General features: G+C 66.1%; 55 protein-coding genes (1 of these 55 running past the window's edge). 35 read left to right on the forward strand and 20 right to left on the reverse strand.

Translation table 11 applies throughout. The features are described from left to right. Nucleotides 1–34: 34 nt before the first annotated feature. The 3 genes from lldD to ACM9HJ_RS23535 form a co-directional block, all read right to left on the reverse strand. Nucleotides 35–1165 (reverse strand): FMN-dependent L-lactate dehydrogenase LldD, encoded by a 1131-nt coding sequence (gene lldD / locus ACM9HJ_RS23525; RefSeq protein ID WP_416574215.1) that lies wholly within the window; start codon nt 1163–1165, stop codon nt 35–37. Nucleotides 1166–1255: 90 nt separating this feature from the next. Next, nucleotides 1256–2014: an SDR family oxidoreductase gene (locus ACM9HJ_RS23530; protein ID WP_416574216.1), complete on the reverse strand. Its 759-nt coding sequence runs from the start codon at nt 2012–2014 to the stop codon at nt 1256–1258. Then, the gene (locus ACM9HJ_RS23535; protein WP_416574217.1) at nt 2011–2370 is read right to left on the reverse strand and encodes a hypothetical protein; all 360 of its coding nucleotides are present in this window, start codon (nt 2368–2370) and stop codon (nt 2011–2013) included. The genes ACM9HJ_RS23530 and ACM9HJ_RS23535 overlap by 4 nt, the downstream gene beginning before the upstream one ends. 106 nt (nt 2371–2476) lie before the next feature. Here ACM9HJ_RS23535 and ACM9HJ_RS23540 point away from each other — a divergent pair, with 106 nt between their 5' ends. The 10 genes from ACM9HJ_RS23540 (at nt 2477) to ACM9HJ_RS23585 (ending at nt 12112) form a co-directional block, all read left to right on the forward strand. Continuing rightward, nucleotides 2477–3235 (forward strand): ABC transporter ATP-binding protein, encoded by a 759-nt coding sequence (locus ACM9HJ_RS23540; protein WP_416574218.1) that lies wholly within the window; start codon nt 2477–2479, stop codon nt 3233–3235. Next, nucleotides 3232–4011, forward strand: a complete 780-nt coding sequence (locus ACM9HJ_RS23545) for an ABC transporter permease (protein WP_416574219.1) — start codon at nt 3232–3234, stop codon at nt 4009–4011. The genes ACM9HJ_RS23540 and ACM9HJ_RS23545 overlap by 4 nt, the downstream gene beginning before the upstream one ends. A 251-nt stretch (nt 4012–4262) precedes the next feature. Next, nucleotides 4263–5060 (forward strand): hypothetical protein, encoded by a 798-nt coding sequence (locus tag ACM9HJ_RS23550; RefSeq protein WP_416574220.1) that lies wholly within the window; start codon nt 4263–4265, stop codon nt 5058–5060. 201 nt (nt 5061–5261) lie between these two features. Further along, nucleotides 5262–6056, forward strand: coding sequence for a hypothetical protein (locus ACM9HJ_RS23555; RefSeq protein ID WP_416574221.1), 795 nt, complete (start codon nt 5262–5264; stop codon nt 6054–6056). A gap of 144 nt (nt 6057–6200) precedes the next feature. Beyond that, nucleotides 6201–7340 carry an ABC transporter permease gene (locus ACM9HJ_RS23560; protein ID WP_416574222.1) on the forward strand — a complete coding sequence of 380 codons (1140 nt, stop codon included), beginning with the start codon at nt 6201–6203 and terminating at the stop codon, nt 7338–7340. A gap of 1 nt (nt 7341) precedes the next feature. Beyond that, entirely contained in the window at nt 7342–8109 is a 768-nt protein-coding gene (locus ACM9HJ_RS23565; protein WP_416574223.1) for an ABC transporter ATP-binding protein, read from the forward strand. 5 nt (nt 8110–8114) lie between these two features. Then, on the forward strand, nt 8115–9053 hold the full coding sequence (locus ACM9HJ_RS23570; protein WP_416574224.1) for an MlaD family protein: 939 nt from the start codon (nt 8115–8117) through the stop codon (nt 9051–9053). Then, a complete protein-coding gene (locus tag ACM9HJ_RS23575) occupies nt 9050–9745 on the forward strand; it encodes an ABC-type transport auxiliary lipoprotein family protein (protein WP_416574225.1) in 696 nt (231 codons plus the stop codon). The genes ACM9HJ_RS23570 and ACM9HJ_RS23575 overlap by 4 nt, the downstream gene beginning before the upstream one ends. 15 nt (nt 9746–9760) lie before the next feature. Next, a complete protein-coding gene (locus tag ACM9HJ_RS23580; protein ID WP_416574226.1) occupies nt 9761–10738 on the forward strand; it encodes a TAXI family TRAP transporter solute-binding subunit in 978 nt (325 codons plus the stop codon). A 267-nt stretch (nt 10739–11005) separates the two neighbouring features. Continuing rightward, nucleotides 11006–12112 (forward strand): DUF2336 domain-containing protein, encoded by a 1107-nt coding sequence (locus ACM9HJ_RS23585; protein ID WP_416574227.1) that lies wholly within the window; start codon nt 11006–11008, stop codon nt 12110–12112. Between the two features lie 140 nt (nt 12113–12252). Here the strand turns inward: ACM9HJ_RS23585 and ACM9HJ_RS23590 are convergent, their stop codons facing one another. Next, on the reverse strand, nt 12253–13620 hold the full coding sequence (locus ACM9HJ_RS23590; RefSeq protein WP_416574228.1) for a glutamine synthetase family protein: 1368 nt from the start codon (nt 13618–13620) through the stop codon (nt 12253–12255). A 188-nt stretch (nt 13621–13808) separates the two neighbouring features. On the opposite strand from ACM9HJ_RS23590, the gene ACM9HJ_RS23595 reads away from it, so the two are divergent. Genes ACM9HJ_RS23595 through ACM9HJ_RS23615 form a run of 5 tightly spaced genes read left to right on the forward strand, consistent with a single transcriptional unit; the run spans nt 13809 to nt 18164 of the window. Further along, a complete protein-coding gene (locus ACM9HJ_RS23595) occupies nt 13809–16151 on the forward strand; it encodes an ATP-binding protein (RefSeq protein ID WP_416574229.1) in 2343 nt (780 codons plus the stop codon). Further along, nucleotides 16148–16540, forward strand: a complete 393-nt coding sequence (locus tag ACM9HJ_RS23600) for a response regulator (protein ID WP_416574230.1) — start codon at nt 16148–16150, stop codon at nt 16538–16540. The genes ACM9HJ_RS23595 and ACM9HJ_RS23600 overlap by 4 nt, the downstream gene beginning before the upstream one ends. A 12-nt stretch (nt 16541–16552) precedes the next feature. Further along, the gene (locus ACM9HJ_RS23605; protein ID WP_416574231.1) at nt 16553–16960 is read left to right on the forward strand and encodes a response regulator; all 408 of its coding nucleotides are present in this window, start codon (nt 16553–16555) and stop codon (nt 16958–16960) included. Between the two features lie 45 nt (nt 16961–17005). Continuing rightward, nucleotides 17006–17803, forward strand: coding sequence for a DUF4394 domain-containing protein (locus ACM9HJ_RS23610; protein ID WP_416574232.1), 798 nt, complete (start codon nt 17006–17008; stop codon nt 17801–17803). Nucleotides 17804–17822: 19 nt separating this feature from the next. After that, on the forward strand, nt 17823–18164 hold the full coding sequence (locus ACM9HJ_RS23615) for a cupredoxin domain-containing protein (RefSeq protein ID WP_416574233.1): 342 nt from the start codon (nt 17823–17825) through the stop codon (nt 18162–18164). Nucleotides 18165–18167: 3 nt separating this feature from the next. Here the strand turns inward: ACM9HJ_RS23615 and ACM9HJ_RS23620 are convergent, their stop codons facing one another. Beyond that, the gene (locus ACM9HJ_RS23620) at nt 18168–19043 is read right to left on the reverse strand and encodes an EamA family transporter (RefSeq protein WP_416574234.1); all 876 of its coding nucleotides are present in this window, start codon (nt 19041–19043) and stop codon (nt 18168–18170) included. Between the two features lie 283 nt (nt 19044–19326). Here ACM9HJ_RS23620 and ACM9HJ_RS23625 point away from each other — a divergent pair, with 283 nt between their 5' ends. The 3 genes from ACM9HJ_RS23625 (at nt 19327) to ACM9HJ_RS23635 (ending at nt 22448) form a co-directional block, all read left to right on the forward strand. Continuing rightward, on the forward strand, nt 19327–20823 hold the full coding sequence (locus ACM9HJ_RS23625; protein ID WP_416574235.1) for an aldehyde dehydrogenase: 1497 nt from the start codon (nt 19327–19329) through the stop codon (nt 20821–20823). A gap of 171 nt (nt 20824–20994) precedes the next feature. Continuing rightward, the gene (locus tag ACM9HJ_RS23630; protein ID WP_416574236.1) at nt 20995–21639 is read left to right on the forward strand and encodes an ATP-dependent Clp protease proteolytic subunit; all 645 of its coding nucleotides are present in this window, start codon (nt 20995–20997) and stop codon (nt 21637–21639) included. 185 nt (nt 21640–21824) lie between these two features. Continuing rightward, complete coding sequence (locus ACM9HJ_RS23635; RefSeq protein ID WP_416574237.1) at nt 21825–22448, forward strand: MOSC domain-containing protein; 624 nt, start codon at nt 21825–21827, stop codon at nt 22446–22448. Between the two features lie 6 nt (nt 22449–22454). Here the strand turns inward: ACM9HJ_RS23635 and ACM9HJ_RS23640 are convergent, their stop codons facing one another. Together ACM9HJ_RS23640 and ACM9HJ_RS23645 are read right to left on the reverse strand one after the other, a co-directional pair. Further along, entirely contained in the window at nt 22455–24203 is a 1749-nt protein-coding gene (locus ACM9HJ_RS23640) for a cation:proton antiporter (RefSeq protein WP_416574238.1), read from the reverse strand. Between the two features lie 275 nt (nt 24204–24478). Further along, entirely contained in the window at nt 24479–24862 is a 384-nt protein-coding gene (locus ACM9HJ_RS23645; RefSeq protein WP_416574239.1) for a Crp/Fnr family transcriptional regulator, read from the reverse strand. Between the two features lie 124 nt (nt 24863–24986). On the opposite strand from ACM9HJ_RS23645, the gene ACM9HJ_RS23650 reads away from it, so the two are divergent. The 8 genes from ACM9HJ_RS23650 (at nt 24987) to ACM9HJ_RS23685 (ending at nt 32273) form a co-directional block, all read left to right on the forward strand. Beyond that, nucleotides 24987–25577, forward strand: a complete 591-nt coding sequence (locus ACM9HJ_RS23650; protein ID WP_416574240.1) for a TetR/AcrR family transcriptional regulator — start codon at nt 24987–24989, stop codon at nt 25575–25577. 69 nt (nt 25578–25646) lie between these two features. After that, on the forward strand, nt 25647–26528 hold the full coding sequence (locus ACM9HJ_RS23655) for an alpha/beta fold hydrolase (protein ID WP_416574241.1): 882 nt from the start codon (nt 25647–25649) through the stop codon (nt 26526–26528). 50 nt (nt 26529–26578) lie between these two features. Then, the gene (locus ACM9HJ_RS23660) at nt 26579–26977 is read left to right on the forward strand and encodes an MAPEG family protein (RefSeq protein ID WP_416574242.1); all 399 of its coding nucleotides are present in this window, start codon (nt 26579–26581) and stop codon (nt 26975–26977) included. 254 nt (nt 26978–27231) lie between these two features. Then, nucleotides 27232–27891, forward strand: coding sequence for a hydrolase (locus tag ACM9HJ_RS23665; protein WP_416574243.1), 660 nt, complete (start codon nt 27232–27234; stop codon nt 27889–27891). A 23-nt stretch (nt 27892–27914) separates the two neighbouring features. Further along, a complete protein-coding gene (locus tag ACM9HJ_RS23670; protein ID WP_416574244.1) occupies nt 27915–28163 on the forward strand; it encodes a DUF1427 family protein in 249 nt (82 codons plus the stop codon). 83 nt (nt 28164–28246) lie between these two features. Continuing rightward, entirely contained in the window at nt 28247–30112 is a 1866-nt protein-coding gene (locus tag ACM9HJ_RS23675) for an amidohydrolase (protein ID WP_416574245.1), read from the forward strand. A 169-nt stretch (nt 30113–30281) separates the two neighbouring features. Continuing rightward, entirely contained in the window at nt 30282–30701 is a 420-nt protein-coding gene (locus ACM9HJ_RS23680) for a DoxX family protein (protein WP_416574246.1), read from the forward strand. Further along, nucleotides 30702–32273, forward strand: coding sequence for an MFS transporter (locus tag ACM9HJ_RS23685; protein ID WP_416574247.1), 1572 nt, complete (start codon nt 30702–30704; stop codon nt 32271–32273). It abuts the gene before it with no gap. Nucleotides 32274–32275: 2 nt separating this feature from the next. Here ACM9HJ_RS23685 and ACM9HJ_RS23690 read toward each other — a convergent pair whose 3' ends face one another. The 3 genes from ACM9HJ_RS23690 to ACM9HJ_RS23700 all read right to left on the reverse strand — a co-directional run bounded on the left by ACM9HJ_RS23690 (nt 32276) and on the right by ACM9HJ_RS23700 (nt 36298). After that, on the reverse strand, nt 32276–33784 hold the full coding sequence (locus ACM9HJ_RS23690; RefSeq protein ID WP_416574248.1) for a peptide ABC transporter substrate-binding protein: 1509 nt from the start codon (nt 33782–33784) through the stop codon (nt 32276–32278). Next, nucleotides 33784–35103: a winged helix-turn-helix domain-containing protein gene (locus ACM9HJ_RS23695; RefSeq protein WP_416574249.1), complete on the reverse strand. Its 1320-nt coding sequence runs from the start codon at nt 35101–35103 to the stop codon at nt 33784–33786. The genes ACM9HJ_RS23690 and ACM9HJ_RS23695 overlap by 1 nt, the downstream gene beginning before the upstream one ends. A 367-nt stretch (nt 35104–35470) precedes the next feature. Continuing rightward, on the reverse strand, nt 35471–36298 hold the full coding sequence (locus ACM9HJ_RS23700) for an alpha/beta fold hydrolase (protein ID WP_416574250.1): 828 nt from the start codon (nt 36296–36298) through the stop codon (nt 35471–35473). A 178-nt stretch (nt 36299–36476) separates the two neighbouring features. Between ACM9HJ_RS23700 and ACM9HJ_RS23705 the strand changes: the two genes are divergently transcribed. The 5 genes from ACM9HJ_RS23705 to ACM9HJ_RS23725 all read left to right on the forward strand — a co-directional run bounded on the left by ACM9HJ_RS23705 (nt 36477) and on the right by ACM9HJ_RS23725 (nt 43231). After that, nucleotides 36477–38948 carry an ATP-binding protein gene (locus ACM9HJ_RS23705; RefSeq protein ID WP_416574251.1) on the forward strand — a complete coding sequence of 824 codons (2472 nt, stop codon included), beginning with the start codon at nt 36477–36479 and terminating at the stop codon, nt 38946–38948. 138 nt (nt 38949–39086) lie between these two features. Continuing rightward, nucleotides 39087–39776 carry a phosphoribosylformylglycinamidine synthase subunit PurQ gene (gene purQ, locus ACM9HJ_RS23710; protein ID WP_416574252.1) on the forward strand — a complete coding sequence of 230 codons (690 nt, stop codon included), beginning with the start codon at nt 39087–39089 and terminating at the stop codon, nt 39774–39776. Next, a complete protein-coding gene (gene purL, locus ACM9HJ_RS23715) occupies nt 39773–41995 on the forward strand; it encodes a phosphoribosylformylglycinamidine synthase subunit PurL (protein ID WP_416574253.1) in 2223 nt (740 codons plus the stop codon). Before purQ ends, purL begins: the two co-directional genes overlap by 4 nt. Nucleotides 41996–42066: 71 nt before the next feature. Continuing rightward, nucleotides 42067–42303, forward strand: a complete 237-nt coding sequence (locus ACM9HJ_RS23720; RefSeq protein ID WP_416574254.1) for a BolA/IbaG family iron-sulfur metabolism protein — start codon at nt 42067–42069, stop codon at nt 42301–42303. Between the two features lie 10 nt (nt 42304–42313). Beyond that, on the forward strand, nt 42314–43231 hold the full coding sequence (locus ACM9HJ_RS23725; protein WP_416574255.1) for a hypothetical protein: 918 nt from the start codon (nt 42314–42316) through the stop codon (nt 43229–43231). A 4-nt stretch (nt 43232–43235) separates the two neighbouring features. Here the strand turns inward: ACM9HJ_RS23725 and ACM9HJ_RS23730 are convergent, their stop codons facing one another. Further along, a complete protein-coding gene (locus tag ACM9HJ_RS23730) occupies nt 43236–43862 on the reverse strand; it encodes a hypothetical protein (protein ID WP_416574256.1) in 627 nt (208 codons plus the stop codon). A 218-nt stretch (nt 43863–44080) separates the two neighbouring features. Here ACM9HJ_RS23730 and grxD point away from each other — a divergent pair, with 218 nt between their 5' ends. Beyond that, nucleotides 44081–44419 carry a Grx4 family monothiol glutaredoxin gene (gene grxD, locus ACM9HJ_RS23735; RefSeq protein ID WP_416574257.1) on the forward strand — a complete coding sequence of 113 codons (339 nt, stop codon included), beginning with the start codon at nt 44081–44083 and terminating at the stop codon, nt 44417–44419. 149 nt (nt 44420–44568) lie between these two features. Then, nucleotides 44569–44907 carry a hypothetical protein gene (locus tag ACM9HJ_RS23740; RefSeq protein ID WP_416574258.1) on the forward strand — a complete coding sequence of 113 codons (339 nt, stop codon included), beginning with the start codon at nt 44569–44571 and terminating at the stop codon, nt 44905–44907. Nucleotides 44908–44971: 64 nt separating this feature from the next. Here ACM9HJ_RS23740 and ACM9HJ_RS23745 read toward each other — a convergent pair whose 3' ends face one another. The 9 genes from ACM9HJ_RS23745 to ACM9HJ_RS23785 form a co-directional block, all read right to left on the reverse strand. Next, nucleotides 44972–45403 carry a DoxX family protein gene (locus ACM9HJ_RS23745; protein WP_416574259.1) on the reverse strand — a complete coding sequence of 144 codons (432 nt, stop codon included), beginning with the start codon at nt 45401–45403 and terminating at the stop codon, nt 44972–44974. A 199-nt stretch (nt 45404–45602) separates the two neighbouring features. Further along, complete coding sequence (rpsD, locus tag ACM9HJ_RS23750; protein WP_416574260.1) at nt 45603–46217, reverse strand: 30S ribosomal protein S4; 615 nt, start codon at nt 46215–46217, stop codon at nt 45603–45605. Nucleotides 46218–46519: 302 nt separating this feature from the next. Beyond that, on the reverse strand, nt 46520–47689 hold the full coding sequence (locus ACM9HJ_RS23755; protein ID WP_416574261.1) for an aromatic amino acid transaminase: 1170 nt from the start codon (nt 47687–47689) through the stop codon (nt 46520–46522). Nucleotides 47690–47813: 124 nt separating this feature from the next. Continuing rightward, nucleotides 47814–48713, reverse strand: a complete 900-nt coding sequence (locus tag ACM9HJ_RS23760; RefSeq protein ID WP_416574262.1) for a DMT family transporter — start codon at nt 48711–48713, stop codon at nt 47814–47816. A 79-nt stretch (nt 48714–48792) separates the two neighbouring features. Then, nucleotides 48793–49533 (reverse strand): RDD family protein, encoded by a 741-nt coding sequence (locus ACM9HJ_RS23765; protein ID WP_416574263.1) that lies wholly within the window; start codon nt 49531–49533, stop codon nt 48793–48795. Nucleotides 49534–49560: 27 nt separating this feature from the next. After that, nucleotides 49561–50337: an RDD family protein gene (locus ACM9HJ_RS23770; protein ID WP_416574264.1), complete on the reverse strand. Its 777-nt coding sequence runs from the start codon at nt 50335–50337 to the stop codon at nt 49561–49563. Nucleotides 50338–50397: 60 nt separating this feature from the next. Continuing rightward, on the reverse strand, nt 50398–51519 hold the full coding sequence (locus ACM9HJ_RS23775; RefSeq protein WP_416574265.1) for an RDD family protein: 1122 nt from the start codon (nt 51517–51519) through the stop codon (nt 50398–50400). A 54-nt stretch (nt 51520–51573) separates the two neighbouring features. Continuing rightward, a complete protein-coding gene (locus ACM9HJ_RS23780) occupies nt 51574–53169 on the reverse strand; it encodes an ABC transporter substrate-binding protein (RefSeq protein WP_416574266.1) in 1596 nt (531 codons plus the stop codon). A gap of 191 nt (nt 53170–53360) precedes the next feature. Continuing rightward, a complete protein-coding gene (locus ACM9HJ_RS23785) occupies nt 53361–54029 on the reverse strand; it encodes a glutathione S-transferase family protein (RefSeq protein WP_416574267.1) in 669 nt (222 codons plus the stop codon). Nucleotides 54030–54163: 134 nt separating this feature from the next. Here ACM9HJ_RS23785 and ACM9HJ_RS23790 point away from each other — a divergent pair, with 134 nt between their 5' ends. Both ACM9HJ_RS23790 and ACM9HJ_RS23795 read left to right on the forward strand, forming a co-directional pair. Further along, nucleotides 54164–55549: a leucyl aminopeptidase family protein gene (locus ACM9HJ_RS23790; protein WP_416574268.1), complete on the forward strand. Its 1386-nt coding sequence runs from the start codon at nt 54164–54166 to the stop codon at nt 55547–55549. Between the two features lie 119 nt (nt 55550–55668). Continuing rightward, nucleotides 55669–55682: the 5' portion of a MarR family transcriptional regulator gene (locus tag ACM9HJ_RS23795; protein WP_416574269.1), read on the forward strand. Its footprint extends 433 nt past the window's final position; 14 of the gene's 447 nt are visible here — the first part of the coding sequence; it begins with the start codon at nt 55669–55671; the stop codon falls past the right edge of the window.

The following is a 55682-nucleotide window of genomic DNA, read 5'->3' on the forward strand; positions in this document are numbered from 1 at the left end:
CTCTAAGGCCGCCCGTCTAAACAGTGTTTCAGTTTCACACCAGAATCGACCGGTCGATCTCCTTGATCGAGCGCACGCCGGTCAGCGCCATGGCGACCTTCATCTCCTTGGCGAACAGCTCCAGCAGCTGGGTCACCCCACCCTCGCCGCGTGCGGCCAGGGCATAGAGCCAGGCGCGGCCCAGCAGCACGCCTTGGGCACCGAGGGCCAGCATGCGCACCACGTCCAGGCCGGAGCGGATGCCGCTGTCGGCCAGCACGGTCAGCTTGTCGCCCACCGCCTCGGCAATGGCGGGCAGGGCGCGGGCCGAGGACAGCACGCCATCAAGCTGGCGGCCGCCATGGTTGGAGACGACGATACCGTCGGCGCCGATATCGACGGCGGCTTTGGCATCCTCGGGGTCCAGGATGCCCTTGATGATCAGCGGGCCATCCCAGCCCTGGCGGATCCATTCCAGGTCCGACCAGGAGATGGACGGATCGAAATTCGCCCCCAGCCAGCCCATGTAATCGTTCAGCCCGCTCTTGGCACCCAGCACCGGGGCCAGGTTGCCCAGCTTGTGCGGGCGGCCGTTCAGGCCGACATCCCAGGCCCAGCCGGGCCTTCCCATGGCCTGCAGCACCCGGCGCAGCGGCGCGTTGGGGCCGGACATGCCGGAATGGGCATCACGGTAGCGCGCACCGGGCACCGGCATATCGACGGTGAAGACCAGGGCCTTGGCCCCCTGTTGCTTGGCCGTGGCCAGCAGGTCACGCATGAAGGCGCGGTCGCGGATGACATAGAGTTGGAACCAGAGCGGCCCGTCGGTGCCGGCCGCCACCTCCGTCAGGGAGCAGATGGAGACGGTGGACAGGCAGAAGGGCAGGCCGGCCTTGTTGGCCGCCCGCGCCGCCTGTACCTCGCCACGGCGATGGTACATGCCGGTGATGCCCACGGGCGCCAGGCCGATGGGCATGGCCATCTTCTGCCCGAACAGGGTCGTGGACAGGTCGATATCCGCCACATTCTTCAACACCCGCTGGCGCAGCGCGATGCCGGCCAGGTCCGACACGTTGCGGCGCAACGTCTCCTCCGCGTACGCACCGCCATCGGCATAGTCGAACAGGAAACGCGGGACCCGGCGCCTGGCGGCTTCCCGGAAATCATGGGTGGAGGAGATGATCATGGTAGGGTACGGCTCCGGCAGGCCGTGCGACCGGCCGCCCTTTATGATTTGGAACGGTATCTCATATATTAGTACCAGATGCGGGCGGCATCAATAGAAGCTGATATCGCGCCCCAGCCCCGCGAAGCGCAGCCCGGCATCGACATACAGCGTCTGGCCCGTCGTCACGTCGCTTTGCAGCAGGTAGAGGCAGGCGCGTGCGACATCCTCGGCACCCGGCCCGGTGAAAAGCGGGTTCTGCGCGTGCAGCCGTTCGAACTCTTCCTGCGACTGACCGGGGGCGGGCAGGATATAGCCCGGCGCCACGGCATTGACCCGCAGGCGCGGGGCGCCGGCCCTGGCCAGAGCCTCCCCCAGCCCCATCAGCGCGTATTTGGACAGGGTGTAGGACAGGTGGTCGCCGTGCGGGCTGGCCAGTTTCTGGTCCAGGATATTGACGATGGCGCCCGTCACCCCGTCCGGCAACTGGGCCAGCAGCGCCTGCGACAACAGCGCCGGGGCGATGGTGTTGGGCAGGTAATGGGCCAGCATGCGCTCGGCCGTCAGGCTGGCGATGTCATCCCATTCGAAGATGGAGGCGCTGTTGACCAGGGCGGTCAGGGGGCGGCCCAATGCGGCGGCGGCGGCCGGGATCAGGCCCGGCACCTGGGCGGGATCGGCCAGATCGGCGGGGACGGATACCACCTTCACGCCCGTGGCGCGCAGGGCGGCCAGGGTTTCGTCCAGCTCAGGGCCAGCCGTGCGGTAATGGATGGCGACATCCATACCGGCTTTGGCACAGACCCCTGCCATGGCGGCCCCCAGCCGGCGCGCACCACCGGTGACCAGGACGGCGTGCGGCTGGGTCATGACGGGCGCTCCAGGGCGATCTGGCTGGTGAAACCGGGGTCGGCGGGGCTGTGGATCGCGATCTTCTGCGACAGGATGCGGGTGTCGAAATCGAAGATAAAGCGGCCCAGCGCCTGGGCCATGGCATCGGCATCGGTGAACGGGCCCTCATCGCGGAAAGGGCCCAGGATGTGGCGCACGATCTTCGAATAATCGACGGTCATGGAGATATCGTCGGGATCGCCGGTGAAGGGGCCGGTGACCGACGTGCCCAGGCGCAGATTGACGCGGATGTCCAGATCATCGGTCCGCCCCGCGACGGGCAGCCTTGTCGCCACCTCGCGCACCAGGATCTGGAAATGGGGGGAGGGGATCATGGTTTTCCGCCCGGCTCGACAAAAGTTCCAGCCGGGCTAATATCAGCCCGAAGCCGAAAGAGGAACAGGGGATGCTTGTGGTGCGGCGGAAGATCGGGAACCGGGCGTGAGCGGCGACCTTCTGCGCCTGTCCGGCCTGTCCCTGACCTATCCCAACGGCACGACAGCGCTGGACGGTGTCGACCTGCGCGTGGCGGAGGGGGAGTTCCTGTCGCTGCTGGGGCCCAGCGGATGCGGCAAGAGCAGTATATTGCGGTTGGTGGCCGGGCTGATGACGCCCACGGGCGGGACGGTCGACTGGGTGCGGCCGCTGGCGCGGGGCGATATCGGCTTCGTGTTCCAGGAACCGACCCTGATGCCCTGGGCCCGGATCATCGACAATGTGCGCCTGCCGCTGGACCTTGCGGGCGTGGCCAGGGCGGAGGCGGATGAGCGGGCGGCGGATGGCTTGCGCCGCGTGGGGCTGGGCGATTTCCTGAGGGCGTTTCCGCGCGAATTGTCGGGCGGCATGAAGATGCGCGCGGCCCTGGCCCGCGCCCTGGTGACACGGCCGCGCCTGCTGCTGCTGGATGAGCCGTTCGCGGCGCTTGACGAGATCACGCGGCTGAAGCTGAACGACGATCTGTTGGCATTTTGGGGGCGGGAGCGGTTCACGGCGGTCTTCGTCACCCATTCGGTGTTCGAGAGCGTCTATCTGTCAGGCCGCATCGCCGTCATGGGGCCACGGCCGGGGCGGGTGGCGGCGCAGATGGATGTGGACCTGCCCTATCCGCGCGACCTGCCGGTGCGCACCGGTGCAGCCTATGGCGCCATTTGCCGCGAGGTATCGGAACGGCTGCATCTGGCCATGGGAGAAGCGGCATGAGCGGGGATTGGCCACATCGCCTGCTGCCGCCGCTGGTCGGGCTGCTGTTCCTGGGTTTCTGGGAAATGGCGGTGTCGGTGTGGGAAATCCCGCCCTTCGTGCTGCCGCCGCCCAGCGCCATTGCTAAGGCGCTGTGGAATGACGCGCCGCTGCTGCTCCAGTCTGGTTGGATCACCCTGATCATCACGGTGCAGGCCTTTCTGCTGGCTCTGATCACAGGCGTGGGGCTAGCGGTTCTGTTCCGGCAGTCGCGTGCGCTGGAGGCGGCACTTTACCCCTATGCGGTGATTTTGCAGGTCACGCCCATCGTGGCCATCGCCCCCTTGGTGATCATCTGGGTCGGGTATGAGCAGGTGAACCTGTCGCTGCTGATCCTGGCCTGGACCGTGGCCTTCTTCCCCATACTGTCCAACAGCACGGCCGGGCTGGCATCGGTGGACCCGAACCTGCGCGACCTGTTCCGGCTTTATGGGGCCACGCGCTGGCAGCTGCTGTGGCATTTGCAGCTGCCATCGGCCCTGCCCTATATCGTGGCCGGCGCCAAGATCTCCAGCGGGCTGGCACTGATCGGGGCGGTGGTGGCGGAATTCGTCGCCGGATCGGGTACCGCGTCCGGATTGGCCTGGCGCATCATCGAGGCCGGTAACCGATTGAATATGCCCAGGCTTTTTGCGGCCCTGACCCTGCTGTCGGTCCTGGGCATCGCGATTTTCGCGGCCCTGTCCTGGGTACAGCGTCTGCTGCTGCGCCGCTGGCATCCGGGCACGATGGGGTAGGGCCAAACCCGTCTTTTGCGGCACCCTTCCATCGGTAGCACCAGCCGGGTAACGCCAATGACCCCGGCGCCCAATGCCGCTTCCCGGCGTTGAACCGGCACGACCACCCAGGGAGCATCCCCGAAGAGGCGGTCGTAAAGCCGGTGATGGATACCCGCGCCCAGGCCGCCTTCGAGCACCCCCGGCACCATCCCGGCCCGCCCCACCCCGATGCCACGGGGTGGCCAAACGTGATGAATGGGAGATATGAGATGACCACCTACAGCCATTTCAACGTGATCAATGGCACCGTCGCGGCCGAAGCCATCAATGGCGGCGCCGGGTTCGATTGGATCACGGGCGGTGCCGGCAATGATGTCGTCAATGGCGGCGGCGGCCTGAATGCCGCGGTCTTCACCGGCAATTCCCGCGATTACGACATCGATGTCGACAATGGCATCGCCACCATCAGCGGTGCCGACGGCACCGACACCTTGCAGAACGTCCAGTTCGCCGTCTTCGCCGACAAGACCGTGGCCCTATTCGAGGCGACGCCGCTGTTCAGCGGGTTCGACGAGGATTTCTACCTGCAGAGCAATCCGGACGTGCTGGCCGCCGTCCAGGCCGGTGTCTATGAGAGCGGCGAGGAGCATTTCGAGAATTACGGCAAGTTCGAGAACCGCGTCTATCAGGCCACCGATGGCTTCGACGCGGCCTATTACGCGGAGGTCTATGGCGACGTGCAGGCCGCCGGCATCGCCGCGGTCACCCATTACGAGACCAATGGCCAGGCCGAGGGACGCAGCACGCATCTCTATTTCGACGCCAACTATTACCTGGAGGCCAATCCCGACGTGGCACTGGCCGGCGTCGATCCCTGGACCCACTATGCCACCTATGGCTGGAAGGAAGGCCGCAACCCGTCGCCCTTCTTCGATGTCGACGCCTATCTGACGGCCAATCCCGACGTGGCGGCCGGGGGCATCGACCCGCTCTACCATTACCTGAACTGGGGTGAGGAAGAGGGCCGCCAGGCCCATATCGACACCAGTTTCTATGCCATCGCCTGACCTTTGACAGGTTCTTGTATGATCCGCATAGGCCGGGCCTAGCTTGAACGGACCGGATAGGCTGGGGGAGATAGTCTTCTCCGGCCTTTCCCTGGTTCGGCCTAGGGCTCGAATGGTAATTCCAAAGACTTTGGAGACAATTTCTTCCCTTCCGGTGTTTCAACTCCAGGCAATCAAACTGGGCTGAGAGAGGAGACATCCATGGGCAACCATACGCAATTCACCCGTCACAATGGCACCAGCGGCAATGACACGCTGGAGGGTGGTGCCGGCTTCGATCTTCTGAACGGTGGGACCGGCAACGACACGCTGAACGGTGGCGGCGGGCTGAACGCCGCCGTCTATAGCGGCAATGCCGACGCCTACGGCATCTCCGGCATCGATTCGCCGACGGTGGTGATTTCCGGGTTCGAGGGCACGGACACCCTGACCAATGTCCAGTTCGCCATCTTCGCCGACAAGGTCGTGCCGCTGTACAAGCCGACGCCGCTGTTCGAATTCGACGAACAGTTCTATCTGAACAGCAACCCCGACGTGTTTGCCGCCGTGCAGAACGGCACCTATAGCAGCGGCCTGCAGCATTACAACCTGCATGGTCAGGCCGAAGGCCGGCTGGGCGGGCCCAGCGGCGTGTTCGATGCCGGCTATTACGTCGCCGTCTATGGCGACGTGGATGCGGCCAACATCCCGGCCATCGACCATTACAATACCTATGGCCGGGCCGAGGATCGCAGCATCAACCTGCTGTTCGATGTCGATTACTATCTGTCCAGCAATCCCGACGTGGCCGCGGCCGGTGTCGACCCCTGGACGCACTATACCTTCTATGGCTGGAAGGAAGGTCGCAACCCGTCGCCCTTCTTCGATAGCGACGCCTATCTGGCGGCCAATCCCGACGTCGTCGAACTGGATATGAGCCCCCTCTACCATTATCTGAACTGGGGTCAGAAGGAAGGCCGCGACATCTATCTGGACACGTTCTTCCTGGTCGCCTGATATCTGCCCCCCTCCCGATGGGCTGTCCCATCGGGAGGGGGTATGACACGCTTGCGGGCAGGGGGTTGTTGACCCGCCAGGACGGTTAATGTCAATTGGCATGGTGCACCGCCCCATCGATGCGGCGCACCAGGGCCAGGAACCGTGCAGACCGGAACAATCACCTCCGCGTGGGAAGAGAATCAGTTCGTCCTGGCCGCGGCCGGTCGCTGGGATATCGCGTCCGCCGAACGGCTGGGCCCGCAATTGCAGAACCGCAATCCGGGGCGCAAGGGCGCGCCCGTCTGTCTGGACCTGTCGGGCCTGACGGCGCTGGATACGGCCGGCGCCCTGCTGCTGGACCGGTTGATCCGCCGCCTGCGCGGGCAAGGGCATGTGGTGGCTGTGGTGGGCGCCCGTCCCGATCTCTGCACGCTGTTGAAGGATGTGCAGCGTGCGGCTGCGGGTGTCGCTGTGCATGCCCCCGCGCCGTCGGAGCCCCGCCCCGCTTTCCCGCTTGCCGATCGTATCGGTCGCGCAACGGTCGGCATCTGGCATGACATCCTGTCCATGCTGGCCTTCCTGGGCCTGGTCACGGTGACGGCCTTGCGCCTGCTGCGCACGCCTTCCCGCATCCGGCTGAAGCCGCTTTTCTTCCATCTGGAACAGGTGGGGTTGAATTCCCTGCCCATCGTCGGCCTGCTGTCCTTCCTGATCGGCATCGTTCTGGCCTATCAGGGCGCGGATCAGCTGCGTCGTTTCGGTGCCGAAATCTATGTCGTCAACCTGCTGGGCATCGGTGTCCTGCGGGAGATCGGCATATTGATGACCTCCATCATCGTCGCCGGCCGCTCCGGTTCCGCCTTCACCGCCCAGATCGGGACCATGAAGGTGAACCAGGAGGTGGACGCCATGCGCACGCTGGGCCTGGACCCGGTGGAGATGCTGGTGCTGCCGCGCCTGTTCGCGCTGGTCATCGCCCTGCCGCTGGTGGGCTTCTTCGCCAATGTCATGGCTTTGGTTGGCGGTGCCATCATGGCCTATGCCTATCTCGACATCAATTTCGGGCAGTTCGCCCGCCAGCTCCAGATCGCGGTCAGCACCACGACCCTGTTCGTGGGCCTGTCGAAGGCGCCGGTCTTCGCCGCCGTCATCGCCCTGGTCGGCTGTTTTGAGGGGCTGCGGGTCAGCGGCAGTGCCGAAAGCGTGGGCCTCTTGACCACGCGATCGGTGGTCATCTCCATCTTCCTGGTGATCCTGCTGGATGCCGGCTTCTCCATCCTCTTCTCCTATATCGGGATCTGACATGGCGGCGCCCGTCATCTCCGTCCGGGGTCTGAAGACGCGCTTCGGCGCGCAGATCGTGCATGACGGCGTCGACCTGGATGTGATGAAGGGGGAGGTGATCGGCCTTGTCGGCGGGTCGGGCACCGGCAAATCCGTGCTGCTGCGTGAGATCGTGGGGCTGATGGACCCGTCGGCCGGCCGCATCCAGGTGCTGGGCCGCGACACCGCCACACTGTCGGAGACGGAGCGGCTGGCGCTGCAGGCCCGCTGGGGCATGCTGTTCCAGGACGGGGCGCTGTTCAGCTCGCTGACCGTGCTGGAGAACATCAAGGTTCCGCTGAAGGAACATACCAGGCTGCCCCAGGAACTGGTGGATGAGATCGCGCGGGTGAAGGTGGCCATGGTCGGCCTAGCGCCCGATGCGGGGGACAAATACCCCTCGCAACTGTCGGGCGGCATGCGCAAGCGCGCCGGCCTGGCGCGTGCCCTGGCGCTGGATCCGGAAATCCTGTTCCTGGACGAACCGACGGCCGGTCTGGACCCGATCGGGGCGGCCGCGTTCGACGAACTGATCGGTTCCTTGCAGAAAAGCCTGGGCCTGACCGTTTTCATGGTGACCCATGATCTGGACAGCCTGTATGCCATCTGCGACCGCATCGCCGTGCTGGTGGACAAGAAGCTGGTGATCGGTACGATTGACGAACTGCTGCGCCAGGATCATCCCTGGATCCGCGATTATTTCCACGGGGTCCGCGGACGCGCGGCCAGTGCGGCGAAGGGGAACTGAGGGACATGGAAACACGGGCCAATTACACGGCTGTCGGTGCCTTCGTCCTGGCGCTGGCCACCGCCGCCTTCATCTTCGTCATCTGGCTGGCCAAGGTGCAGTTCGACAAGGCCATCCAGCCCTATTACATCATGGTCACCGGCACGGTGACCGGGCTGGTGGAAGGTGGCCCCGTGCGCTATCGCGGCGTCAATGTCGGCACCGTCACCGATATCCGCATCAATCCCGAGAATGTCGAGGAAGTGCGGCTGACCATCGAGGTACCGCAGGATACGCCGATCAAGACCGACGCCATCGCGTCCCTGGAGCCGGTGGGCGTGACCGGTGGTGTGTATGTCGAGATCGCCGGCGGCAGCCGGGAGGCACCGCTGCTGCGCGAGAAGGTCAGCGGCATCCCGGTGATCCCCTCGCGCCCCAGCTCCATCGCCGCCGTGCTGTCCAAGGCGCCGGAGGTGCTGGAGAACCTGATGCAGATCTCCCAGCGCCTGACCCTGCTGCTGAATGACGACAACCAGAAATCCATCGGCACCCTGCTGGCCAATCTGGCGCTGGCGTCGGGCAATGCCAATGAGACCATGCGCAATTCCAACCTGCTGATCGCCGACCTGCGCAAACAGGTGGATGTGCTGGGCCGGCAGGCGGAGGTGCTGATGATCACCACCAACGACACGGTGGGCAAGGTCGGCCGCGATGCCAGCGTGATCTCCGCCGAACTGGCCAAGACCACCAAGGAAATCAACAAGCTGTCGGCATCGCTGGCGGGCATGATCGAGGAGAATCGCGAGCCCATCCGCGATTTCACCGCCACCGGCCTCTATGACCTGTCCCAGCTTCTGATCCATCTCCAGGATTTGACCAGCAATCTCAGCCGCGTGTCGCGCCGGCTGGAGCGCGACCCGACCGACCTGCTGTTCGGCGGCAATAGCGGAGTGAAAGCGGAATGACCTCGCCCAAGCCCCTGAACCGCCGCGCCCTGCTGGCGCTGGCCGCCACGGCACCGCTGGCGGCTTCCTGCACGCCGGCCCAGCTGCTGACCGGCGGCAAGGCGCAGAAGGTCTATGTGCTGACCCCGGCACGGGAATTCACCGCCGGCCTGTCGCGCGCACCGTGGCAGCTGCTGGTGGAAACGCCGCTGGCCAATTCCGCCGTCGACACGCCGCGCATCATGCTGGGCGAGACGTCCAACCGCATGACCTATTTCTCCGGCGCCAGCTGGGCCGATACCGGCCCGGACATGATGCAGACCCTGCTGGTGGAAAGCTTCGAGAACAGCCGCCGCATCGTGGCGGTGGGCGTGGAGCGGTCGGGCCTACGCGCCGATTTCATTCTGAAGACCGACCTGCGCGACTTCCACGCCAATTACAAGGGCCACGATCCCAGCAATACCGCCCCGGAGGCCACCGTGCGCATCAATGCCAAGCTGGTGCGCCTGCCCCGGCGCAACATCGTGGCCGGCGACACGTTCGAGGCGACGGTGCGCGCCAGCAGCCCCCTGCTGGACGACATCATCCGCGCCTTCGACCAGGCGACGGGGGCCGTGCTGCGGCGTATCGTCGAATGGACCTTGCAGCAGGGAATGGCCAATACCGAGGCCTATCCGCTGGCCTGGATCGCCGAACCGGCCGCCTTCCGTTGATCGGGGACTGAGCGCTTGACCCGTTTTCCGCTGATTTCCGCCCTGGCGCTGTCGCTGGCAGCCTTTCCGTCCGCAGCCCAGGCGCCGGCCAAGGTGCCGGTGCCCAAGAACCTGGTCGTGGCCAGCGGCGTGGTCACGGGCCTGTACTATCCCGTGGCGGGGGCCATCTGCCGGCTGGTCAACCAGGACCGCCCGCGCCACGGGTTCCGTTGCCTGGTGGAGGCGACGGAGGGGCCGGTGCAGAACCTGACGGCGCTGCGCGCCGGAGAGGTCGATCTGGCCCTGGTGCAGTCCGACTGGCAGGGGGCGGCGTTCCGGGGCGAGGGGCGCTTTGCCGGTCCCGGCGCCTTCAAGGATCTGCGCGCCGTGGCCACGCTGCATGCGGAGACGGTGACCCTGCTGGTGCGGCCCGATGCGGAGATCGACAATCTGGCGGCGCTGAAGGGCAAGCGGGTCAATCTGGGCCCGCGCGGGTCGGCGTTGCGCAACCTGTCCGACACGGTGATGGATGCGGCGGGTGTGCGCCTGAACGATGATGCCGACATGGCGCCCGATGCGGCCTTGGCGGCCCTGTGCGCCGGGCAGTTGGATGCCGCCTTCTTCGCCGTCGGCCATCCCAACGCCAGCGTGCAGCAGGCGACCTCCACCTGCGGAGCCGTGCCGCTGGCCATCACCGGCGCCGGCATCGACAAGCTGCTGACCGGGCGCAAGGACCTGACCCGGGCCACGATTCCCGGCAATCTCTATCCCGGCATCCAGGACGAGGTGGCAACCATCGGTGTGGCCGCCACCCTGGTCACCCGCGCCGATGTGCCCGATGCGGCCATCGCCGAAGTGGCGCGGGTTCTGCTGGAACAGCGGCCGGATCTGGCGGGACAGCACCCGGTGTTCAATACGGTGCCCGTTGACGGCATGGCCGATCGGGCGCGGACGGCGCCCTTGCACCCGGCCGCGGCGAGTGCTTTCGCAGCGACAGGCCCGGCGAAGCCCTGATCCAACGATTCGTTGAAACGTGCCATGCATGCGTATGCCGCACCCGAACGGCGCAGCCCATGAAAGGCGTCGTCCTATCCTTCCGGATGGTGGTGTTGCGCCGCTCTGCGTGGCACGAGTGGATTGTTTCGGTTTGTTCTTGTTTTTGGCGTTCGCAATTGGCACCGCCTTGCACTAAATGTTAAAGAAACAGGAACGACGCTTAAAGCCGGGTTTCTTTCCGGCTCCATGTTCGTCCGGTCGTCCCAGGGAGGGTTTGTCCACCCCATGTCCGACAAGTTGACCCAGCAGGATGTTCAGCGTCTGCTGACCGATCCGTCGCCCAATACCCGTGCCGACATGGCCGGGAAGGTTGCGCAGCATTTCGCCGCGACCAGCCTGTCGGCGTCGGAGCGGGTCCTGGCGGAAGACATCGTGCGCATCATGGCGCGCGACGTGGCCACCCGTGTGCGCGCCGCCCTGGCCGACAGCCTGAAGACCAATTCCGGCATTCCCCGCGACATCGCCATGTCCATGGCGCGCGACGTGGAGGAAGTGTCCCTGCCCTTCATCGAGGTGTCGACGGTCCTGACCGACGACGACCTGGTGGAGATCATCCGTTCCGGCTCATCCGACAAGCAGACGGCCGTGGCCAAGCGCGCCAATGTGACGGAAAGCGTGGCCGATGCCCTGGTGGAGCGTGGCAGCGAGAAGGCCGTGGCCGCCCTGATGTCGAACGATACGGCGGTGGTGGGCGAAAAGGCCATGACCAAGGCGCTGGACCGGTTCCCCGACAGCGAGGCGGTGGCCGGCCCCATGGTCAACCGCGCCAAGCTGCCGGTGACGGTGGCCGAACGTCTCGTGGCGCTGGTGTCCGAACAGCTGCGCGAGCGGCTGGTGGCCAAGCATGAGCTGCCCAACGACATCGCCGCCGACATCGTCATCCAGAGCCGGGAAAAGGCCACCTATGGCCTGGTCGGCGGGGCGGGCGATGCCGATCTGGAGAAGCTGGTGGTGCAACTGCGCCGCAGCCACCGCCTGACGCCGTCGCTGCTGCTGCGGGCGCTGTGCATGGGCGACGTGCCCTTCTTCGAGATGGCGCTGGCCCAGCTGGGGCAGGTGCCGGTGACCAATGCGCGTTTACTGATCCATGATGCCGGCCGGCTGGGCCTGAAATCGCTGTTCGATCGCACGGGCCTGCCACCCAAGCTGTACCCGGCCCTGCGCATCGCGCTGGACGTGGCGAACGAGACGGATTTCGACGGGCTGGACCATGATCTGGAACGCCATCGCCGCCGCATGCTGGAACGCATCCTGACCCAGTTCGAGGAACTGGCCAGTGACGATGTGGATTATCTGCTGACCAAGCTGAGCGATCTGACGGCTGCGGCTTGAGTTTTTTGTTCCCTAAGGCGCCGGGCGCCGCCATCCGGCGGCTTGGCTTACGCGCCCACGTGGGCGCGGGCCGGCAGTCGCCGGCCTCCAGCAGCATGAGACACTGGCTCATGCTGCTGGTGTGATCGACCCGATCTGTTTTATCCCCGCAGATACCATTCCCATTCCAGCGGCGTGACCCGCTGGTTGAACTTGGCGCGTTCGGCCCGCTTGGTGATGGCGTAGGTATCGACGAACGCCGCGCCCAGCCACTGGCGCAGCACGTCCGAGGACTGGAACAGGTCCAGCGCCTTGCCCCATTCGTCGGGCAGGCGGGGGGCGTCCACCGCCTCATAGGCATTGCCCGCCAAGGCCGGGCCGGGATCGATCTTGCCGTCCAGCCCATGCAGCAGCCCGGCCAGCATGCCGGCCAGCACCAGATACGGGTTCGCGTCGGCCCCGGCGATGCGGTATTCCACCCGCCGGCTATCCGGTCCGCCGGCGGGGATGCGCAGCGGCGCGGTGCGGTTGTTCACGCCCCAGGCGATAACCGTGGGGGCATAGGAGCCGACCTGGAACCGGCGCCAACTGTTGGCACCCGGTGCGGCCAGGGCCATGCAGGCCGGCATGGTGGCCGCCATGCCGCCGATGGCATGGCGCAGCGCGTCGGAGCCTTCCGCCGCTTCGGCCGCGAAGATGTTGCGGCCATCCTTGTCCAGCACGCTCATATGGATATGCATGCCGCTGCTGGCCTGGCCGGTATAGGGCTTGGCCATGAAGCTGGCCTCGTACCCGTGCTTGTGCGCCACGCCGCGCACGGTACGCTTGAACAGCACGGCATCGTCGGCGGCGCGGAGCGCGTCCGGGCGGTGGGCCAGCGTAATCTCGTACTGGCCGGGCCCATACTCGGCGATGGCGGTGCCGGCGGGGATGCCCTGGGCCTGGGCGGCGGCGGTGATCTCGTCCATCACCTCCTCGAACTCCTCCAGCTCCGTCAGGCCATAGACCTGGGTACGGTTCTGGGGCAGGCCGCTATGCTTGGACACGGGCGGGGAGGGTGGGGCGTCGAAGGCGCGGTCACGGTCGAACAGGTAGAATTCCAGCTCGATCGCCACCATCGGCGTCAGGCCGCGCTGTGCCAGCTCCGTTACCAGATTTTCCACCAGGGCCCGGGGGGCATAGGGGAAGGGGGAGCCGTCGCCATCGTGCATGGACAGCATCACCTGGCCCAGCGGCTTGGCGGCCCAGGGCACGGGTGCCAGCGTGCCGGTGACGGGACGGCAGATGCGGTCGGGCACGCCCATCTCCACGGACATGCCCGTCTCCTCCACCGTGTCGCCGGTGATGTCGACGGCGAAGGTGCAGCCGGGGAAGGCCACGCCGTCCTTCCACACCTTGGTCAGCTCATTGATGGGCACGCGTTTGCCCCGGAACACCCCGCACAGATCGGGCAGCAGCACATCCACGGCCGTCACGGCCGGGTGCTGCTGCCGGAAAGTCTCGATCTCGCGAAGCAAATCCTGGGTCATTCGGAGGCTTGGTCCTATGGTCGTGACAAGGCACGCATGGCAACAGGGGGCGGGGACGCTGTCAAGCCGGCTGGCTCGCCGGACTGGTCTGAAACAATTGAATCCGCGCGGTCCGGCGGCACCGCTTGCCGGCCCCGGCCCTTGCGCGCATAGAATATCACGCAGGGAAACGGGGTGATGACAGGGCCATGTTCAGGACCATCCGCTTCAAGCTGGCGGCCTCATTCGCGGTGGCGGTGCTGGCCGCCGTCACCATCGGGCTGGTGGCGGTGCTGGTGGTGCGTTCCACGGGCGATCTTGTCATCCGCATGTACGACCAGCCCTTGCAGGCCATCAATTACGCCCGGCTGGCCCAGACCAATTTCGTCATGCTGGACCTGATGGTCGACCGCGCGCTTAAGGCGCCGGGCGGTCTGCCGGAGAATTTCCGCGAGGATCTGGAGATCAATGACGAGGATTTCCTGGCCAGTCTGGCCGTGGCCGAAGAACGCGGCCTGAACCCGGAAATCCGCACCTATACGGCCCGCATCCGGGAACAGAACGGCGCCTGGCTGACGGCCGTGCGGCAATTGACGGAGATGGGGCAGCAGGCGCCCGACCATGGGACGGCCATGACGGGGATGGAGACGCTGGCATCCGGCATCATCGCCAATCTGGAGATCGTGACCCAGATGGCGGCGGAGGATGGCTATCGCTTCCGCCTGTCGGCCGAAGCGACGATCCAGGAGGCGGCCGATCGCACGACCATGCTGATCGCCGCCCTGTTCACGCTGGTGGTGGGCATCACCATCGCCCTGATCCGCCATATCGTGACGCCGCTGGACCGCTTGACCCGCGCCACGATCCAACTGGCCGGGGGCGACATGGATGTGGCGGTCCCCCACACGGCGCGGCGCGATGAGATCGGCCGGGTGGCGGGCGCGTTGGGCGTGTTCAAGAGCGCCATGGAGGAGGTGCGCGAGGCGCAGGAGAAGGCCGAGGCCGCCACCCGCGCCAAGTCGGAATTCCTGGCCATGATGAGCCATGAGATCCGCACGCCGATGAATGGCGTGCTGGGCCTGACGCGGCTGCTGCTGCGGTCGGGCCTGGATGAGGAACAGGCGCGGCTGGCCACCACGGTGCTGCAATCGGGCCAGTCGCTGTTGCGCATCCTCAACGACATCCTGGATTTCTCCAAGCTGGAGGCCAGCCGGGCGGAGATCGAGGTCCTGGATTTCGAACTGGCTTCGCTGGTTGCCGGTTCCACCATGCTGATGCGCAACCGGGCGGAGGAGAAAGGCCTGTGGCTGGCGGAGGAGGTGGATGAAAGTCTGCCCGCCTATCTGAAGGGCGATCCCAACCGCCTGCGCCAGATCATGCTTAACCTGCTGGGCAACGCCATCAAGTTCACCGAGGCCGGTGGCGTCACCCTGCGCGCCCGTGCTGTGCAGGATCGACTGCGGGTGGAGGTGGCGGATACCGGCATCGGCATATCCGAGGCGGCGCGGGCCAAGCTGTTCGGCAGCTTCGTGCAGGCCGACAGTTCCATCACCAGGCGCTTCGGCGGCACCGGCCTGGGGCTGGCCATCTGCAAGAAGCTGGTGGAGGCCATGGGCGGGACCATCGGCGTGGACAGTATCGTCGGCCAGGGCAGCACCTTCTGGTTCGAACTGCCGCTGGTGGAGGGCGCGGCGGTGGCCGGCGATGCGGGTGTGGATGTCGATGCCCCGGCCGTGCGGCCCCTGCGCGTCCTGGTCGCCGACGACAATGCCGTCAACCGCAAGGTCCTGGCCGGTGCTTTGGCCGAACATGGCCACATGGTGCTGTTCGCCGAGGATGGGGAACAGGCGGTTGCCATGGCGCGCGACACCGACCCGCCGCTGGACCTGATCCTGATGGATGTGCATATGCCGCGCATGGACGGGATGAGTGCGGCCCGCGCCATCCGCGCCCTGGAGGGGCCGGTATCCGGAGTGGTGATCGTCGCCGCCACGGCCAGCGTCGGCGGCGACGGTATCCAGCGCTGCCGCGATGCCGGCATGGACGCGCATGTGGCCAAGCCCATAGACCCGGCCAACCTGTACCGGGTGATCCGGGGGCTGTTCCCCGATGGGGCGGGAATGCCCGCCGATGCCGACCTGGCCGAGGCCGGGGCGGTTGCCGGTTCACTGCTGACCGGTACGGAACCGTTCGTGCCGGAAATGCTGACCGATATGGCCGACAGCATGGGGCCGGACATGGCGCTGGACCTGATCGACACGTTCCTGTCGATCCTGCCGGAGGTGGAGCCGGACCTGTTCCCGGCCGAAGGGCTTCCCGATCCGGGGCAGGCGGGGGAGGTGGCGCATTCCCTGAAATCGGCCGCCGGGAGCCTGGGTCTGGCCCAGGTCTATCGCACGGCGGCGGCGGTGGAGGCGGCGGGACAGGTGGGCGACGGGGCGGCCCTGGCGGCACTGTTGCCCGACCTGCGCGGCGATCTGGATGCGGGCCTGGCCTGGCTGCGTGAACAGCGCACCCGATTCGAGATGGTTGCCGAGGAGGCCGGGGCATGAACCCGTTGCGTGATGGCGCCCGCCTGCGGGTGCTGCTGGCCGAGGATAACGCGTTCGAGGCGCGGCTGATCCAGGGCGTATTGCGCCAGCTGGGCGTTGGCATGGTCGCCCATCACCGTGATGGCGCCGGTGCCATGAGTGCCGTGACGGCGGACATGACACCCTTCGACCTGGTGATCTCCGACTGGAACATGCCGAACGGCACGGGGCTGGACCTGCTGCGCCATGTGCGGGACGTGTGGAAACACACACCCTTCCTGATGCTGACGGCCCATGCCACCGTTGACTTTGTCAAGGCGGCGAAGGCCAATGCCGTGGATGCCTATCTGGTCAAACCCTTCGCCCCCCGTGATCTGGCGGGCCGGATCACCCAGCTGCTCAGTGCTTGAAAAGACCCATCCATGCTGACCCAGAACCATATTCCCGGCTTCGAGAAGCTCACTGTCCTGCTGGTGGAGGATAATGCCTTCGCCCAGCGTCTGGCGCGGCAGGTGCTGGTGCAACTGGGGGTGCAGAACATCCATATCGTTGCCGACGGCAAGGCGGCGATCGAGGCGCTGGAGGAGACGGAGCTGCGATACGACCTGATCATCTCCGACTGGAACATGCCCAATGTCACGGGGCTTGAACTACTCCAGCATGTGCGCAAGACCTGGGAGAACATGCCGTTCCTGATGCTGACCGGCAACCAGACCGTGGATTTCGTGCAGGCGGCGCGGGCCAACAAGGTCGATGCCTACATCATCAAGCCCTTCTCGCCGCAGCAGCTGCGCCAGAAGATATGTGCCATATTCAACATCAAGGGCTGAAGCCCACCCGTCCCTTCCGGGCCGGGCCATGCAGGGGAGGGTTCGATGCACAGGCAGGAACGTATCATCATGGGCGCGCTGCTGGCCGTGCTGGCGGGCACCGCGACGTCTGCCGGCGCGCTGGAGCTTGCCGGGCTGAACCAGCGCAACGAATTGCTGCTGTTCTCCGATAAGGCACCGGGCACGGTGAAGACCGTCCCGGTCACGGGTGTGAAGGGCAAACTGTTGGGCCTGGATGTGCGGCCGGCCAATGGCAAACTCTATGCCCTGGCCACGGATAACAGCCTCTACACCATCGATATCGCCACGGGCGTGGCCACGCCGGCGGCCAAGCTGTCGGTGCCGCTGGCCGCCATCGACCATGTGGTGGTGGATTTCAATCCCCAGGCCGACCGGCTGCGCGTGATGGGGTCGGACGGGCAGAACCTGCGGGTCAATGTCGATACCGGCGTGGCGGCGGTGGACAAGCCGCTGGCCTATCACGCCAATGACAAGGTGAATGCCGGCAAGAAGCCCGCCATCTATGCCGGCGCCTATATCAATTCCTATGCCGGGGCCACGCAGACGCAGCTGTTCGACGTGGATAGCGGTGTGGGCGCCTATATCTCCCAGGACCCGCCAAATGACGGGGTGCTGCGCACCGTGGGGCCGCTGGGCGTGCCGGCGGGCACGATCGTGGAAGGGATCGACATCTTCACCGACAGTGCCGACGAATATCACGGCCGCGCCGTTGCCGGCGGCGTGCTCTATGACCTGGACGTGCAGCGCGGCACGCTGAAGAAGCGGGGCCGCATCGGTGCCGGTGACGCGGTCATCGACATCGCAATCCTGGACAAGCGCTGAACCGGCGGAGGGGAAGGCGATGGCCACTGATCTCCGTGAACGTGCAGGGGCCTTGGCACCCCTGGCCGCCCTGCTGTTCCTGGCCGGGTCGGCGGGTGCGGTCGATCCGCCCAGCATCACCCAACAGGGTATCGCCTTCACCCCGCGCGCCGTAACTATCAAGGTCGGCCAGCAGGTACTGTTCCGTAACGAGGACCCGTTCGGCCACAATGTCTATTCGCCGAACATGGAGAGCATCTTCGATATCGGCTTGCAGGAGCCGGGGACGGAGACCCCGGTGACTTTTAGCGTGGCTGGCGAAATCACCATCCAGTGCCGTATCCATCCCAAGATGCGGGCCAAGGTAACGGTCGTGCCGTGACCCTCACGCCACAGCCGGCTTCGGCCTGCGCGCCGGCAGGATGGTGATGACGATGCCGGCGAACAGCAGCGCCATGCCGGCGAGGCGTACCGGCCCGAACGTTTCTCCGAAGGCCAGATGCGCCGCGACCGTGCCGGTGACAGGCACCAGCAGGGAGAAAGGCGCCACCAGGCTGGCCTTGTATTCGCGCAGCAGCATGCCCCAGATGCCGAAGGCCACCAGGGTGGACAGGCAGACGATGTAGAGCAGCGACAGGCCGGCGGTCCAGGAGAAGCCGGTCACGGCGGCCCAAACCCGGTCCGGCCCCTCCACCGCCAGTGACAGGGCGAAAACCGGCAGCGGCGGTACGGTGGACAGCCAGACCATCAGCGGGAAGGTCGGCGTGGGTGGCAGGCGGCGGGTCAGCACATTGCCCGTGGCCCAGCTTGCCGCCGCCAGCAGTGTCAGGATGAAGCCGACCCAGGTGACATCAAGCCCCACCGTGCTGGCCGTCACCACCAGGCCCAAGGCCGCCACACCGGCCCCGGCCAGCTGCTGCCCCCGCGGCCGTTCACCCAGCATCAGGGCCGCGATCAGCATGGTCAGGAAGGCCTGGCATTGCAGGACGATGGAGGCCAGGCCCGGCGCCATGCCCTGGTCCATGCCCATGAACAGGAAGACGTAATGGCCCATGAACAAGAAGGTGGAGACCAGCGCCAGCTGTTTGAACCCGATCCCCTTGGGCCGCGGCACGAACAGCACCGGCAGGGCTGCCAGGGTGAAGCGCAATGCGGTCAGCAGGATGGGCGGAAAGCCGGTCAGGGCCAGCTTGATGATCACGAAATTGGCCCCCCAGATCACGGCGACCAGAAAGGCGAGGGCGATATGGAGGGGACGCATGGGATGTTCATCCGGCGGGGCGGCGATGGGAGCCTGATCGGAACATGGCAATATTGCTGACGCAATTGCCAACATGTGCTGATGACAATGCTGTTCCCTCAGGCGCCGGGCGCCGCCATCCGGCGGCTTGGCTTGCGCCGCACGCGCGGCGGGCCGGCAGTCGCCGGCCTGCAGGAGCATGAGTTCCCAACTTATGCTCCTGGGGGGTTGCCGCCATCGTTGCCGCCGGGCACTCTGGCACCCGACAGGCGGGCAGCGCCCGCATTACGGGAGAGCCCCTAGAATGGACGCCATCGCCGCCACGAACTGGCAGGACCGCGCCGCCCGGCTGCAATTCCGCACCCAGGCCTTCATCGACGGTGCCTATGTGCCCGCCGCCAGCGGCAAGACGTTTGAGAATATCAGCCCGCGCGACGGCAAGGTGCTGACCAGCATCGCTGAATGTGATGTGGAGGATGTGAACCGCGCCGTGGCATCCGCCCGCCGTACCTTCGAGAGCGGCGTCTGGCGCGACACCCATCCGCGCAAGCGCAAGGCGGTGCTGCTGAAGCTGGCCGCACTGATCGAACAGCATGCCGACGAGCTGGCGCTGCTGGAGACGCTGGACATGGGCAAGCCCATCCGCGACAGCCGCACCATCGACGTGCCGTTGTCCGCCCGCTGCGTGCAGTATTATGCCGAGGCCATCGACAAGCTGTACGATCAGGTCGGCCCCAGCGGGCCCGATGCCATGTCGCTGATCCTGCGGGAACCGCTGGGCGTCATCGGCGTGGTCGTGCCCTGGAACTTCCCGCTGATGATGGCGGTGTGGAAGGTGGCGCCCGCACTGGCCACCGGCAATTCGGTGGTGCTGAAGCCGGCGGAGCAGTCGCCGCTGACCGCCATCCGGCTGGCGGAGCTGGCGGTGGAGGCGGGCGTGCCGCCGGGCGTGCTGAATGTCGTGCCCGGGTTCGGGGAGACGGCGGGCCAGGCCATCGGCCGCCACATGGATGTGGACATGCTGGCCTTCACCGGATCGACCGAGGTCGGCAAGTATTTCATGCGCTATTCGGGCGAGAGCAACCTGAAGCGTGTGTCGCTGGAATGCGGCGGCAAGACCCCGCACATCATTATGCCCGACGCCGCCGACCTGGAGAAGGCGGCCGCCAACGCCGCCGGCGGCATCTTCTTCAATCAGGGGGAGGTCTGTAACGCCGGCTCCCGCCTGCTGGTGCATGAGAGCATCAAGGACGAGTTCCTGGAGCGGGTAATGCACCATGCCAAAGGCTGGATGCCGGGCGATCCGCTGGACCCCGCCACCACCATGGGCGCCATGGTCGATGCCAGACAGCATGAGCGGGTGCTGGGTTATATCGAGAAGGGCAAGGCGGAAGGTGCCAGCCTGCGCCTGGGAGGCGGAGCCGCACGGACGGAGACGGGCGGGTATTATATCGAGCCCACCCTGTTTGACGGCGTGGACAGCTCCATGACCATCGCGCGGGAGGAGATTTTCGGGCCCGTCCTGTCGACCATCACCTTCAAGACCACGGAAGAGGCGTTCAAGATCGCCAATGACACGATCTATGGCCTGGCCTCGGCCATCTGGACCCGTGACATCTCCGTCGCCATGAAGGCGGCCCGCACGATCAAGGCTGGCAGCGTCTGGATCAACTGTTTCGACGCCGGCGATATCACCACGCCGTTCGGCGGTTTCAAGCAGTCCGGCTTCGGCCGCGACAAGAGCCTGCACGCGCTGGAGAAGTACACGGACTTGAAAAGCGTCTGGATCGACCTTTCTTAATATGTGCGCCCTCAATTGCCGGGCGCCGCCATCCGGCGGCTTGGCTGCGCCGCATGGGCGGCGCGGCGGCAGTCGCCGCCGTACCGACGGTCATGAACTATGACCGTCGGTATAAGTGTGAAGCGACCAATGATGGGTTGAACCGCCGCCGATTTCCCGCTAGGTCAGAGAATGCAGAATATCCTAACCAGGAGTGCCGCCTTGCTCGTCAACCCGATCCGTCTTGAGGACGAAAAGCCGGAGTCCGATGCCCAGGAGGAAAAGGCCAAGGCCCCGCCCTCCATCGCACAGAATCTGTTCAAGGCCCGCACCATCCTGCTGTTCGGCGAGATCAACCAGAAGGTGGCGCAGGCCGTGACGGCCCAGCTGCTGGGTCTGGCCGCCGAGAATGACGAGCCGATCAAGCTGGTCATCAACTCGCCGGGCGGCCATGTCGAATCCGGCGACACGATCCACGACATGATCCGCTTCGTGAAGCCGCGCGTGCTGATCCTGGGCACGGGCTGGGTGGCGTCGGCCGGCGCTCATATCTTCCTGGGCGCTGCCAAGGAAGACCGCTACTGCCTGCCCAACACCCGCTTTATGATCCACCAGCCCGCGGGCGGCGTCGGCGGTCCCGCCACCGACATTGCCATCGAGGCCAAGGAGATCATCAAGATGCGCAAGCGCATCAATGAAGAGATCGCCAAGGAAACCGGCCAGCCGGTGGAACGCGTGGCCGTGGATACCGACCGGAATTTCTGGATGTCGGCGGAAGAGGCCAAGGAATATGGCATCGTCAGCCATATCATCGAGACCGCCGAAGCGTTCAAGTAATACATGTTCCCTCAGGCGCCGGCCGCCGCCATCCGGCGGCTTGGCTTGCGTGACCATGGGGTCGCGGGCCGGTAGTCGCCGGCCTCCAACGATCATTTCATGATCGTCGGTACAAGCGCTTAGATTGGTGTTGCAGGTGAAGGGCCGGTCTATCGCGACCGGCCCTTTCCATATCGGGGGTCCGGATGCGCATCCTGCAGGTGAATGTCGGTCGTGTCGCGATCCGCACCAATGCCAAGGGGCAGGAGGAGGGGACGGGGATCGGTAAGCAGTCCGTGACCGGTCCTGTTGTTCTGGGCCTGTCGGGCCTGGAGGGTGATGAAAGCGCCTATCGAAGCCGGGATATGGGCGACACCGCCCTGCATGGTTTCGCGTCCGAGTCCTATGCGGGGCTGGAGGCGGTTCTGGGCCGTGCGCTGCCCCGGCCCAGCTTCGGGGAGAATCTGCTGTTCGAAGGGTACAGGGATGCCGAAGTGCGGATCGGCGATCTGCTTTCCATCGGCACGGCCTTGGTCATGGTCAACCAGCCGGTGCCCCGCTGTACCTGGCCCGGTGTGCTGACCGGGGTGAATGCGCTGGGTGCGCAAGCCATGAAGGCGGGTACGCCCGGTTGGTACCTGAATGTGGTGCAGTCGGGCGTGATCGCGGCCGGTGACGGGTTGGAACTGGTGGAGCGCGGGGACGCTGGCTGGACCGTGGCGGGGCTGAACGCCCTGCTGCTGGCCAAGAAACCCGATCCCGCGATGCTGGCCGATGCGCTGGCCCATCCGCTGCTGGCGGATCGGTTCAAGGTGGAGTTGCGGGCATAGGCCCGATCATTCCGGCGCTGCCGCTTCCTCCTTCTTGACCGCGTTCATCTTGCGGCGCTGGTTGGCCATTTCCAGGATGGCGCCCTTCAGTTCCTCATGCTGGCGGGTGAACTGGTTGAAGTCGCGGCGTTCCAGGATCAGGAACTGGCAGTAATCCAGGGCCGTGATGTCGGCACTGCGCCGCCGGCCGCTGAGCAGCGCCATCTCCCCGAAGAAGGCGCCGGTTTCCAGCTTGATCGTATGGCCGGGCAGCTGCACTTCCACCGCACCGGCGGCGATGAAATACATGCCGTCGGCCGGGTCGCCTTGGCGGATGACGCGGGCCCCTGGCACGGCGGTTGACGGCTTGAACATCAGCAGCAGCCGTTCCAGCTCCCCATGCTCCAGATGCGACAGGACGGGGAACATCTCCACCAGTTTCTGGACCTGCAGGCTGTGCGCCTTCTGGCGTTCGGCGGCCTGATCGCGGACCTTGTTAATCTCCTGGGTCAGGCGTTTGAATTTCGGCTGGCCATAGGTGGTCCAGCCGTCGCGCCGCGCCTTCACCTTCGCCGTCAGCTTCTCCACACCGGCGAAGACCAGCGGGTTCAGGGTGATGGACAAGAGCGCACCGGCCAGGACCAGGTCGCGCCCCTGGTCGGGCAGCAGTTTCATCGAAACGCCCAGCCCCACCAGGATGAAGGAGAATTCGCCGATCTGCGCCAGGCTGGCCGACACCAGCAGGCCGGCGCCCAGCGGATAGCCCAGCAGCAGCACGATGCCCAATGCCACCAGCGACTTGCCGACGATGATGGTCAGCAGCACGGCGGCCACGGCAAGCGGTTCCCGCACCAGGATCGACGGGTCGAACAGCATGCCGACGGAGACGAAGAAGATCACCGAGAAGGCATCCTGCAACGGCATGCTGTCGGCCGCCGCCTTGTGGCTGAACCGCGATTCGGCCAGCACCACGCCCGCGAAGAAGGCCCCCAGGGCGAAGGACACGCCGAACAGTTGGGCGGAGCCATAGGCGATGCCCATGGCGATAGCCAATACCGCCAGGGTGAACAGTTCGCGTGAGCCGGTGCGCGCCACCTGGGCCAGCAGCCAGGGCACGATGCGCGGGCCCAGCACCAGGGCCAGCGTGGCGAACACCGCCACCTTGCCCAGGGTGATGGCCAGGGTCAGCAGCACCGGCCCATCGCTGGCGACGGCGCCATGCGCATCGCCGCCCGACGGTGCCTCGCCACCCAGCAGCCCGGCCAGGGCCGGCAGCAGGACGAGCGCCACGACCATGGCCAGATCTTCCACGATCAGCCAGCCCACGGCGATGCGGCCATTGGGCGTGTGCAGCAGGTTGCGCTCCTCCAGCGCCTTCAGCAGCACCACGGTACTGGCCACCGACAGCGACAGGCCCAGGACCAAGCCGGCCCCCAGGCCCCAGTCCCAATACCAGGCCAGTCCCACTCCCATCAGGGTGGCGATGGCGATCTGGGCCACGGCACCGGGGATGGCCACGCCCTTCACCGCCATCAGGTCGGCGGCGGAGAAATGCAGGCCGACGCCGAACATTAGCAGGATGACGCCGATTTCCGCCAACTCCATGGCCAACTGTCCGTCGGCCACGAATCCCGGCGTGAACGGCCCGACCAGCACGCCGGCCACCAGATAGCCCACCAGAGGGGGCAGGCGCAGGCGGTCGGCGACAAGACCGAAGGCGAAGGCCAGCACGAAGGCGATGGACAGGGTGGCAAGCAGGTTGGTGTCGTGCGGCACGCGGGGAGGTTCCGATCGGGGCGAAGATTGGCCGGCAGTATGGTGATCGGTGTGACCGGACGCACTGGAAAAATCGGGCAATGCCGCCGGTATGGTTGGATCAGGTTCCGCGAAAGTCTGGGCTGTGAGGGTTTTCGCAATATCTACCGTCACCCCGGCCTCCGCCGGAGTGACGGTGGAGAGAGCGGCCACGAAGGTGCCCCCGAGAGTTTTGTTGAGGTCTTGCTTGTGCAGATATGACGGTGGAAGAGCTGGTAACTGAGACGTCCGATCCCTCAATCACACACGCCCAACCGCTTCTCCAGCTCGTCCAGACGTCGCGCCATGGTGCGGATATTGTCGATCAGCAGTTGCACCAGCTGGCGCAGCAGCGGGTCGGCGCCGTACAGCCCCTCGCGCAGGACGCTGGCCGGCATGCGCATCAGCACCGATTCCGCCTCCGCACTGGCATGCGCCATGCGCGGCTTGCGGTCGAAGATGGCCATTTCGCCGAAAATGCCGGAGGTCTCGACGCGGCCGATGATGGTGGGATGATCCGGATCGCCGCGCCAGATGCGCACCCGGCCGCTTTCCACCACATAAAGACTGTCGCCGGGATCACCCTCCTTGAAGATCTGCTCGCCCGGTGCGAAAGTTCGGCGTTCGAAAGCGGCGGACATGGCGGCGTGACCCTCACCTCTGGCGGCACCCGCGATCCACGCAGGCCAGCCAAGCTTTACGCCGATTGCTTTCCTTTTGCCACGGGCTTGACAATAGTACGACCGTTCGTATTATTTGGACCCTATGAGCAAGGGTGAACGCACACGCGCCGCAATCCTGGACCAGGCGCTGGCCATGACCAGCACGGACGGATTGACCGGCCTGACCATCGGAACGCTGGCCGACCGGCTGGGCATGTCGAAATCCGGGCTGTTCGCCCATTTCGGCAGCAAGGAGCTGTTGCAGGCGGCGGTGCTGGAACGGGCGGCGGAACTTTTCGCCGACACGGTGGTGCGGCCGGCGCTCGCCGGACCGCGCGGTCTGCCCCGCGTGCTGGCCCTGTTCGAGAACTGGATCACCTGGACGATGGACCCGGTGCTGCCCGGTGGCTGTCCCATCCAGGCGGCCTCCATCGAATTCGACGATCGTCCCGGTCCCATCCAGGACCTGATCGTCAAGCAGCAGGAGGATATGCGCCGCGTCGTCATGGGCGCTGCCCGCCGCGCTGTCGAGGAAGGACATCTGCGGGCCGACCTGGATGTGGAGCAGTTCGCGTTCGAGGGTATCTCGCTCTGTTACGGTTTCACCCAGTCCTACCGGCTGTTGAAGAATCCAAAGTCGGTCGTCTGGGCCCGCACTGCCGTTCATGGTCTGGTCGACCGGGCGAAGGTGTGAGGCGAGTTTCGGCATCATCTACGGCGCCCGCCCGGATGGACGGACGCCCCCATCGGGGGGAGAGTTCAAATGTCTGTTTTTTTGTCTGAAAAAAGCACGATCGTTCGTAATAATCGGGGCGCGGGCGGCTGGCTGGACGGGCTGTCGGGCCTGTTCCATCCCTGGTCGCACCAGCGCCACCAGCTGGCGGAGGGGCGGCGGATGTATCTGGCGCCCGAACGCGCCGTGTCGCCGCCGGCCCTGCCGGAACCGGCGGGTGGGGTGGTGCTGGCCGTGCCCGGCTTCAACCCGCATCTGGCCGCCCGCATCTGGGGCGCGGAACGGGGGGAGGCGGCACCGCTGGTCCTGCTGGTCCATGATTGGGAAGGGCAGATCCATGACATGCTGGGCTTCGTGCAGCCGCTGCTGGACCAAGGGGCCCGCGTCGTCGCCTTCGATGCCCCGGCCCATGGCCGCAGCTCCGGTGATGAGACCAACCTGCTGGAGATGGCGCGTGCCATCCGCGCCGTGGCCGTTGCGGCCGGCGGCAAGCTGGCCGGTGTGATCGCCCATGGTGTGGGGGCCGCTGCCCTGACACTGGCCATTCAGGATGGATTGCAGGCCGGTCGCGCCGTGCTGCTGGCGCCACTGGTCGACCTGACCCTGCCGCTGCGCCAGATCGCCCATGTGCTGCGCCTGGATATGGAGGCCGAGCATGCCCTGACCCGGAGCGTGGACAAGGCGCTGGGCCAGCCGCTGGCGGCGCTGCACCTGCATGGCGATGTCTATACACCGTCCCTTCTGATCCATTCCGCCGACGACCGGATCATGCCGGTGTCCGATGCGCTGCTGCTGGCCGCCACCTGGCCGGGCATGGCGACGCATCTGGTGCAGGGGCTGGGCCATCGCCGGCTGCTGTCGGATGCCGATGTCGTTGAACATTCCGTGGGGTTCGCGTTGCGGGGGAGGTAATCCCTCCGCTATCATTTCACAAGCAAACAACAAGGGTTCGGGGAGGGGAGATGCCGATTTCCGTCGCGCCGCTTTATGCGGGGCTGCTGGGTGTGCTGCTGCTGGTGCTGAGCTACCGCGTGTCCATGTATCGCCGTCATCATGGCGTGTCGCTGGGCGATGGCGGGCACAAGGGGCTGCACACCGCCATCCGGGTGCAGGGCAATTTCGTGGAGTATGTGCCCACGGCCCTGATCCTGCTGATCCTGCTGGAACTGTCGGGCCGGCAGTCCTGGATCGTGCATGGGCTGGGGGCGGCTTTGTTCCTGGGCCGCGTCCTGCATGCCCAGGGCCTGACCGCCAATCCGGCGGGCAAGAGCTTCGGCCGGCTGGCGGGCATCCTGTTGACCTGGTTGATGCTGCTGGTCTCCGCTGTTCTGCTGGTCCTGGGCGCCGTCGCGGGTATTTAGTTCCCGTATGTCCGAACCGCCGTGCAAGGCCCCGACCGGGCTTTGCGCGGCTTTTGGCGTTGGCGAACGTTCGGTCGGTTAAAAGTTCTAAAAGTCGGGATTAACCGCAAGCCATGACGGGGAACCGGGTCTAGGATCGGCGGCGAACGAAGAAGAAATCAGCCGTTCGGTATCCATACACCCGCTTCACTTCCCCATCAGGCCGGCGCGGTCCTGACAATGATCCGGCGCGCCCAGGTACAAGGAACAACCCCATGTCCATCGTCGCGACCCCGACCCCCGGCCCGCTGCTGCTGACCCCGACCGATCACACGCTGATCATGATCGACTTCCAGTCACAGATGGCGTTCGCCACCAAGAATATCGACGCCGTGCAGCTGCGCAACAATGCAGCATTGGTGGCCCATGCCGCCAAGGGTTTCGGCGTTTCCACCATCCTGACCACGGTGGCGGAGAAGAGCTTCTCCGGCCCGATGTTCACCGAGATCACCGATGCCTTCCCCGGTGAGAAGCTGCTGGACCGCACCTCCATGAACACCTGGGAGGATGCCGGCGTCATCGAGGTGGTGAACAAGATCGGCAAGGACCGCCTGGTATTCTGCGGCCTGTGGACCTCGGTCTGCATCGTCGGCCCCACCCTGTCGGCGCTGGCGCAAGGTTACGAGGTCTATATCATCACCGACGCCTGCGGCGACGTGTCGGAAGAAGCGCATGAACGTGCCGTGGAGCGCATGGTGCAGGCCGGCGTGCGCCCGATGACCGCCCTCCAGTACATGCTGGAATTGCAGCGCGACTGGGCACGCGGCGAGACCTATGAACTGACCACCGGCATCGCCAAGAAGTTCGGTGGCGCCTATGGCCTGGGCATCATCTACGCCAAGACCATGTTCGGCGCCTCTGAAGGCAGTCACTGATTAAGTGCCGGGGAGCCCGTTCCATGAAGCCCTACCTCCTGTCGCTCGCCGTCGGCCTGCTGGTCGGTGTCATCTACAGCCTTCTGAACGTCCGCTCCCCGGCACCGCCGACCATTGCGCTGGTCGGGCTGCTGGGCATCCTGCTGGGGGAACAGATCGTGCCGCTGGCCAAGCGCCTTTATGCGGGGGAGCCGGTGACGGCCTATCTGCGCGAGGATTGCGCCAAGCATGTCATGGGCCGCCTGCCCGGCGATGAAAGCCACAAGGCATGAGCAGCCCATCGCGCCGCAGAACCTTGCAGGGGGCGGCGTCCCTGCTGATGACCCCGTTCCTTGCCGACCCTGGGAGAGCCGCGATGCCCGGCACCGATCTGATCCTGACCAACGCCAAGATCACCACGCTGGACCGCGCCAATCCGCAGGCCCAGGCGGTGGCCATCCGCGACGGTCGCATCCTGGCCGTGGGCAGCGAGGCGGAGGTGCGGGCGGCTGCCGGTGCCGATGCACAGATCATCAATGCCAAGGGCCGGCGCGTCGTGCCCGGTCTGATCGACAGCCACATGCACATCATCCGGGGCGGCCTGAACTATAATATGGAGCTGCGCTGGGACGGGGTGCCGTCGCTGGCCGACGCCATGGCCATGTTGAAAAAACAGGCCCAGATCACCCCGCCGCCGCAATGGGTGCGGGTAGTGGGCGGCTTCACCGAACATCAGTTCGCCGAAAAGCGCCTGCCGACCCTGGACGAACTGAACGCGGCGGCCCCGGACACGCCGGTCTTCATCCTGCATCTCTATGACCGCGCCCTGCTGAACCGGGCGGCCTTGCAGGCGGTCGGTTACACGCGCGACACGCCCAACCCGCCGGGGGGTGAGATCCAGCGCGACGCCAATGGTGAGCCGACAGGTTTGCTGCTGGCCAGGCCCAATGCCACCATCCTCTATTCGACGCTGGCCAAGGGGCCGAAGCTGGCGCCGGAATATCAGGTGAATTCCACCCGGCATTTCATGAGGGAGATGAACCGGCTGGGCGTGACCGGCGTCATCGATGCCGGCGGCGGGTTCCAGAATTATCCCGAGGATTACCAGATCATCGAGAAGCTGCATGCCGATGGGGAACTGACGCTGCGCATCTCCTACAACCTGTTCACCCAGAAGCCCAAGCAGGAGCTGGCGGACTTCGCCGGCTGGTCCAAACAGGTGAAGCCCGGCCAGGGCGACGATACCTATCGCCATAATGGGGCCGGCGAGATGCTGGTCTATTCCGCCGCCGATTTCGAGGATTTCCGGGTGGAGCGGCCGGAGATGCCGCCCAACATGGAAAGCGACCTGGAACCGGTGGTCCGCCTGCTGGTGGAGAACCGCTGGCCCTGGCGCCTGCACGCGACATACAACGAGACCATCACCCGCGCGCTGGACGTGTTCGAGAAGGTGAACCGGGATGTGCCGTTCAATGGCTTGCACTGGTTCTTCGACCATGCGGAAACCATCGACCAGCGCAATATCGACCGGATCGCGGCCCTGGGCGGCGGCATCGCGGTCCAGCATCGCATGACCTATCAGGGCGAATATTTCGTCGAGCGTTACGGTGCCAAGGCGGCGGAGATGACGCCGCCGATTTCGAAGATGCTGGCGTCGGGCATTCCCGTGGGTGCCGGCACCGATGCCACGCGTGTGGCCAGCTATAACCCCTGGGTGTCGCTGTCCTGGCTGGTCAGCGGCAAGACGGTGGGCGGCACCAGCCTGTACCCGCCCGCCAACCGGCTGGACCGGGAAGCGGCGCTGCGCCTGTGGACGGAGGCCAATACCTGGTTCTCCAACGAACAAGGCAAGAAGGGGCAGGTGAAGGCGGGGCAGCTGGCCGACCTGATCGTGCTGTCGGATGATTATTTCAGCGTGGCGGAAAGCGACATTCCGCACATCACCTCTGTCCTGACGCTCTTGGGTGGCAAGGTGGTGCATGGGGCGGGCGATTATGCGCCGCTAGCGCCCGACCTGCCCAAGCCCATGCCCGACTGGTCGCCCGTGCGCACCTTCGGCGGCTATTACCAGCCGGCACGCGACAAAGACGGCAAGCTGCTGAAGATGGGGTCGCTGTGCGGCTGTGCGGCATCCTGTGCCGTGCATGGGCATGACCATGCCGCAGCCTATGCCAGCCCCGCGCCCGCGTCCGACGAGGCCGGGTTCTGGGGGGCGTTCGGGTGTGGGTGCTGGGCGGTGTAGTGCCTCTTGTACGTCATCCCGGCGCAAGCCGGGACCCAGGGGCCAAACGCCCGACCTTTCCGCTGCGTTGATCGACGCCGCCGATAGGGATGTTCCTGTGGCCCCTGGGTCCCGGCTTGCGCCGGGATGACGAAGAAGGGGCCGAGAGAAGTAACGAAAGTCCCCGCCCATGCGCGACACCCCCGCCCCCATTGCTTCCTTGCTGGAAGCCCCGGCCATCAACCTCGCGGGCCGCATCCTGCTGACCTTGCCATTTTGGACCAGCGGCATCGCCAAGCTGCTGGACCTGGATGCGGCGCTGGGGGAGGCGGCGCATTTCGGGCTGGAACCGGCTTGGGCGACCGTCATCGCCACCCTGATCGTGCAGCTGGGCGGGTCGGCGGCGATCATTGCCGGGCGGTTTGCCTGGTTGGGAGCGGGGGGGCTGGGCGTGTTCACGGCCATCGCCACCCTGATCGCGCATCCGTTCTGGACTATCGCCGATCCCATGGCGCGGTTCCATGAGCGCAATACCTTTCTGGAACATGCAGGCCTGATCGGCGGGCTGGTGTTGGCCGCCATCCTGGCCCATCGGCGGGAGCGGCGCTGAATGGCCGAGGCAGCAAACAACAGTCCCCTGCGCTTGCCCCTGTTCCGGGCGTTGTGGATTGCCACCATCGTGTCGAATGTCGGCACCTGGATGCATGATGCGGGGGCCGGCTGGCTGATGACCAGCCTGTCGGAAAAGCCGATCATGGTGGCGCTGGTCCAGGCGGCCACTACCCTGCCCATGTTCCTTTTCGCCCTGCCGGGCGGGGCACTGGCCGATATCGTCGATCGGCGCAAGCTGCTGATCCTGGCCCAGCTCTGGGCGCTGGCCTGTGCCGGGCTGCTGGCGGCGGTGACGTTCCAGGGGCTGACCGGACCGGGGCTGCTGCTGGCCCTGACCTTCGCCCTGGCCACCGGGGCGGCCCTGTCGGCGCCGGCCTTCCAGGCCATCGTGCCGGAACTGGTGCCCAAGCAGAGCCTGCCCGACGCGGTGGCGCTGAACAGCCTGGGCATCAATATCTCCCGCGCCATCGGGCCGGCGCTGGGCGGCTTCATCATCGCGGCGGCCGGACCGGCGGCGGTGTTCGCGCTGAACGCGCTGTCGGTGCTGGGTGTGTGGATCGTGCTGTTCGCCTGGAAGCGGCAGACGGCACCGGCCAGCCTGCCGGCGGAACATTTCACCGGGGCGCTGAGGGCCGGTGCCCGCTATGTCCGCCATTCGCCCGCCCTCAGAACCGTGCTGATCCGGTCGGTGGGGTTCTTCATCTTCGCGTCCGCCCTGTGGGCCTTCATCCCGATCATCGCCCGGCGCGAACTGGGGCTGGGGGCGGCTGAATATGGGGCGCTGCTGGGCAGCATGGGGGCGGGTGCCATCCTGGGTGCCGTCCTGCTGCCCCATACCCGCAAGCATCTGTCGGCCAACGGGCTGACCGTGGCGGCCAGCCTGCTGTTCGCGCTGGTCTGCGTGGGCATGGCCTTTGCCCATAGCTTCGCACAGGCCGCGGCGGCCATGGCGTTCGCCGGCATGGGCTGGATCAGCATGCTGTCCAGCTTCAACGTGGCGGCCCAGATGGCGGCCCCGTCCTGGGTGAAGGCCCGCGCATTGGCCATCAACCTGCTGGTCTTCCAAGGCGCGATGGCGGCGGGCAGTGCCGGCTGGGGCTGGCTGGCGGGGCATCTGGGTATTCCGCAGACCTTGCTGCTGGCGGCTGGCGGCATGGTGCTGGCCTTGGGGCTGGCGCTGCGCTGGCGGATCAAGGGGGAGATGGCGGGGAATATCGCGCCCTCGTCCCATTGGCCCGCCCCCATCGTGGCCCTGGACAGCCCCACCGACCGGGGACCGGTGATGATCACCGTGGAATACCGGGTCGATCCGGGCCGGGTGACGGAATTCACCCACGCCATCCAGGGCCTGCGCCGTACCCGCCACCGCGATGGGGCCATCGCCTGGGGCCTGTATGAGGACGCGGCCCAGCCGGGGCTGATGGTGGAAAGCTTCGTGCTGGAAAGCTGGCTGGAACATCTGCGCCAGCATGAACGCACCACCCATGCCGACCGTGAGGACCAGGAGGTGGTGCGCGCCTTCCATCTGGGGCCGGAGCCGCCGCTGGTCCGCCACCTGATCGCGCCGTGAGGTTACGGTGCCAGGGATAGCAGGCGCACGGGGTGGATGTCGTAGACATTGTCCTGCCAGCCGCGCACGGATGGGGCGACCATGTGGAGCGAACTGCCATAGACCAGCGGCTGGACCCGGCGGCTGTGCAGGATATCCGCCTCCACCTGTCGCAATGCCGCCTGCTGGTCGGCCGGATCGGTCCCCTTCACGGTGAAATCGGGCGGCAGGAAGGGGGCCAGGGCGTAGAAGGGTGAATAGGATATCCAGCTGTTGTAGACGAAGCCCTTATAGTCGCCCTGGGCCATTCTGGTGCTGACGATACGGGCTTCCACACCGACAAGGTCGGTTTCCACGCCCAGCACCTGTTTCCATTGCGCGGCGATGGCGACCACGCGGCGGCGTATGGCTTCCACGCCCGCGAACAGGATTTCCACCCGTGGCGGTGGCTGGTCGGGGCCGTAGCCGGCGCGGGCGAGGGCGTCGCGGGCCGCTTGCCGCCGTGCCTCCCCGGTGGGGCCGGCATAGGGGGGCGGGGGGCTGGACCAGAGGTCGGGGGGAACCAAGCCATAGGCGGGGACGGCGCGGCCTTGCGAGGTGGCGGTCAACTGCTCGCGATCCAGCGCCAGTTCCAATGCCTCCAGGAAGGCCGGATTGTCCCGCCAGGCGAGGGCGTCGGGGTTGGCGATCATTGCCGACAAGGCGGTCCAGGGATGGACGCGCAGCGCATCGGGCCGGTTCGCCCGCGCCCAGTCGACCATGGGGGCGGGGACGGCGCTGGTCACGTCCAGGTCGCCGGCGCGGAACAGGTTCATTTCCAGTTCCGCCTGTTCGGCCACCCGCATCTCCACCCGCGCCAGGGCGACGGTCGCTCGCCCATGATAGGTGTCGGCGCGGGTCAGGACATAGCGTTCCTGCAAGTGATGTTCAGCCAGCCGGAAGGGGCCGTTGCACATCAGGTTGCCGGGCGTGGCGAAATCGGCGCCCTTGGCATCCAGGGTCGGGCCGTGGACAGGCAGGGTGATGCGGTGGGCCAGGATCATGTCCAGGTCGGGCACGGGCCGGGCCAGCCGCACCACCAGGGTGGTGGGACCCGCCGCCTGCACCCCCAGCCGGTCGGGCGGCAGCAGGGACCGGCGAATGGCGGCGGCATTTTCCACCCCGTCCAGCAGGTCGGCGATGCCCGATCTTGTGGCGGGATCGACGGCCCGGCGCCAGCCGCGCACGAAATCGGCCGCCGTCACCGCATCGCCGTTCCACCAGCGCGCATCGTTGCGCAGATGGAACACCCAGGTCAGGCCATCGGCCGACCGGTCCCAGCGTTCGGCCGCGCCCGGCACGGTGCGGCCGGCCCCATCGCGGGTCATCAGCCCCTCGCACAGATCCAGCAGCAGGCGGGCGGCACCGATGGAAACGCCCCTATGCGGGTCCAGCGTTTCCGGTTCCGGCCCGATGCCGATGCGCAGCGTGTCGGCGGCCAGGGTAGGCGGTGGCGCCGTGAGCAGCAGGGTGACAAGGGCGATTGCGCGCATCAGGTGCCCGTGGGCAGGGTCAGGGCGCAGGCACGGACCAGGGGGTTCAGGCTGAACCCGTCGCCATCGCGGTCCAGCACCGATTTGTTCCACAGGGAAGGCAAGCCGCCGCGCGGCCGGTCCGCGCCGGCCTTTTCGAGGGCGCAGGCCGCCTGATCCACAGTGAACGCGTCGGGCATCGCCGCCAGCGCTTTCAGCGCCCGGCGTTCGGTTTCCGACAACAGCCCCAGGGCCCAGCCCATGGCGGCATCCAGTGACCGGTGGCGGGTGGGGCCGGGGCGGCGCATGCCGGGCAATGCCCGCATGGGATCGCGGCTGGCCTCCGCCGTGGCGCGCAGGCCCAGCAGGCTGGCGGCCCGCGCCCCGATCTCCACCCCCAGCGGCACGCCGCCCAGATGGCGGCAGATGCTGGCGATGGTGGGGTCGGTATCGGTGGCGATCTCCAGCCCGGCGGCATTCGCCGCCTCCATGAACAGGCTGGTGGCGGGGCTGGCGGTGCCGTCGCCGGCCAGGGCCAGGGGCGACAGGCGCACACACCAGGGCCGCAGCCGCCGATGCGCGAGGTGGGAGGTGACCAGCAGGCCCAGGCCTGCATTCTCCTCCACCAGCCGGCGCACCATGTCCTGGGCCGCATCGCCCAGCAGTTCGGCCCCGTCCAGCAGCAACAGGCAGTGCCGCCCCTGCAAGGCGGGGGCAAGGGCGGCCGGGCCTTCCAGCCCCAGGATGGCGGCGATGCGGGCGGCCAGCGTGTCGGCATCGGGCAGGAGAGTGCCGGTCAGGGGGACCAGCCATTGCCCGTCGGGGAAGTCGCCCGCCAGCGCCTGGGCGGCGGCGCAGGCCAGGCGTGACTTGCCGGTACCCGACAGGCCGGTGACCACCAGCAGCCGGTCGCGGCGCATCAGCTTCACGACATTGGCCAGTTCCAACTCCCGCCCCGACAGGGCGGTCAGGGTGTGCGGGATATTGCCGATGGTGGGAGCGGCCGGCACGGCGAGGCGATAGCCGCGACCATGGACGGTGAGGATCACCGACCCGTCCGCATCGCCGATGGCGGTGCGCAGGCCGGAAATCTGCACCGCGACATTGGCGGGATCGACGATCTGGCCGGGCCACACCCGGTCCAGCAGCTGGGCGGCCGTCACCTCGTGCCCCGCCTGTTCCGCCAGCGCTGTCAACAGGGCGGTTGCCCGCCGGCCCAGGGGCACGGGCACGCCCCCCCGGCTGGTCAGCCTTCCGCTGCCCCGGTTGAACCGGTAGGCGCCGACCGCCAGTTCCAGCGGTGCTGCATCCTGTCCCAGATGGAAGGCATCCGACGGCATGAAGGGTCTCAACCTGTGACGGGCTGGGCGTGCCGCACTGCGGCAGGCGTGGATATTAAGCGCGATTTCCGTCGGAATGACAGGGCAACTTTGGTACGGGGGTAGTGTGTGGGTTGACTTAATTACTTGAAGCACAATGCTTTCCCCGCGAAACGCGTGGGCACCATCGTTTCGACTTCCTCTACCGTCACCCCGGCGAAGGCCGGGGCCCAAATCGTAGAGCGAAGCGCTTGTCACTTGGGCCCCGGCCTTCGCCGGGGTGACGGTAGAGGGGGCTTCTACGGCAGTGCAAATCCCTTAAGTTAGCGCCTATGGGTGTTTGCCGGGATGACGGGAAGGGTCGGGATGTTGGGGGAGGGCGCTGTTCTTACCCCTTCGCAAACGCCAGCAGGTCGGCGTTCAGCCGGTCCTTGTGGGTGTCGGTCAGGCCGTGGGGGGCGCCTTCATAGATTTTCAGGTCGGCATGGGGCACCAGGCGGGCCACGGCGCGGCCGGCGGCTTCGATGGGGACGATCTGGTCGGCGTCGCCATGCACCACCAGGGTGGGCAGACCGGCGAAATGCTTCAGGTCGTCGGTGAAGTCGGTTTCGGAGAAGGCCTTGATACAGTCATAGGTGGCCTTGTGCCCGGCCATCATGCCCTGCATCCAGAAGGCGTCGATCATGCCCTGCGACGGCTTGGCGCCCGGCTTGTTGAAGCCGAAGAACGGGCCGGACGCGATATCCTTGTAGAGCTGGGAACGGTCGGCCAGGCTGCCGGCGCGGATACCGTCGAACACGTCCATGGGCAGGCCGCCGGGGTTGGCATCGGTCTTCAGCATCAGGGGCGGGACGGCGCCGACCAGGGCGATCTTCGCCACCCGTGCCTTGCCGTGGCGGGCGATGTAGCGGGTGACCTCCCCACCGCCGGTGGAGAAACCGACCAGCACGACATCGGTCAGGTCCAGCGCTTCCAGCAACTGGGCCAGATCGTCGGCATAGGTATCCATGTCATGCCCATGCCAGGGCTGGCTGGAGCGCCCATGGCCGCGCCGGTCATGGGCGATGGCGCGCAGGCCGTTGGACGCCAGATGCAGCATCTGGTTCTCCCAGCTGTCGGCATTCAGCGGCCAGCCATGGCTGAAAACCACGGGCCGCCCCGTACCCCAGTCCTTGTAATAGATCTGCGTGCCGTCATCGGTGATGATCGTGCCCATGATTGTTCTCCGGTCATGTGCGGGATGCTGACGCGCCCATTCCTTGCCCGGAACGGGTCGACGGAGAAACTATGGGGACGGAAAAGCGGGCTTGGCGTGTTAAAAGACCTAAAATCCGTTCCGGCAATTCCGAATGGACGCTAAACATTTCAGATCGTTGACGAAACCCGCGTGACGCATGCCCGACAGCATCGTGGCTTCCCACAGGCTGGATCTTGTTCACCGGCGCTTGCTGCGCGATGGCGCGCCGGTGCCGCTGGGCGACCGCGCCTTCGACCTGCTGGTGGCCCTGGCGGCGGCGGACGGGGCGGCGGTGCCGGCCGATGCGCTGACGGCGCGGGTCTGGCCCGGCGTGACGGTCAGCCCCGGCAATCTGCGCGTCCAGGTCCGCGCCCTGCGCCGCGCCCTGGGCGACGGGGCGGTGGTGAATGTGCCGGGCGTGGGTTACCGGCTGGCCCTGACCATGGCGGGGGACGGGCTGGCGGGCCATGCGGCTGACCCCCTGGTCGGGCGGGAAGGGGAACTGGAGCGGCTGGGCGAACTGCTGTCACGCGCCCGGCTGGTCAGTGTCATCGGGCCGGGCGGGGTGGGCAAGACCAGCCTGGCCCTGGCCGCGGCAGGCCTGGTGAAGGGCTTGCGCACGGTGCATGTGGAACTGGCCCCCATTCGCCAGCCGGGCCTGCTGCCCGTGGTGACGGCGGCGGCGCTGTCGCTGCGGCTGATGCAGGCCGATGTGCTGGGCACGGTTCGCGCCGGTCTGGCGGAACGGCCGACCCTGCTGCTGCTGGACAATACCGAACACCTGCTGGACGAGGTGGCGGAATTCGCCGACGACCTGCTGGGCCATTGCCCCGACCTGCGCATCCTGCTGACCAGCCGGGAACCGCTGGGCCTGGGCGGGGAGATGCTGCTGCATCTCTGCCCGCTGGAATGCCCGCCGGAGGGGGAGGGACGGGCGGATGCGATCCGCGCCTATCCGGCGATGCGGCTGGTGCTGCGCAACCATGCTCAGGCGGGATGGAAGCCGCCGGGTGATGAGCAGATGCCGGCATTGGCAAGGCTGTGCCGGCATCTGGACGGGCTGCCGCTGGCCCTGCTGCTGCTGGCCGCCTGGCTGCGCGATTGCCCGGTGACGGAGGTGGAGCGGGTGCTGGCCGGCCGGTTCCGTGACCTGCCGCTGCCGGCCAACGCCGGGTACCGCCATGGCAACCTGGACCATATGCTGGACTGGAGCGTGGAACTGCTGACACCGGCGGAACGGCTGCTGCTGGGGCGGCTGGCGGTGTTCGCCGGGGCATGGCCGGTGGAGGCGGCGGTGGCGGTCTGCGGGGCGGCACCGCTGGACGCCACGGCCGTGCCGGGCATGGTGGCGGGGCTGGTCTCCCGGTCCCTGGTGGCGGGCCCGATCCAGACGCGCCAGCAGGGTTTGCGCCTGCTGGAGACGATCCGGGAACATGTGCTGGCCCGCGATCCGGGGATGCTGGACCGGGAAGGGCTGCGCGGGCTGCTCTGCGGCTGGCTGACGCGGGGATTGCGCCGGCACATGATGGAAAACGGGCGGCAAAGCTTCACCACCAGGGGGCTGGAGATCGATATCGCCGATATCCGCGCCATGCTGGACTGGGCGATGGGTGGCGGGGATGTGGTCGCGGGCCAGGTGCTGGCCATCGATTCCTACCGGCTGTGGAACAGTGCCGGTCCCTTCACGGAGATCATGGAATATCTGACGCGGGCCTGGGACCTGTGCGGGCCGGACACCCCGCCGCTGGTGGGGGCCATGCTGGGCCTGCTGCTGCATGGGGAGGGAGTGCCGATGCGCCTGCCCCAGCATGCCGACCGGCCACGTTATGCGGCCGAGGATCTGGAAGCGGCCGTGGCGACCCTGCGCGGGCCGGATGTGCCGCCGACCTGGGCCATCGACGGGCTGATGTCGGCTGGTTATATCCGCCGCTATACCGGCGACCAGCAGGCCTGTCTGGCGCTGTGGGAGGAGGCGGTGTCCATCGCCGAGGCGCAGGGGATCGTCACCGACGCGGCGCGGCACTGGTCCCTGATCGGCTGGCAGCGGGCGGAGATGGGCGACATGGCCGGCGCGCGAGCGGATTTCGCCCGGTCGCTGGAACTGGCGGAGCGGCATGACCTGCCCCGCGGCCTGACCCTGATGCGGCTGGCCGATGCGGAATTCAATGCCGGGCAGTTGGACCGCGCCATCGCCCTGACGGGGGAGGCGCTGGCCTCGCCCCGGTCGGCGACCTTGACGCTGCGCCAGACGCTGCATGCCAACCTCGCCTCCTACCTGCTGGTGGCGGGGCGGTTGGAGGAGGCTGTGGCGCAGGCGCTGCCGGCCCTGCGACTGGTGATCGAACTGCATTACAGCTACGCCCATCCCTGGACGCTGGAACGGGGCGCGTTGCTGGCCTTGCGGCTGGGCCGGCCGGCGCTGGCGGTGGGACTGGCCCGGCTGGCGGAGCGGCTGATCGCGGAGGCACGGATGAAGCGTGGCGGGGTGGAGAAGGCCGTGCACGCGTTGCTGGCCGAGGGGCTGGCCGAGGTGAACGACGGCGGGCCGGTGCCGGAGGTGGCGGACGCGCTGGCGCAACTGCTGGACTTCTACGGGGTACAGGCGGCGGGGGCGTCCACCCGCCGATAACGCCGCCCTGCCATGGCCGTTCCGGGTGGCCCCCGTTCTTGCATTGGGCGGGCGTCGGCATTAGGTTCCGGCCGCATCGGGGGGCCGTCCCGGTGACGGTCCTCCGCCTCCCTTTCACCAACGGAACGGGTTCGCGGGATGAAGTCCGCCGTCATCGTCTTCCCCGGTTCCAATTGCGACCGCGATATTGCGGTTGCCTTGGAACAGGCTTCCGGCAAGAAGCCCCACATGGCCTTCCACAAGGACAGTGATCTGCCGGACGTCGACGTCATCGCCGTCCCCGGCGGGTTCTCCTATGGCGACTATCTGCGCTGCGGCGCCATGGCCGCCCATTCGCCGATCATGAAGGTCGTCAAGGAACGCGCCGCCAAGGGCGTGCGCGTCGTCGGCATCTGCAACGGCTTCCAGATCATCACGGAAGCGGGCCTGCTGCCCGGCGCCCTGATCCGCAACAAGTCGCTGAAATATGTCTGCCGCAGCGTCGGTCTGAAGGTGGAAAGCACCGACAGCGACTATACGCGCAAGTACAGCCAGGGCCAGGTGATCGGCATTCCGGTCGGCCATGGCGAGGGCAATTATGTCGCCGATGACGAGACGCTGAAGCGTCTGGAGGGCGAGGGGCTGGTGGCGTTCCGCTATGCCACGCTGCCCGGCCAGTCCGCCGATCAGGCCAACCCCAACGGGGCGACCAACGACATTGCCGGCATCTTCAACGCCCAGCGCAACGTGCTGGGCATGATGCCGCATCCGGAACGCGCCTTCGACCCGCTGCATGGCAACACCGATGGCCGTGCCTTCTTCGATAGCCTGGTGGAGGCCCTGTCGTGAGCGCCTGGAAGGAACCCGTGGTCAACGAGGCGCTCGCCGCCGAACATGGCATCAAGGCCGACGAGTACAAGCGCCTGCTGGAGATCGTCGGCCGCATGCCGACCTTCACCGAGCTGGGCATCTATTCCGTGATGTGGTCGGAGCATTGCTCCTACAAATCCTCGCGCGTCTGGCTGAAGAAGTTCCCGACGACGGCCCCCTGGGTGATCTGCGGTCCGGGTGAGAATGCCGGCGTCATCGATATCGGTGACAACCAGGCCGCCATCTTCAAGATGGAGAGCCATAACCACCCCTCATATATCGAGCCCTTCCAGGGTGCGGCGACGGGCGTGGGCGGCATCCTGCGCGACGTGTTCACCATGGGTGCGCGGCCCATCGCCAACCTGAACGCGCTGCGCTTCGGTGAGCCGTCCCATCCCAAGACCCGCCAGCTGGTGGCCGGCGTGGTGTCGGGCATCGGCCATTACGGCAATTGCGTGGGCGTGCCGACGGTCGGCGGCGAGACCAATTTCCACAAGGCGTACAATGGCAACTGCCTGGTCAACGCCATGACCGTGGGCATCGCCGACCAGGACAAGATTTTCTATTCCAAGGCGGCCGGTATCGGTAACCCCGTGGTCTATGTCGGGTCGAAGACCGGCCGCGACGGCATCCATGGCGCCACCATGTCCTCGGCCGAATTCACCGAGGACAGCGAGGCCAAGCGCCCCACGGTGCAGGTCGGCGACCCGTTCACGGAAAAGCTGCTGATCGAGGCCTGCCTGGAGCTGATGGGTACCGACGCCATCCAGTCCATCCAGGACATGGGTGCCGCCGGCCTGACCTCGTCGTCGGTCGAGATGGCCGGCAAGGGCGGTCTGGGCATCGAGCTGCATCTGGAGAAGGTGCCGCAGCGTGAGACGGGCATGACCCCGTACGAGATCATGCTGTCGGAGAGCCAGGAACGCATGCTGATGATCCTGAAGCCCGGTTCCGAAGACGTGGCCCGCGCCATCTTCGAGAAGTGGGAACTGGATTTCGCCGTGATCGGCCACCTGACCGATACGGGCCATTTCGTCCTGAAGATGAATGGCGAGACCTATTGCGATCTGGCCCTGGCGCCGCTGTTCGACGCGGCCCCGCTGTATAACCGTCCCTGGGAAGAGACGCCGGCGCAGCCGGAATTGGACCTGGACGAGGATGAGCTGTGGCCGGAAGATCTGTCGCTGGGTGACATCCTGACCAAGCTGGTCGCCTGCCCCGATCTGGCGTCCAAGCGCTGGATCTGGCAGCAATATGACAGCCAGGTGGGGGCGGATACCCGCTTCCTGTCGGGGCAGGCCGATGCCGCCGTGGTCCGCGTGCATGGCACCAACAAGGCGCTGGCCATGTCGTCCGACGTGACCCCCCGCTATTGCTTCGCCGACCCGGTGCAGGGTGGGCGTCAGGCCGTGGCCGAGAGCTATCGCAACGTGTCGGCCGTCGGCGCCCTGCCGCTGGCCATCACCGACAACATGAATTTCGGCAATCCGGAAAAGCCCCGCATCATGGGGCAGTTCGCGGGCTGCGTCGAAGGCATGGCCGAAGCTTGCCGCGTCCTGGACTACCCGGTCGTGTCCGGCAATGTCTCGCTCTATAACGAGACCAATGGCGTGGGCATCCTGCCGACCCCGACCGTGGGCGGCGTCGGCTTGCTGGCCGATGGCCACAAGGCCGTGGGCCTGGGCTTCAAGACCGATGGCGACGTCATCCTGCTGGTGGGCGAGACCGAAGGCCATCTGGGCCAGAGCCTCTATCTGCGCGAGATCCTGGGCCTGGAAGAGGGCCCGGCGCCCGCCGTCGATCTGGAAACCGAGAAGCGTCACGGCACCTTCGTGCGTGGCCTGATCCAGGACGGTCTGGTCACCGCCTCGCACGACGTGTCGGATGGCGGGTTGCAGGTGGCGCTGGCCGAGATGGCCATGGCCGGCAACAAGGGTGCCGACCTGTCCGGCCTGGATGGCTGGCACGTGTCGGAACTGTTCGGTGAGGACCAGGGCCGGTATGTCCTGACGGTCAAGGCGGGCGATGCCGAGGCCGTGGAGACCAAGGCCGCCGAGGCCGGCGTGACGCTGTCGCGCATCGGCACCGTGGGCGGCGACGCCCTGACGGGCGCCGGTGCGACCTTGATCACGGTCGCGGCACTGATCGAAGCGAACGAGGCTTGGCTGCCGGCCTATATGAATGGCAAGGTGAACTGATCTTCACCCTGTGAAGCCCGCCATCCCGATCTAGCCGGGATGGCGGGCGTTTTTATGCGAGGACCCGACCCATGGCGATGCACGCATCCGAAATCGAGGCCCTGCTGCGCGAGGCGTTCCCCGACGCGGTGGTCCGCATCGACGACCTGCGCGGTGATGGCGACCATTACGCGGCCTATGTGGAAAGCCCATCCTTCAAGGGCAAGACCCGTGTCGCACAACATCAATTGGTGTATGCTGCGCTCAAAGGTCGTATGGGCAACGAATTGCACGCGCTGATGTTGACGACGGCGGTGCCGAAGGACTGACGGGGGAGCCATGCCGGACGTACAAGGACGATGGCGTTCTCTGTTTGCCGGTCTTGCTCTCCTGTGTGTGATTGCTTCCCCGGTGCTGGCCGATGGTGCGCCGGGTGACCTTCTGTCGGGGCATCTGAACATTCCGACCGCCGAGGCGGCGGCGGATTCGACCAAGGCCGTTGCCTATCTGACGACAGCGCTGGAGATTGGCGAGGATCCCGGCAGGCTTGTGATTGATTTCGCAGATGGCACTGCCGGGGCCACGCTGTCGCTGGGCGACCCGCGCAGCCGAGGCCACCGCTTCCTTGTCGATCCGAATATCATGGATATGGCGGGGCTGCCGGCGGGGACGTATCAGGCCTGTTGGATGGAAATGCGGAAGGGCGAACAGCGTGCTCCGCTGAAATCGCTTGGTTGCTGGCAAAAGGAACCCACGCGGAAGCCAAACTTGGCCTTTACTGTTAACGCGGGGGATATCCTGTATCTGGGGCATCTGCGCGGACGGGCGGATGGTCTGGTGAAGACCGTCCTCATCGCGGAAACATTGCTGAAACGCGGGGTGGCCAGTGATCCGGCCTTCAACCAGACCGTTGATGACAAGCTCGCGGTCCATGGGTTGACCAAGAGCGACATCCATGGATATGGCGTCCGGACCCTGTCAGACGGGTCCAATCTTGTTCAGGTCTGGCTGGATGAGCAGAAAATCCCGGCCGGCACTCTGCTCGACCTTCTGGTGGTGCCGAGGGCAACCAGCCTTATGGGCGTGAATTCACAGACCCTTATGCGTTTCGTGTTCAGCGTCGAGGATCGGCTTGATGAGTTTTCGACCAGTTTGCCCCCGGAGTTGCGAAGCAGGGTCCGAACGGCCTTACTGTTGCAGCCCGGTGAAGTGATCATCGACGCTGTACCCGTTGGTCCGGCGAAGTCCGTCCCCTGACAGGTTATTTCTTTTGCTCCGGCACGCCACCGCACAACAGCGACTTCGGCGCAGGCCGGATGGCGGCAATGGCGAATGGCACCGTGAGGCCCGGAAAATCCTTCATTGCCGCCATAGCCTGCTGCGACTCGTCCGTTCGATTGATCATCGTTGCCTGATACCGGTCATTGATTCCCAGTACAAAGTCGCCGACATAGTTCACCTGTCCCGCCTTGATTTCCACTACGTTGGGTTTGGAAATGCAGGTCAGGACGGGCTGCATCATCAACATGGCGTCATGCGAGAAGACGCTGGAAACGACATAGAAGCCCGGCGTCACGACCCGGGCATAATACTGCGTCACGACGGTGCTAACGTCTTGATTGCCAATGGCGTTATGACCAATCTCAAACGTATCGTCGGGAACGCCGGCGCCAAAGATGTTGCGGTTTATTTCCATTGTCGCCGGATCGAGCTTCACAAACCGCAGGGAATAGCTGGCCTTGACCGGTAACATCGTCCGCAAACCCAGCAGAACCGCGGCCTTATCCGTCTGCTGTGCGGTCAGACGTTCGTCGCGGCCCATGTCGCTCCCCGCGACGCAGCCCGCCAACAGCACCAAAATTGCCATCAATGAAAGAATATTCTTCATTCGATACCGTCCTATATTGCACAATATGCCATCATAATTAGCCGTAGGTAGTATATCGTAATATTCCGTCGCGTCCAATCAGGGATTGCGCCATGCAGTTCGGAGCGGGGCGCAATGCGTGGAAGAGGCTCTATCCCCTAAACAGGGATCACTATATAACGTGCCATGGGTCGCAACAGCCACGGGGCTGAGCGGAGTTATGTCAAGGATCTGACCAGATGGACCAGACGGTTGCCGAGCGCATCAAGCGCGACATCAGCGACAATGACGTCGTTCTCTACATGAAGGGGACGCCCGTGTTCCCGCAGTGCGGCTTTTCCGCCGCCGTTGTTCAGGTGCTGAGCCACCTGGGCGTGAAGTTCAAGGGCATCGACATCCTGGTCGACCCGGCCCTGCGCCAGGGCATCAAGGAATTCACCAACTGGCCGACCATCCCGCAGCTCTATGTGAAGGGCGAATTCGTGGGCGGCTGCGACATCATCCGCGAGATGTACGAGGCGGGCGAGCTGCAGGACCTGCTGCGCGACAAGGGCGTGGCCTTCGCCGACGCCGCCTGATCGGTCTGTGCGGTTGACAAGAGTTGGAAAGGGCCTTCCCGTTGGGGAGGCCCTTTTTGTTCGTGTACTTTTGGCGGGTAATTTCAACTTTGCAAATAGTTGTATAAATAATAATCGTTGCAATCTATTTTCTATGCATTGCCATCCGCTTGGCCGATATTTCGCTACGGGGCGTGTATTGGCTGGAGTGGGATATGCGGAATATTGGATTGATGGTGGGTCTCGCCTTGCTGGCTGTTTCAGGCGCCGGCGCGCAGGAAGCGGAAAAGCCCGCCATGTCGGAGCCGATCGTGCAGACCGCACCGGCGAAGGATGATGGCAGTCGTCTGGTGTGTAAGACGGAGAAGGAAACCGGGTCGCGCGTGAAGCGTAACAAGATCTGCAAGACCAAGCAGGAATGGAATGAGATGCGCCAGAACACCAACAAGCAGTTGGATGAATACGGCAAGCAGGCGCCGCCCAATCCGCTGCCGTCGACATCCGGTTGATACCGACATGAAAAAAGGGCCGCCCCGGATGGAGCGGCCCTTTCGCTTTTGGCACGGGGACGGTTCAGGCCTTCCGGGCCACGATATTGTCCACGGCGACGGCACCGGCGCCATGGGCGGCCAGGACCAGGAAGCCGCCGGCCATGGCCAGGTTCTTCCAGAACATGATGGACTGGATATACGCCATCTGCGCATCGGCCAGCGCCCAGTAATTATGGAACAGGATGGCTGAGACCACCGAGAAGCCGGCCAGCGCCAAGGCGGCGGCGCGGGTCTGGAAACCGGCGACGATGAAGGCGCCACCCACCAGTTCCGTCAGGATGGCGGCAACCAGCAGCAGTTCGGACGGGAGCGGCAGGCCGGCGGAGCCGACATAGGCCAGACTGCCTTCCCAGCCCGTGACCTTCGACAGGCCGGAAGAGATGAAGATGGCGGCCAGCAGCACGCGGCCGACAACCGGCAGGTATTTGGAGTTGGCGGCGATCAGGTTGTTCATGATGAGGTTCCTTTGGCTTTTCGGTAGGGGCGCCGGCATCGGGCGCCGTCGTCTTGAAACCGAAAGTACGCCTGCCGAACCTTCGCGACAATGCGCATTCATCACGATTAATTGTCGCGCAAAACGGGACAATCCAAACCACAAAAAAGGCCGCGTCCCGAGGGACGCGGCCTGATCTGTCACCCGAGGGTGCCGGACCTTAGCGCGAATAGAATTCGACGACCAGGTTCGGTTCCATCTGGGTCGGGTACGGAACGTCGGTCAGGTTCGGGGCGCGCAGGTAGGTGCCCTTGAAGTTGCCGGTGTCGACGGTCACGTAATCCGGGAAGTCGCGCTCACCGGACTGGATGGCTTCCATGATGATGGCGAAGTTCTTGGCCTTGGCGCGAACCTCGACGACGTCGTTATCCTTCACCTGGTAGGAGGGGATGTTGACGCGCTTGCCGTTCACGGTGATGTGGCCGTGATTGACGATCTGGCGGGCCGAGAACGGGGTCGGGGCGAACTTCATGCGGTAGACGACGGCGTCCAGGCGGCGCTCCAGCAGCTGGATCAGGTTCTCGCCCGAGTCACCCTTGCGGCGCACGGCTTCCTGGTACAGCTTGCGGAACTGCTTCTCGCCGATATTGCCGTAATAGCCCTTCAGCTTCTGCTTGGCCATCAGCTGCAGACCGAAGTCCGACGGCTTCTTGCGGCGCTGGCCATGCTGGCCGGGGCCATATTCGCGCTTGTTGATCGGGGACTTCGAACGCCCCCACAGGTTGACGCCGAGGCGGCGGTCAATCTTGTACTTGGCTTCCTGACGCTTGCTCATAACGCACTCCATTCTCGCCGCCCGTATCAGACGGTCCTGTTGTCCCGGTAGTTCCCTGCCCTTTGCCCATTGGGGTTCCAAAAGGCAAAACAGGGACGGGGCGCCAAAGTGACCGGCGCCCGCCTTCCCAGGAATGGTGGCGGGTATAGGGGAAGGTTGCGGGGATGTCAAATCCCCATCGGCTTGGGCCGGTGCAACCCTGGTGGGCGTCGTAGGTCAGGTTGAGGCGCCAGCCGAGCCCTGACGGGGAAAGCTTCAAGCCTGCCTGTCAGGGCTCGCTCTGCTCGACCTGACCTACGATTTCACAGGCAGGCGGCCAGCGCCTTGGCGAACTGCCCGGCGGTTTCCACCGACAGGCCGGCGACATTGATGCGGCCGGAGCCGGCCATGTAGACGGCATGGTCCTCGCGCAGGCGCTTCACCACGTCCGGCGACAGCGGCAGCAGGGAGAACATGCCGCGCTGCTGGTCCACGCGGCCCAGCACACCGCCATGGCCGGCCAGCGCGGCGCGGATGCCCAGCAGCCGGTCGCGCATCGTGTCCAGTTCCAGCTTCCAGTCGGCGGCGAGCGTGGCATCGTCCAGCAGCGTGGCGATGACCGCCCCGCCGTGGTCGGGCGGCATGGACCAGTTGGCCCGCGCCAGGGCCAGGATGTTGGAGGAGATACGGTCGGTGTCGCCGGCCGCCGCCGTCTGCACGATCAGGGCGCCGACGCGGTCGCGGTACACACCGAAATTCTTGTCGCAGGAATAGGCCAGCACAGCCTCCGGGCAGGCATCCATGACTAGGCGCACACCGGCGGCGTCCTGTTCCATGCCCAGGCCAAGGCCCTGATAGGCCAGGTCCAGGAAGGGAACGATGCCGCGGGCCGACAGCAATTCGGCAATGGCCTTCCACTGGTCCAGGTCGAAATCAGCCCCGGTGGGGTTATGGCAGCAGCCATGCAGAAGGGCGATGTCGCCGGCCTGTGCCTTGTTCAGCGCATCCATGACGGCGTCGAAGGTGATGGCCTGGGTATTGGTGTCGAAATGCTTGTAGGTCTGCACCTTCAGGCCGGCGGCGGCCAGCACGGGCGGGTGGTTGGGCCAGGTCGGCGTGCCCACCCAGACAGTGGCGCCGGGCTTGGTGGCCCCCAGCAACTCCGCGCCCAGGCGCAGGGCGCCAGTACCGCCCGGCGTCTGCACGCCCGTCAGCCGGCCGGACAGATCGACATCGCCCAGGGCCAGACGCGCCATGTGGCGGGCGAAGGCGACATTGCCCTCCGGTCCCAGATAGGACTTGCTGTCCTGGGTTTCCCACAGCTTCTTCTCCGCCGCCTTGACGGACCGCATGACGGGGGTGTTGCCGGCATCGTCGCGGAACACGCCCACGCCCAGGTCAAGCTTGCCCGGACGGGGATCGTTGCGGAACATGCCGATCAGGGCCAGAAGGGCGTCGGCGGGCTGTTGGGCCAGCGGCTGGAAGAAGGACATGGAAGCCTCTGTTGAGGGGCGGAAGAAAGGGAGCCACAGGATAGGCGTTCGACAGCGCAATTACTTTGCGAACTGAGCCCCGTCCAGCGCCGATCTGCCCTGCGCGGCCGGTTCCGGTGGCGAATTATTGCGCCGGGCGACGAGTGGCCAGCCAGATGCCCGGCAGAACCAGGGCGATGCCCAGCAGGTGATAGGGCTCCAGCCGCTCCCCCAGCAGCAGGGCCGCCAGGGCGGCGTTATAGAGCGGGGTCAGATACAGGACCATGCCCGCCCGCCCGGCGCCGAACACGGTGACGAGGCGGCCATAGACCAGATAGGAGGCAAGGCCGGGAATGATGGCCAGGAAGACCAGGGTGGCGACGGTGCGCACCGACAGGTCGGCCACCTGACCCGCCGCCATCTCCAGCGCATAGAAGGGCAGCATGGACACCACGCCGCCGGCGCAGATGCCGGAGAAGCGGGCGAACGGTGTCAGGCCCGAGGCGCGGTGGCGCAGCAGCAGCGAATAGAAGGCCCAGCCATTGGCCGCCAGCACGATCCACAGATCGCCCGCTGTGAAATGCAGGTGCAGCAGCGCCCTGGGATCGCCCTTGGCGATGACGGCGACGACACCCGACAGGCTGATGGCCACGCCCAGCGCCTGCACCGCGCTGACCTTCTCCCGCCAGAACAGGCGGCCGTAGAGCACGATCAGCACGGGGGCGGCGGCATAGATCAGGCTGATATTGGTGGCCGTCGTCGTCTGCCCGGCCAGATAGACGGGCGCCCCGCAGATGCCCATGCCCAGGCTGCCCAGCAGCAGGAAGCCCCGCCAGTCGCGCCGAAATTCCGGCCAGCCGGCCACCAGTTCGTTCCAGATGAAGGGTGCCAGGAACAGCAAGGCCAGCGCCCAGCGCCAGAACGCCATGGCCACGGCCGGTATCTCCCCCGCCACGAACCGGGCCGCCAGCACATTCGACCCGAACAGCAGGGGCGAGGCGGCCAGCAGCAGGAACCAGGAAAAAGGGGAGGGGCGGTGGGACATGGGCGCTGGATAGGCCGGGCGGTATGGGCTTGCCAAGTGCCTGTTCGGGGCGGCAGGGAAATTTAATCTGGGCCCAGGATTACTGGCTCAGAACCTGCCCTCCCAGGTCCACCGCGAGAATGGCCAAGATGCAGAGGACGGCCAGACCCGGTTGCGGCCGGGGCTGGCAGATATCGGCACCGATTTCCCTGTCCCACAGGGTCGGCTTGGCCCGGTCCAGGCGCAGCTTGCCGTTATAGAAGGTGATCATGTTCACCAGAGGCACGCCCAGGCCCCACCCTTTCAGCCAGAGCAGATATTGCCGGCGCAACAGAGTGCGCAGGTCGGGGATCGTGCCATCGGGCCGGGCCAGCCGCAGATCCAGCAGCGCCTTGCCCGGCGTCGTGCCGATCCAGGCGAACAGCAGGGCCTGCAGCGTCAGGCCCACCGGCAGGGAAGCGAACATCACCAGGAACCGGGTGCCATCCGCCTTCACGCGGATATCCAGCAGGGCCAACAGCACAATCAGCACCGCCTTGACCAGATAGAGGTCGAGCAATTGTGCCCAGAGGCGCGGCCAAGGGCCGGCCTTGCGCGGCTCGTCCAGGGCTGGCAGGGGTGGGGCCGGGCCTGCATCCTCCGGCCGCTGGGCGGGGCCGGCGACGCGCAGCTGTTCGGTGAAGTCGGGGATAGTGCCGGCCCGTGCCCAGGCCGTCATTCCCGGTGCCCACAGCCAGTCGCGTGCATCCAGTTCCCCCGTCAACAGCAGGTTCCGCAGGCGCTGGACCGGGATGGGGCCCCAGCCATCGCCTTCATGCGCGTACCACCAACTGTCCGACATGTTTTGATCCTGTGACATGGGAGAGCGTCAGAGACGGAAGCTGATCTGGATGCGTCCCGTGATCAGCAACTGAAGGCCCAGATTGATCGCCAGACCGGCCAGCAGGACTAGGCTGAACCGGGCCGTGTCATGGCGATCCTGATAGACGTCCAGACCGCACGCCCCGTCCCATTTCGTGCGCCAGGCGCGGTCCACCCGCTTCTTGGCGAAATACATGAAGAACAGCCCGATGATAGGGATGCCCAGTGCGAATCCTTGCACCCAGAGCTGTATCTGCCGTTGCGCCAGCGTGGCGATGTCTGGGCGGCGGCCATCCAGCTGGCGCAGCCGCAGGCCCAGCAGCGCCTTGCCCGGCGTGGTTCCGGTTGCTGCGACCGATATCCCCAACAGCAGCAGGGTGATCGGCAGTACACAAATATTCAGCGACAGCGCTATCTGTAGATTCTTGCCCCAATAGCCCATGAGCATGAGGGAGAGGAGCAAGGTAATGTTGACAAGCGACAAATCGAGTATGGTTGCCAAGTAACGCGACCAGGGGCCGGCCCGTCTTGCCCCCTCCGTGTCGGGAAACCGGTCCGGTGGCGGTACCGGTTCCGGCTTCTGTCCGTTGAGGCTGTTGCCCGCCTCCCGCAGAGCCGGGGCGAAGTCCGGCAGGGTGCCGATCGGCGCCCAGGCCGCCATGCCCGGCCTCCACATCCAGTCGCGCCCGTCCAGTTCCCGCGCCATCAGCAATTTGCCCACGCGCTCCGCCGTCAGCGGGCCGTAACATTCCCCGTCATACGCGTACCACCATCTATCTGGCATCTCTTGCCTCGTTTTAAATCGATAAGGGATATACCGAAACGATCCACAATCGTTCAAGTGTCAGCGAAGGGTCGATTCCAGGCCGTTCAGCAGACTTTGAACGCGAACCTTCTCCGGCTCATCCCCGTTCGGCCACCAGCCCTGGATGGTCCAGACCTCGCCGGAGGCGAGGCCGCGCAAATGCCGTGCTTCCATCTCCGGCTCCATGCCTTCCTCCGGTTCGGATGTGAAGGGGCCGGTCCGGATGCAGACGGGCTGGTCGCCGACGGGCGCGGGGAAGGGTTCATCACGGTTGGGGATGATGCTCCGCAGCTGTTCCGCGACATGGTCCGGGAAGGGCCTGTCGATGAACTCGCGGCGGATCATCCCGCGTCCGTCGCGGTCCTGTTTCCAGAACCAATGGGCGGTGCCGCCATCGTCCAGCTGTTCCACTTCGATAACCCAGCCTGTCGCCAGCCGGCCGACCTTTCCCGTAACGGGATTGCGCCATCGATCGCTGAGGGCCATCGGCTGAGTGTATAATCTTCCCTCCTCGTCCGGCATCAGGGCATGGAACGGGTTGGGCAGGTTCAGGGCCACGCTCAACAGGGCCGAATAGGCCAGGAACGCTAACGGATGGCGCATCCGCCGGTCGTCATGCTGCCACATACGCAGGTCCAGTGCCGCGTCCCACCGGGTGGGCTGTCCGCGCATGACGCGCCGGCAGCTGAAGGTAGCGGTGATGGGTGCGGCAAGATGGATGCCCAGGCCAAGCCCTTCCACCCAAAGCCGGGCTTGGCGCTTCAACAGGGTCGGGAAATCCGGCCGGGTGCCGTCCAGGCGCGTCAGGCGCAGGCCCAGCAGCGCCTTGCCCGGTGTGGTGCCGGTCAGGGCTACCATCGGTGCCTGTAGCAGCAATGCCAGCAGAATGAGAATCCAGACCGCGACGAACTGCGCCATATTCCCTTCAAGGCCCGTGGCGTTGAACCCCATGATCAGGAGCAGGAGAATATAGGGCGGCGTCAGGATCGTGACGCCAATCATCAGATCGACCCCCTGGGCCAGCAGGCGCGGCAGCGGCCGGGCAGGGTGGGGGGCATTGGGATCGGGCAGAGGCAGATCGGGTTTCAATTGGTCGCCGGTCCGGTCCAAGGTCGACCCCAGGATGGCGCCATCGCGCACATGCCACCATTTTCCCGACATTGCCGTGCCATCTCCCCTTATCGCGGATGATGGTGTCGGCTCCAGGTCAACCCGTCAACGGGTTGCGGGTTCGGCGGTTATCTCGCGTGCCAGCAGCATGCGGTCCAGGCGCGGTTCCAGGCGGATGCCGGCGCGCACCAGCCAGCGGCCTTCGGCATGCATTACGGGGATCCAGGCCACATCGTCATGCAGGGCGCGGGCGGCGTCCTGCAATAGGCGATTGCGGCGGCCGGCATCGGCTTCGCCCAATGCCGTTACCAATTGCCGGTCGATATCGGCGTTGCAATAGCCACCGTAATTATGGGCGCCGCGGCCGGTCCCCTCCACGCCCCGGCCCAGCAGGGCCAGCAGCGAGGCCGGCATATTGGCGGGATTGTAGATCCAGCCGCCATAGAACAGCTCGAATTCGCCGGTGCGCAGCCGTTCGATATAGCGGTCCATGGGTTCGACCTGCACCTTGGCCCGCACACCGACCATGGCCAGGAAATGGGCGATGGCGTCGCCCACCTTGGACTGCATCGGCGTGACCATCAGGGTTGTGTCGAACCCGCCGGCGAACCCCGCCTCGGCCAGCAGGCGGCGGGCTTCGGCCAGGTCATGTTCGTCATCGGGGATGTCGGGGACATGGGCATCGGTGTCTTTCATGGCCATCTGGCCCGTGGCGTTACCGAAACCGGGCACGATGCGGTCGGCCAGCAGCCGGCCGGGAATGGCCAGCAGCAGGGCGCGGCGCACCCGCCGGTCGCGGAACCGGTTGGGGCCGTCGGGCCCATCGGCGGCGCGCTGGTTGGACTGCAGATAGGTCACCCCGCTGGACGGCCCCTCCACCAGCACCAGGTCCGGCCGGCGGGCGAAGAAAGGCAAGGATTCCAACGATGGATTGTCCAGGATATCGATCCTGCCCTCCACCATGGCGGTCACCCGCTCCTTCTCCGTCAGATGGATCAGGCGGACATGGTCCCAGCCGGCGGGGCTGCCCCAATAATCCCGGTTGCGTTCCACCACCATCTCGTCGGCGGCGAACCGGGCCAGACGGAAGGGGCCGGTGCCGAAGCCGGGGTCGGCATAATGGTCGCTGTCGCCCCAGCGATCGCCGGCGCAGCCGCCGGGCGTGAAGGTGATATTCAGGTCGGCGGGTGCCGCGACGATGGGCACGCTGGCCATGTCGCTGGGGAAGATGGCCACCCGCATCTCATGCCGGATGCGGATGGTGAAGGGGTCCGGCGCCTCCACCGCGATGATCCCGGCCAGCCGCGCGGCCAAGGCCCGCGGTTCCAGCCCGACCTTTCCCACGCGGCAGAAGCTGTACAGCACGTCGCGGGCGGTGAAGGGCTGGCCGTTCTGGAACCGCACGCCGCGGCGCAGATGGAACAGCCAAGCCCCGTCGGCCGTCTGTTCCCAGCGTTCCGCCAGACGCGGCACGGGGCGGAAGGCGGCGTCGACGCCGGCCAGCCCCTCATAAATCTGGTCATGCAGCAGGTAATCGGCGCGGTTGGCGCCCAGATGCGGATCGGCGGAACGCGCCAGATTCATCAGGCCGATGCGCAGCTCGGCGGCCTCCGCGCCAGCCGTGATCAGCAGCGCCTGGCCGGCCAGCAGCAGCAATCCCATCCAGGACCGGAAACGCGGCGCCAGCAAACGCAACTCCACCCGCAAGGCGCCCCAAATGGTGGGGGCACCGCACTATGCGATCGCCACCACCACTAAAGCAATAGGCCGAATGAGAGATATTATTGCGCCCTCAAGCGCCGGGCGCCGCCATCCGGCGGCTTGGCTTGCGCGCCACGTGGCGCGGGCCGGCAATCTCCGGCCGCCGACAGTCATCCGGGATGACTGTCGGATCACATCCCCTCGAACTGGATCTCCCAGGGCTCGGCCGCCGCGTCACGCAGCCAGTCCTGCATGGCGGGCAGGGCATAGATCGCATCGATATAGGCGGCGGAGACGGGATCGACCGCCACCTGCCAGGTGCGCAGGCGCGTGGCGACGGGGGCGAACATGGCGTCGGCGATGCTGAACGCGCCGAACAGGAAGGGGCCGCCGGCACCGAATCGGGCGCGGCAATCGGTCCAGATGGCCAGCACCCGGTCGATATCCGCCTGGGCGGCGGCCACGCGATCGGGCCGGTCATGGCGCTTGAGCACATCCATGAACAGGTTCTTGCGCAGGTCGGGGAAACCGGAATGCATCTCCGCCGCCACGGCGCGGGCCACGGCACGGGTTCCCTGATCGGCGGGCCAGAGCTGCGCGTTGGGGAACAACTCGTTCACATATTCGCAGACCGCCAGGCTGTCCCAGACCACCAGATCGCCATGACGCAGCGACGGGGCCTTGCCGCTGGGCGCGTGGGACAGCAGCGTCGCCTTGGTCTCCGGCTGGCGCAGCGGCACCACCACCTCCGTGAAACGTGCACCGGCATGGCGCAGGGCCAACCAGGGGCGCAGGGACCAGGAGGAATAGGCCTTGTTGCCCATCACCAGGGTAAGGGGGGCGGAGGGGATGTCGGACATGGCAGCGCTCTGCTTCACCGTTGCGGAGTGGAGGGCGGGAGAGTAGGGCTGTTGGCGAACGACCGCAAAGCCCCAAACTTGCCTTCGGGACAATCGCGGCATCCAGCACAGCAATGCCAGAAGGACGATATTTCGTGACCGCCTATCTTCTGACCGCACAAGCCGCCGATACCGTCACCATCACCCTGCTGAAGAAGGACGGGTTGGATGCCTGGCTGGCTGCCGCAGCACCTGTCGAGGCCGCCTGGGTGAAGCGCCTGGGCTTCAAGGCCGGGGCCGGTGCCACCGCCCTGGTGCCGGGTGCTGACGGGTCGCTGGCCCGTGTGCTGGTGGGCGTGGCGGATCGTATCGATATCTGGTCCCTGGCGGGCCTGCCGGGCAGCCTGCCGTCCGGGTCCTATGCGATCGAGACGGAGCTGGATGCGGATACCGCCACGGCGGTGGCCACGGGCTGGGTCCTGGCGACCTACCAGTTCACCCGTTACAAGAAGTCGGCCAAGGAATTCGCTGCCCTGGTGCTGCCGGCCAAGGCCGACCGGGCCGCCGTGGAGCGCTTTGCCAAGTCGGCCTTCCTGGTGCGCGATCTGGTGAACACCCCGTGCGAGGATATGGGGCCGCCGGAACTGGCGGCGGTGGCGGAGACGCTGGCGGCGGAGTTCGGGGCGAAGTTCAATGTCATCGTCGGCGACGACCTGCTGACCCAGAATTATCCGATGATCCATGCCGTGGGCCGCGCCGCCGCCCGTGCGCCTCGCCTGATCGAGCTGCGCTGGGGCGATGCGTCCCATCCGCTGGTGACGCTGGTCGGCAAGGGGGTCTGCTTCGACACCGGCGGGCTGGATATCAAGCCGGCATCCGGCATGCTGATGATGAAGAAGGATATGGGCGGCGGGGCGCATGCCCTGGGCCTGGCGCGACTGATCATGGACGCCAAGCTGCCGGTGCGGCTGCGCGTGCTGGTCCCGGCCGTGGAGAATTCCATTGCCGGCAATGCCTTCCGCCCCATGGACATCATCCCCACCCGCAAGGGCCTGACGGTGGAGATCGGCAATACCGACGCCGAAGGCCGCCTGATCCTGTGCGACGCGCTGGCCGATGCCGATGCTGAGAAGCCGGCCCTGCTGCTGGATTTCGCCACGCTGACGGGGGCGGCACGGGTGGCGCTGGGCCCGGACCTTCCGGCCCTGTTCTCCAACAATGACGAGCTGGCGAACGACATCCTGGCAGCGGGTACGGCCAAGGACGATCCGCTGTGGCGCCTGCCGCTGTGGCAGGGCTATCGCAACCAGCTGGACAGCAAGATCGCCGACCTGAACAACGCGCCCGGCGGCGGCATGGCAGGCGCCATCACGGCGGCCCTCTACCTGGAGCAGTTCGTGTCCAAGGACACGGTCTGGGCCCATGTCGACCTGTTCTCCTGGAACCAGTCCAATCGTCCCGGCCGTCCGGAAGGGGGGGAGGCGATGACGCTGCGCGCCTTCTTCGACGTGATCGCTAGGCGTTTTGGTTCGAAACAGTAACAATCCTTGCCAGTCCAGCCTTGCCGACAGGGTTAATCTTCGGCACACTCGGTTTCCGTGCCCGGCCGCGATTTCCGCGAAGCATCGGGCACGGGGACGCGGGTTTCGGGGGGCGGGGCATGTCACGTAACCT

Source organism: Niveispirillum sp. KHB5.9, from assembly GCF_048066115.1.
Taxonomy (GTDB): Bacteria; Pseudomonadota; Alphaproteobacteria; order Azospirillales; family Azospirillaceae; genus Niveispirillum.

What these genes read in the sequence shown, in the direction of transcription:
- ACM9HJ_RS23775 (WP_416574265.1), bottom strand. Translation starts at nt 51,519, where the DNA reads ATGTCGGGAAAATGGTGGCATGTGCGCGATGGCGCCATCCTGGGGTCG.
- grxD (WP_416574257.1), top strand. Translation starts at nt 44,081, where the DNA reads ATGGACCAGACGGTTGCCGAGCGCATCAAGCGCGACATCAGCGACAAT.
- ACM9HJ_RS23535 (WP_416574217.1), bottom strand. Translation starts at nt 2,370, where the DNA reads ATGATCCCCTCCCCCCATTTCCAGATCCTGGTGCGCGAGGTGGCGACA.
- ACM9HJ_RS23755 (WP_416574261.1), bottom strand. Translation starts at nt 47,689, where the DNA reads ATGTCCTTCTTCCAGCCGCTGGCCCAACAGCCCGCCGACGCCCTTCTG.
- ACM9HJ_RS23770 (WP_416574264.1), bottom strand. Translation starts at nt 50,337, where the DNA reads ATGCCAGATAGATGGTGGTACGCGTATGACGGGGAATGTTACGGCCCG.
- ACM9HJ_RS23650 (WP_416574240.1), top strand. Translation starts at nt 24,987, where the DNA reads ATGAGCAAGGGTGAACGCACACGCGCCGCAATCCTGGACCAGGCGCTG.
- ACM9HJ_RS23600 (WP_416574230.1), top strand. Translation starts at nt 16,148, where the DNA reads ATGAACCCGTTGCGTGATGGCGCCCGCCTGCGGGTGCTGCTGGCCGAG.
- ACM9HJ_RS23725 (WP_416574255.1), top strand. Translation starts at nt 42,314, where the DNA reads ATGCCGGACGTACAAGGACGATGGCGTTCTCTGTTTGCCGGTCTTGCT.
- ACM9HJ_RS23690 (WP_416574248.1), bottom strand. Translation starts at nt 33,784, where the DNA reads ATGCGCGCAATCGCCCTTGTCACCCTGCTGCTCACGGCGCCACCGCCT.
- ACM9HJ_RS23680 (WP_416574246.1), top strand. Translation starts at nt 30,282, where the DNA reads ATGCGCGACACCCCCGCCCCCATTGCTTCCTTGCTGGAAGCCCCGGCC.
- ACM9HJ_RS23635 (WP_416574237.1), top strand. Translation starts at nt 21,825, where the DNA reads ATGCGCATCCTGCAGGTGAATGTCGGTCGTGTCGCGATCCGCACCAAT.
- ACM9HJ_RS23785 (WP_416574267.1), bottom strand. Translation starts at nt 54,029, where the DNA reads ATGTCCGACATCCCCTCCGCCCCCCTTACCCTGGTGATGGGCAACAAG.
- purQ (WP_416574252.1), top strand. Translation starts at nt 39,087, where the DNA reads ATGAAGTCCGCCGTCATCGTCTTCCCCGGTTCCAATTGCGACCGCGAT.
- ACM9HJ_RS23630 (WP_416574236.1), top strand. Translation starts at nt 20,995, where the DNA reads ATGCAGAATATCCTAACCAGGAGTGCCGCCTTGCTCGTCAACCCGATC.
- ACM9HJ_RS23545 (WP_416574219.1), top strand. Translation starts at nt 3,232, where the DNA reads ATGAGCGGGGATTGGCCACATCGCCTGCTGCCGCCGCTGGTCGGGCTG.
- ACM9HJ_RS23555 (WP_416574221.1), top strand. Translation starts at nt 5,262, where the DNA reads ATGGGCAACCATACGCAATTCACCCGTCACAATGGCACCAGCGGCAAT.
- ACM9HJ_RS23700 (WP_416574250.1), bottom strand. Translation starts at nt 36,298, where the DNA reads ATGGGCACGATCATCACCGATGACGGCACGCAGATCTATTACAAGGAC.
- ACM9HJ_RS23745 (WP_416574259.1), bottom strand. Translation starts at nt 45,403, where the DNA reads ATGAACAACCTGATCGCCGCCAACTCCAAATACCTGCCGGTTGTCGGC.
- ACM9HJ_RS23530 (WP_416574216.1), bottom strand. Translation starts at nt 2,014, where the DNA reads ATGACCCAGCCGCACGCCGTCCTGGTCACCGGTGGTGCGCGCCGGCTG.
- ACM9HJ_RS23730 (WP_416574256.1), bottom strand. Translation starts at nt 43,862, where the DNA reads ATGAAGAATATTCTTTCATTGATGGCAATTTTGGTGCTGTTGGCGGGC.
- ACM9HJ_RS23720 (WP_416574254.1), top strand. Translation starts at nt 42,067, where the DNA reads ATGGCGATGCACGCATCCGAAATCGAGGCCCTGCTGCGCGAGGCGTTC.
- ACM9HJ_RS23620 (WP_416574234.1), bottom strand. Translation starts at nt 19,043, where the DNA reads ATGCGTCCCCTCCATATCGCCCTCGCCTTTCTGGTCGCCGTGATCTGG.
- ACM9HJ_RS23660 (WP_416574242.1), top strand. Translation starts at nt 26,579, where the DNA reads ATGCCGATTTCCGTCGCGCCGCTTTATGCGGGGCTGCTGGGTGTGCTG.
- ACM9HJ_RS23610 (WP_416574232.1), top strand. Translation starts at nt 17,006, where the DNA reads ATGCACAGGCAGGAACGTATCATCATGGGCGCGCTGCTGGCCGTGCTG.
- ACM9HJ_RS23615 (WP_416574233.1), top strand. Translation starts at nt 17,823, where the DNA reads ATGGCCACTGATCTCCGTGAACGTGCAGGGGCCTTGGCACCCCTGGCC.
- ACM9HJ_RS23695 (WP_416574249.1), bottom strand. Translation starts at nt 35,103, where the DNA reads ATGCCGTCGGATGCCTTCCATCTGGGACAGGATGCAGCACCGCTGGAA.
- ACM9HJ_RS23575 (WP_416574225.1), top strand. Translation starts at nt 9,050, where the DNA reads ATGACCTCGCCCAAGCCCCTGAACCGCCGCGCCCTGCTGGCGCTGGCC.
- ACM9HJ_RS23595 (WP_416574229.1), top strand. Translation starts at nt 13,809, where the DNA reads ATGTTCAGGACCATCCGCTTCAAGCTGGCGGCCTCATTCGCGGTGGCG.
- ACM9HJ_RS23565 (WP_416574223.1), top strand. Translation starts at nt 7,342, where the DNA reads ATGGCGGCGCCCGTCATCTCCGTCCGGGGTCTGAAGACGCGCTTCGGC.
- ACM9HJ_RS23625 (WP_416574235.1), top strand. Translation starts at nt 19,327, where the DNA reads ATGGACGCCATCGCCGCCACGAACTGGCAGGACCGCGCCGCCCGGCTG.
- ACM9HJ_RS23570 (WP_416574224.1), top strand. Translation starts at nt 8,115, where the DNA reads ATGGAAACACGGGCCAATTACACGGCTGTCGGTGCCTTCGTCCTGGCG.
- ACM9HJ_RS23675 (WP_416574245.1), top strand. Translation starts at nt 28,247, where the DNA reads ATGCCCGGCACCGATCTGATCCTGACCAACGCCAAGATCACCACGCTG.
- ACM9HJ_RS23765 (WP_416574263.1), bottom strand. Translation starts at nt 49,533, where the DNA reads ATGTCGGACAGTTGGTGGTACGCGCATGAAGGCGATGGCTGGGGCCCC.
- ACM9HJ_RS23685 (WP_416574247.1), top strand. Translation starts at nt 30,702, where the DNA reads ATGGCCGAGGCAGCAAACAACAGTCCCCTGCGCTTGCCCCTGTTCCGG.
- ACM9HJ_RS23760 (WP_416574262.1), bottom strand. Translation starts at nt 48,713, where the DNA reads ATGTCCCACCGCCCCTCCCCTTTTTCCTGGTTCCTGCTGCTGGCCGCC.
- ACM9HJ_RS23550 (WP_416574220.1), top strand. Translation starts at nt 4,263, where the DNA reads ATGACCACCTACAGCCATTTCAACGTGATCAATGGCACCGTCGCGGCC.
- ACM9HJ_RS23670 (WP_416574244.1), top strand. Translation starts at nt 27,915, where the DNA reads ATGAAGCCCTACCTCCTGTCGCTCGCCGTCGGCCTGCTGGTCGGTGTC.
- ACM9HJ_RS23665 (WP_416574243.1), top strand. Translation starts at nt 27,232, where the DNA reads ATGTCCATCGTCGCGACCCCGACCCCCGGCCCGCTGCTGCTGACCCCG.
- lldD (WP_416574215.1), bottom strand. Translation starts at nt 1,165, where the DNA reads ATGATCATCTCCTCCACCCATGATTTCCGGGAAGCCGCCAGGCGCCGG.
- ACM9HJ_RS23590 (WP_416574228.1), bottom strand. Translation starts at nt 13,620, where the DNA reads ATGACCCAGGATTTGCTTCGCGAGATCGAGACTTTCCGGCAGCAGCAC.
- ACM9HJ_RS23705 (WP_416574251.1), top strand. Translation starts at nt 36,477, where the DNA reads ATGCCCGACAGCATCGTGGCTTCCCACAGGCTGGATCTTGTTCACCGG.
- ACM9HJ_RS23645 (WP_416574239.1), bottom strand. Translation starts at nt 24,862, where the DNA reads ATGTCCGCCGCTTTCGAACGCCGAACTTTCGCACCGGGCGAGCAGATC.
- ACM9HJ_RS23585 (WP_416574227.1), top strand. Translation starts at nt 11,006, where the DNA reads ATGTCCGACAAGTTGACCCAGCAGGATGTTCAGCGTCTGCTGACCGAT.
- ACM9HJ_RS23605 (WP_416574231.1), top strand. Translation starts at nt 16,553, where the DNA reads ATGCTGACCCAGAACCATATTCCCGGCTTCGAGAAGCTCACTGTCCTG.
- rpsD (WP_416574260.1), bottom strand. Translation starts at nt 46,217, where the DNA reads ATGAGCAAGCGTCAGGAAGCCAAGTACAAGATTGACCGCCGCCTCGGC.
- ACM9HJ_RS23655 (WP_416574241.1), top strand. Translation starts at nt 25,647, where the DNA reads ATGTCTGTTTTTTTGTCTGAAAAAAGCACGATCGTTCGTAATAATCGG.